General features: G+C 48.2%; 45 protein-coding genes and 1 other RNA gene. 14 read left to right on the top strand and 32 right to left on the bottom strand.

Annotation, left to right across the window (positions count from 1 at the left end):
* Nucleotides 1-255: 255 nt before the first annotated feature.
* The 3 genes from dnaK to ffs form a co-directional block, all read right to left on the bottom strand.
* Nucleotides 256-2,175: a molecular chaperone DnaK gene (gene dnaK / locus P1P89_08410; GenBank protein ID MDF1591519.1), complete on the bottom strand. Its 1,920-nt coding sequence runs from the start codon at nt 2,173-2,175 to the stop codon at nt 256-258.
* Nucleotides 2,176-2,246: 71 nt separating this feature from the next.
* Nucleotides 2,247-2,816 carry a nucleotide exchange factor GrpE gene (gene grpE / locus P1P89_08415; protein MDF1591520.1) on the bottom strand — a complete coding sequence of 190 codons (570 nt, stop codon included), beginning with the start codon at nt 2,814-2,816 and terminating at the stop codon, nt 2,247-2,249.
* Nucleotides 2,817-3,093: 277 nt separating this feature from the next.
* Nucleotides 3,094-3,342: signal recognition particle sRNA large type (gene ffs / locus P1P89_08420), an RNA gene on the bottom strand.
* A 222-nt stretch (nt 3,343-3,564) separates the two neighbouring features.
* Between ffs and P1P89_08425 the strand changes: the two genes are divergently transcribed.
* From P1P89_08425 to P1P89_08450, 6 genes are all read left to right on the top strand, one after another.
* Nucleotides 3,565-3,957, top strand: a complete 393-nt coding sequence (locus tag P1P89_08425) for a DUF3568 family protein (protein ID MDF1591521.1) — start codon at nt 3,565-3,567, stop codon at nt 3,955-3,957.
* Complete coding sequence (tilS, locus tag P1P89_08430; protein ID MDF1591522.1) at nt 3,929-5,398, top strand: tRNA lysidine(34) synthetase TilS; 1,470 nt, start codon at nt 3,929-3,931, stop codon at nt 5,396-5,398. The genes P1P89_08425 and tilS overlap by 29 nt, the downstream gene beginning before the upstream one ends.
* A gap of 248 nt (nt 5,399-5,646) precedes the next feature.
* A complete protein-coding gene (gene ftsH / locus P1P89_08435) occupies nt 5,647-7,497 on the top strand; it encodes an ATP-dependent zinc metalloprotease FtsH (GenBank protein ID MDF1591523.1) in 1,851 nt (616 codons plus the stop codon).
* Nucleotides 7,498-7,596: 99 nt separating this feature from the next.
* Complete coding sequence (gene folP, locus P1P89_08440; GenBank protein ID MDF1591524.1) at nt 7,597-8,472, top strand: dihydropteroate synthase; 876 nt, start codon at nt 7,597-7,599, stop codon at nt 8,470-8,472.
* Between the two features lie 20 nt (nt 8,473-8,492).
* The gene (locus P1P89_08445; GenBank protein MDF1591525.1) at nt 8,493-9,401 is read left to right on the top strand and encodes a CdaR family protein; all 909 of its coding nucleotides are present in this window, start codon (nt 8,493-8,495) and stop codon (nt 9,399-9,401) included.
* 55 nt (nt 9,402-9,456) lie between these two features.
* Entirely contained in the window at nt 9,457-10,221 is a 765-nt protein-coding gene (locus P1P89_08450; GenBank protein MDF1591526.1) for a type III pantothenate kinase, read from the top strand.
* Nucleotides 10,222-10,540: 319 nt separating this feature from the next.
* Here the strand turns inward: P1P89_08450 and P1P89_08455 are convergent, their stop codons facing one another.
* The 4 genes from P1P89_08455 to P1P89_08470 all read right to left on the bottom strand — a co-directional run bounded on the left by P1P89_08455 (nt 10,541) and on the right by P1P89_08470 (nt 13,885).
* Entirely contained in the window at nt 10,541-11,200 is a 660-nt protein-coding gene (locus P1P89_08455) for a zinc-ribbon domain-containing protein (GenBank protein MDF1591527.1), read from the bottom strand.
* 21 nt (nt 11,201-11,221) lie between these two features.
* Complete coding sequence (locus tag P1P89_08460) at nt 11,222-12,388, bottom strand: PilT/PilU family type 4a pilus ATPase (GenBank protein ID MDF1591528.1); 1,167 nt, start codon at nt 12,386-12,388, stop codon at nt 11,222-11,224.
* Nucleotides 12,389-12,404: 16 nt separating this feature from the next.
* Nucleotides 12,405-13,487 (bottom strand): type IV pilus twitching motility protein PilT, encoded by a 1,083-nt coding sequence (locus P1P89_08465; protein MDF1591529.1) that lies wholly within the window; start codon nt 13,485-13,487, stop codon nt 12,405-12,407.
* 98 nt (nt 13,488-13,585) lie between these two features.
* Nucleotides 13,586-13,885 carry a YggT family protein gene (locus P1P89_08470; protein ID MDF1591530.1) on the bottom strand — a complete coding sequence of 100 codons (300 nt, stop codon included), beginning with the start codon at nt 13,883-13,885 and terminating at the stop codon, nt 13,586-13,588.
* Nucleotides 13,886-14,110: 225 nt separating this feature from the next.
* Between P1P89_08470 and proC the strand changes: the two genes are divergently transcribed.
* From proC to P1P89_08490, 4 genes are read left to right on the top strand one after another with little or no spacing between them, the layout of a single operon-like run.
* Nucleotides 14,111-14,962, top strand: a complete 852-nt coding sequence (gene proC / locus P1P89_08475) for a pyrroline-5-carboxylate reductase (GenBank protein ID MDF1591531.1) — start codon at nt 14,111-14,113, stop codon at nt 14,960-14,962.
* 36 nt (nt 14,963-14,998) lie between these two features.
* On the top strand, nt 14,999-15,703 hold the full coding sequence (locus tag P1P89_08480; GenBank protein ID MDF1591532.1) for a cytochrome c biogenesis protein CcdA: 705 nt from the start codon (nt 14,999-15,001) through the stop codon (nt 15,701-15,703).
* Between the two features lie 11 nt (nt 15,704-15,714).
* Nucleotides 15,715-16,176, top strand: coding sequence for a thioredoxin fold domain-containing protein (locus P1P89_08485; GenBank protein MDF1591533.1), 462 nt, complete (start codon nt 15,715-15,717; stop codon nt 16,174-16,176).
* Nucleotides 16,177-16,191: 15 nt separating this feature from the next.
* Nucleotides 16,192-16,494, top strand: coding sequence for a hypothetical protein (locus P1P89_08490; GenBank protein ID MDF1591534.1), 303 nt, complete (start codon nt 16,192-16,194; stop codon nt 16,492-16,494).
* A gap of 29 nt (nt 16,495-16,523) precedes the next feature.
* Here P1P89_08490 and P1P89_08495 read toward each other — a convergent pair whose 3' ends face one another.
* Entirely contained in the window at nt 16,524-16,775 is a 252-nt protein-coding gene (locus P1P89_08495) for a hypothetical protein (GenBank protein ID MDF1591535.1), read from the bottom strand.
* 541 nt (nt 16,776-17,316) lie between these two features.
* Between P1P89_08495 and P1P89_08500 the strand changes: the two genes are divergently transcribed.
* The 3 genes from P1P89_08500 (at nt 17,317) to P1P89_08510 (ending at nt 21,427) form a co-directional block, all read left to right on the top strand.
* Nucleotides 17,317-18,126: a ChaN family lipoprotein gene (locus P1P89_08500; GenBank protein ID MDF1591536.1), complete on the top strand. Its 810-nt coding sequence runs from the start codon at nt 17,317-17,319 to the stop codon at nt 18,124-18,126.
* 474 nt (nt 18,127-18,600) lie between these two features.
* Nucleotides 18,601-20,691, top strand: a complete 2,091-nt coding sequence (locus tag P1P89_08505) for a ribonucleoside triphosphate reductase (protein MDF1591537.1) — start codon at nt 18,601-18,603, stop codon at nt 20,689-20,691.
* Nucleotides 20,692-20,728: 37 nt separating this feature from the next.
* Entirely contained in the window at nt 20,729-21,427 is a 699-nt protein-coding gene (locus P1P89_08510) for an anaerobic ribonucleoside-triphosphate reductase activating protein (protein ID MDF1591538.1), read from the top strand.
* A 45-nt stretch (nt 21,428-21,472) separates the two neighbouring features.
* Here P1P89_08510 and P1P89_08515 read toward each other — a convergent pair whose 3' ends face one another.
* From P1P89_08515 to P1P89_08540, 6 genes are all read right to left on the bottom strand, one after another.
* Nucleotides 21,473-21,823, bottom strand: coding sequence for a response regulator (locus tag P1P89_08515; GenBank protein ID MDF1591539.1), 351 nt, complete (start codon nt 21,821-21,823; stop codon nt 21,473-21,475).
* Nucleotides 21,824-21,853: 30 nt separating this feature from the next.
* Complete coding sequence (locus P1P89_08520; GenBank protein MDF1591540.1) at nt 21,854-22,240, bottom strand: cytochrome c3 family protein; 387 nt, start codon at nt 22,238-22,240, stop codon at nt 21,854-21,856.
* Between the two features lie 60 nt (nt 22,241-22,300).
* The gene (locus tag P1P89_08525; GenBank protein MDF1591541.1) at nt 22,301-23,644 is read right to left on the bottom strand and encodes a (Fe-S)-binding protein; all 1,344 of its coding nucleotides are present in this window, start codon (nt 23,642-23,644) and stop codon (nt 22,301-22,303) included.
* Nucleotides 23,645-23,678: 34 nt separating this feature from the next.
* Entirely contained in the window at nt 23,679-24,338 is a 660-nt protein-coding gene (locus P1P89_08530) for a respiratory nitrate reductase subunit gamma (GenBank protein MDF1591542.1), read from the bottom strand.
* Between the two features lie 15 nt (nt 24,339-24,353).
* Nucleotides 24,354-25,631: a WD40 repeat domain-containing protein gene (locus P1P89_08535; protein MDF1591543.1), complete on the bottom strand. Its 1,278-nt coding sequence runs from the start codon at nt 25,629-25,631 to the stop codon at nt 24,354-24,356.
* Nucleotides 25,632-25,702: 71 nt separating this feature from the next.
* A complete protein-coding gene (locus P1P89_08540) occupies nt 25,703-26,434 on the bottom strand; it encodes a helix-turn-helix domain-containing protein (protein MDF1591544.1) in 732 nt (243 codons plus the stop codon).
* Between the two features lie 336 nt (nt 26,435-26,770).
* On the opposite strand from P1P89_08540, the gene P1P89_08545 reads away from it, so the two are divergent.
* Nucleotides 26,771-27,265: a hypothetical protein gene (locus P1P89_08545; protein ID MDF1591545.1), complete on the top strand. Its 495-nt coding sequence runs from the start codon at nt 26,771-26,773 to the stop codon at nt 27,263-27,265.
* A gap of 117 nt (nt 27,266-27,382) precedes the next feature.
* Here the strand turns inward: P1P89_08545 and P1P89_08550 are convergent, their stop codons facing one another.
* The 18 genes from P1P89_08550 to P1P89_08635 form a co-directional block, all read right to left on the bottom strand.
* On the bottom strand, nt 27,383-28,876 hold the full coding sequence (locus P1P89_08550) for an ATP-binding protein (GenBank protein MDF1591546.1): 1,494 nt from the start codon (nt 28,874-28,876) through the stop codon (nt 27,383-27,385).
* A gap of 114 nt (nt 28,877-28,990) precedes the next feature.
* Complete coding sequence (locus tag P1P89_08555; protein MDF1591547.1) at nt 28,991-29,344, bottom strand: response regulator; 354 nt, start codon at nt 29,342-29,344, stop codon at nt 28,991-28,993.
* Nucleotides 29,345-29,393: 49 nt separating this feature from the next.
* On the bottom strand, nt 29,394-30,317 hold the full coding sequence (locus P1P89_08560; GenBank protein ID MDF1591548.1) for a universal stress protein: 924 nt from the start codon (nt 30,315-30,317) through the stop codon (nt 29,394-29,396).
* A 146-nt stretch (nt 30,318-30,463) separates the two neighbouring features.
* Nucleotides 30,464-31,852 (bottom strand): (Fe-S)-binding protein, encoded by a 1,389-nt coding sequence (locus P1P89_08565; GenBank protein MDF1591549.1) that lies wholly within the window; start codon nt 31,850-31,852, stop codon nt 30,464-30,466.
* 35 nt (nt 31,853-31,887) lie between these two features.
* Nucleotides 31,888-32,565 (bottom strand): hypothetical protein, encoded by a 678-nt coding sequence (locus tag P1P89_08570; GenBank protein ID MDF1591550.1) that lies wholly within the window; start codon nt 32,563-32,565, stop codon nt 31,888-31,890.
* Nucleotides 32,566-32,577: 12 nt separating this feature from the next.
* Nucleotides 32,578-32,712 carry a hypothetical protein gene (locus P1P89_08575; protein ID MDF1591551.1) on the bottom strand — a complete coding sequence of 45 codons (135 nt, stop codon included), beginning with the start codon at nt 32,710-32,712 and terminating at the stop codon, nt 32,578-32,580.
* Between the two features lie 29 nt (nt 32,713-32,741).
* Complete coding sequence (hybB, locus tag P1P89_08580; protein ID MDF1591552.1) at nt 32,742-33,914, bottom strand: Ni/Fe-hydrogenase cytochrome b subunit; 1,173 nt, start codon at nt 33,912-33,914, stop codon at nt 32,742-32,744.
* Nucleotides 33,914-34,969, bottom strand: coding sequence for a 4Fe-4S dicluster domain-containing protein (locus tag P1P89_08585; protein MDF1591553.1), 1,056 nt, complete (start codon nt 34,967-34,969; stop codon nt 33,914-33,916). The genes hybB and P1P89_08585 overlap by 1 nt, the downstream gene beginning before the upstream one ends.
* A 35-nt stretch (nt 34,970-35,004) precedes the next feature.
* On the bottom strand, nt 35,005-36,609 hold the full coding sequence (locus tag P1P89_08590) for a cytochrome c3 family protein (GenBank protein MDF1591554.1): 1,605 nt from the start codon (nt 36,607-36,609) through the stop codon (nt 35,005-35,007).
* A gap of 45 nt (nt 36,610-36,654) precedes the next feature.
* Nucleotides 36,655-37,086: an Rrf2 family transcriptional regulator gene (locus P1P89_08595; protein ID MDF1591555.1), complete on the bottom strand. Its 432-nt coding sequence runs from the start codon at nt 37,084-37,086 to the stop codon at nt 36,655-36,657.
* A 264-nt stretch (nt 37,087-37,350) separates the two neighbouring features.
* A complete protein-coding gene (locus P1P89_08600) occupies nt 37,351-37,875 on the bottom strand; it encodes a response regulator (protein ID MDF1591556.1) in 525 nt (174 codons plus the stop codon).
* 99 nt (nt 37,876-37,974) lie between these two features.
* Nucleotides 37,975-38,367: a response regulator gene (locus P1P89_08605; protein MDF1591557.1), complete on the bottom strand. Its 393-nt coding sequence runs from the start codon at nt 38,365-38,367 to the stop codon at nt 37,975-37,977.
* A 14-nt stretch (nt 38,368-38,381) separates the two neighbouring features.
* A complete protein-coding gene (locus P1P89_08610; protein MDF1591558.1) occupies nt 38,382-39,554 on the bottom strand; it encodes a response regulator in 1,173 nt (390 codons plus the stop codon).
* Nucleotides 39,555-39,741: 187 nt separating this feature from the next.
* Nucleotides 39,742-40,440: a DUF1641 domain-containing protein gene (locus P1P89_08615; protein MDF1591559.1), complete on the bottom strand. Its 699-nt coding sequence runs from the start codon at nt 40,438-40,440 to the stop codon at nt 39,742-39,744.
* A 10-nt stretch (nt 40,441-40,450) separates the two neighbouring features.
* Nucleotides 40,451-41,692: an FAD/NAD(P)-binding oxidoreductase gene (locus P1P89_08620; GenBank protein MDF1591560.1), complete on the bottom strand. Its 1,242-nt coding sequence runs from the start codon at nt 41,690-41,692 to the stop codon at nt 40,451-40,453.
* 172 nt (nt 41,693-41,864) lie between these two features.
* Nucleotides 41,865-42,326, bottom strand: coding sequence for an Rrf2 family transcriptional regulator (locus P1P89_08625; protein ID MDF1591561.1), 462 nt, complete (start codon nt 42,324-42,326; stop codon nt 41,865-41,867).
* Nucleotides 42,327-42,482: 156 nt separating this feature from the next.
* Nucleotides 42,483-44,342: a PAS domain S-box protein gene (locus tag P1P89_08630; protein ID MDF1591562.1), complete on the bottom strand. Its 1,860-nt coding sequence runs from the start codon at nt 44,340-44,342 to the stop codon at nt 42,483-42,485.
* A 223-nt stretch (nt 44,343-44,565) separates the two neighbouring features.
* Nucleotides 44,566-44,799 (bottom strand): hypothetical protein, encoded by a 234-nt coding sequence (locus P1P89_08635; protein ID MDF1591563.1) that lies wholly within the window; start codon nt 44,797-44,799, stop codon nt 44,566-44,568.
* Between the last annotated feature and the right edge of the window lie 523 nt (nt 44,800-45,322).

The raw sequence follows: 45,322 nt of genomic DNA on the forward strand, positions 1-45,322 counted from the left end.
CTTTACGAAAAATAGTTTGACAATTACTTCTCAAGGCCCACCAAACCCTACTTTACAAACTGACCGAGAATTGCTGGAAAATCATAAAAAAACCCACGGCCCTTTGGGACCGCGGGTTTTTTGTGATTTTTAGATGTGATGTATTCCCCTCGCCGAAGCTCAACTGAGCGTAGGCGGGTTAAAGCTACGGCGCAATTCCGCTTTGATACCCCGCTGCTGGTCGAAGATCCCGGTTTATCGGGGCTGCGGGGAGCTTCATTTCTTATCGTCTTTTACTTCCTCAAAATCGGCATCCACCACATCATCATCAGGCTTAGAGGCGCCGGGTTGATCGCCGCCCTGGGGCCCGGCCTGCTGGCCGCCGGCCTTGGAAGCCTGCTGGTACATGGCTTCCGCCAGCTTATGGGATGTCTGGGTGAGTTCTTCCGTCAGTCGTTTGATTTCATCCGGGTCTTCACCTTCCATGGCCTTTCTAAGGGATTCAATCGCCGCCTCGACCTTGGTTTTGGTCTCCGCGTCAACCTTGTCGCCCAGTTCTTTAATCGATTTTTCGGTGGAATAGATCATGGCATCGGCCGTGTTGCGGGCTTCCACCAGGACTTTTTTCTTTTTGTCATCATCTGCGTGGAGTTCGGCATCTTTGACCAGCTTGTCAATTTCTTCCTGGGACAGACCGCTGGAAGCCGTAATCTGAATCGATTGCTCCTTGCCGGTGGCCATGTCTTTGGCCGAGACATTTACGATTCCATTGGCATCGATATCAAAGGTGACTTCAATCTGCGGGACGCCTCTGGGCGCCGGCGGTATGCCCACCAGTTCAAAACGACCCAGGGTTTTATTGCCAGCAGCCATTTCCCGTTCACCCTGAAGCACATGAATCGATACAGCCGGCTGGCTGTCGGCGGCAGTCGAAAAAGTCTGGCTCTTCTTGGTGGGGATGGTCGTGTTTTTTTCGATCAGACGGGTCATGACACCCCCCAGGGTTTCGATGCCCAGGGAGAGAGGGGTAACATCCAGAAGCAGGACATCTTTAACGTCCCCTTTCAGAACACCTCCCTGAATAGCGGCGCCGATGGCAACGACTTCATCCGGGTTAACGCCCCTGTGGGGCTCTTTGCCGAAGAGTTTTTTAACCCGTTCCTGAACGGCCGGCATGCGGGTCATACCGCCCACAAGGATGACCTCATCCAGCTGACTGGCGGAAAGTCCGGCGTCTTTAAGGGCGGTAATGCAGGGCCGTTCAAGCTTGTCGAGCAGGTCGGACACGAGGGACTCCATCTTGGACCGCTTCAATTTGATATTCAGGTGCTTGGGTCCGCTGGCGTCGGCGGTGATGAAGGGGAGATTCACATCGGTCTCAACAGAAGCGGACAGCTCCATTTTTGCTTTTTCAGCCGCTTCTTTCAATCGCTGCAGCGCCATTTTATCATTGCGGATGTCGATGCCCTGATCTTTTTTAAATTCCGACGCCATATAGTCGATAATTCGCAGATCAAAGTCTTCGCCGCCCAGATGGGTATCGCCATTGGTGGCCTTTACTTCGAAAACACCGTCGCCGATTTCAAGAATGGAAACATCAAATGTGCCGCCGCCGAGGTCAAAGACCGCAATCTTTTCATCTTTTTTCTTGTCGAGGCCATAAGCCAGGGAAGCTGCCGTGGGCTCATTGATGATCCTGAGTACATTCAATCCGGCGATTTTGCCGGCATCTTTGGTGGCCTGGCGCTGGCTGTCATTGAAATATGCCGGCACGGTAACGACCGCATCGGTCACTTTTTCCCCCAGATAATCTTCGGCCGATTTTTTAATGTTTGCCAGAATATAGGACGAAATCTCAGCAGGGCTCAACTGCTTGCCGCGAACATTGATGTGGGCATCCCCGTTGGCGGCCTGTTCGATCTTATAAGGCAAAATTTTAATGTCGTTCTGTACTTCCGGTGAAGCGAATTTCCGGCCGATGAGTCTTTTGACTGCAAAAACCGTATTTTCGGGGTTTGTGATGGCCTGGCGCTTGGCTATCTGCCCCACCAACCGCTCACCACTGCTGGAAACGGCAACAATAGATGGGGTTGTGCGGCCGCCTTCGGCATTGGTGATAACTTTGGCTTCATTCCCCTCCATGATGGCCACGCAAGAGTTGGTGGTGCCCAAATCAATTCCGATTACCTTACCCATGTGTTTTCCTCCTTAAAATTGTATATATTCTGTCAGGTTTTTATACGTTAACCTAAATTTAATGATAGTATTTACTTTGAAACCACTACCATGGCCGGCCGCAGCAGCCGATCATGGAGCAGATACCCTTTTTGCAGTTCTTTAGTGACGGTCTGGGCCGGAGCATCGCTCGTTTCCTCCTGCATGACAGCCTGGTGAAACGCTGGGTCAAAGGCCTGTTCCAGCGCCGCAATCGGTTTTACTCCGAATTTATCAAGAATTTTCAGTATTTCATCCAGGGTCATCTGAACCCCTTCGATCACGCAGAGGTTCGAATTTTTATCGTCGCAAGATGAGTGGATGGCCCGCTCGAGGTTGTCAACCACGGCAAGTAATTCCATGATCAAAGAGTCATTTGCATATTTTCTGAAATCATCCATCTGACGGGCGGTGCGTTTCTTGTAATTTTCAAGTTCAGCCGCATTTCTCAGGAAACGGTCATAATTCTCTTTGGCTTCCTGCTCTTTTTCTTCCAGTTTGGTCTTCAGCTCTTCAATCAGAAACGCACTTTTTTTCTTTTCTTTTTTAGTCGTATCCGCTTTTGGTTCAGCTGCTGTGTCCCTATCTGCGGTTTCGGCTTGCTTTATGGCTTTTTCAGTCATCAGACGGTGCTTTCTCCAAAAATATAAGGGGTATACCCAAAATAAAAAGAATGCGGGGCAACACCCGAAAATAAATCACAAAATTCAAATAAATCCCTTTGACTTTTGACCAGAAAAATAAGACTGTTTGTAACGATGTCAAGGTGTTAATTGCGATGTTTGTTGCTTTCGGCAGTTTTTTTGAAAGGGGCGGTTTGTCTGCCGTTCAACCTCTCGGCGACCAACGGAAGTCTGGCGGATGTTCACCGGCCACAAAAGGCGGAACATGGTAGAATGGTTGTGCACCCCCTATCGTATTTCATCTGAAAAAAGGGAGTCAAAAATAGGCCGGGGTCAAACCACGACACAAACCGCATCATTTATCGCTGCTTCCTTCCGGACCTGACGAGGTTCATGACCGTCTGTTGCGCGGCGTCCGGCCGGTATGACTTGCCGAATTTCAGAAAATAAATCCTCTAGGGGGAATTCAGCCCCGCATAAAGCGGATTTCGGGACAAGGGCACCGCTAACTCCCCGCCTAGCACAACCGGTTAGGTTTATAGTCGTTAAAAGCGGTTTTATCAAGAGAAAACACGGTCGGCATCGATGGGGAGTGAAAAAAAGAAATATCACAAAATAACCATTCATTTATCCGGCGGCACACCATATCAAGTGTTTTTCATTGACTTGAAAGGGGCTTTGTCGTAGCCTGTCAATATTAAAATATTTCGGGTAAATAGACGAGGCCATTGCCAATGGAAGGAAAAATATGAAAACGATATCAATGATAGCAGCGTTATTGGCCTGTATTATTGTTTTTACGGGTTGTGTCGCGCTGGTCGCCGGTACGGCCGCCGGTGTCAGTGTATATACCTATATAAATGGCGAATTGAAACGTTCCTATCCGGAATCGTTTGATAAAATTTACGCCATATGCATCGACACCCTCGAAGGTCTTAAGATCAATATCGAGGAAAAAGAATCGGACGGGATTGGCGCCACCATCAATGCCAAGCGGGTCGACGGGACACCTGTCTGGGTAAAGGTCTTTATGATTACCCCAAAAATCACCGAGGTGTCCGTCCGTTCAGGTGTGGTGGGCGTATGGGACAAAAAAGTTTCCGAGTTGATTCATGCCAGTATCGCGCAAAGGTTGCCCTAACAAACTCATTCGTGAAACCGAACGGACGATCAAAGCATATGGAATGTTTCAGCCCGGCGATTCTGTTCTGGTTGGGGTTTCCGGCGGGCCGGATTCAGTTGCACTGCTCTATGTGCTGAACATGCTCGCGTCCCGGCTATCCCTGGGACTGGGAGTCGCACACCTGAACCATTGTTTGCGTAAAAAAGCGTCAGATCAAGATGCCGCCTTTGTCGAATCCCTCGCAAAAAAATTAGACCTTCCCTGTTATATCCAGAAAACGGATATACGGGCCTATCAGCACCGGCACAAGCTTTCCCTTGAAGAGGCGGCCCGCCAGGTTCGTTATACCTTTTATAAAAGCGTCGCAGGGGCGCACCGGTTTGGCAAGGTCGCCCTGGGGCATCATTCGGATGATAACGCCGAACTGGTATTAATGTATCTGTTTCGCGGGAGCGGGGCCCTGGGCCTTGGGGGGATTCCGCCCGTGCGCGATGCGGCGATTGTTCGGCCGTTTATCGAAGTGGGGCGGTCTGAAATAATGGAATTTTTAGATCAGAACGGTCTTGAATATGTTTGTGACCGATCCAATCAGGATGTGCGGTTTTTGCGCAACCGGGTGCGCCAGGAGCTGATCCCGCTCTTAAAAAAAGAGTATAATCCAAAGATTGTGGATTCCCTGAACAGGGTTTCGGCCATTTTAAGATCGGAAGACGAATGGCTGGAAGCACTGGTGGCACCCCTTTACGACCAGGTCATAGCTGCTGCGCAAGAACATAAAATAACCCTTTCGGCTCTAAAGTTGGGCCGCCTGCCGTCAGCTGCCGTCAGACGGATCGTCCGGCGGGCGATAGCTGCCATCAAGGGAGATTTGCGCCGAATCAGCTTCAGGCACATCCATGCAATTAGGCAGCTGACAGCGTCCGGCCCGGAGATGAAGCGGCTGGATCTTCCCGACCGGATCTGCGTCCGGCGCGAAGGTGAACACTTGGTTTTTTCAAAGGAAGCAATGCCGCTGCGTCAACTTGGTGGTTCATCCGGAGCGGCGCAATCGATTTCAAGAGCGCCGGATTATAGTTATGAAGTCAGGGAGCCGGGCATATTGCTGATCAGGGAGATCGATTGCTGTCTGACGTTTGAGGCGGTGGACAAAAAAAGGCTAAAGAATTTTCGTCAAGCTGGACATTCCACCGCTTTTCTTGATATGGATAGATTGCACTTTCCGTTGAAGGTCAGAAATTACAGATCCGGAGATTGTTTTACCCCGCTGGGGATGACGGGAACTCAAAAGATAAATAAATATTTTATCGACAACAAGGTCCCGCGAGCCGAAAGGCGCCGGTGTCCGCTGCTGCTGAGCGCCGGGAAAATTATCTGGGTCGCGGGGCATCGCATCGCTGAATCGGTCAAAATTTTGCCGACAACCCAAAGCGCCTTAAAAGTGGAACAGGTGCTTGCCTAACGGTTAATGATGATTAATATGGTGCCAGGGTTTTTAAAACAACCCGTTGTCGGGCGAAAATACATCCATAGAATCGTCGCATTTATACCGCTTTTCATCATAAAGTTCCGTAACAATGAATTGCGGTATAAGGGGTTGTAGAAAAAAACGTTGGGGATAACGAAACGTTTTTTTTGACAACCGATATAAGCGCTTAAGCTGATTCAGACAACCGTTTTATTATAAACATAGTGGGGAGGACCGTTCATTTGAATCCGTTTTACAAAAATTTGGCATTATGGCTTGTGATCACCCTGATGATGATCATGCTGTATAATCTGTTTAATCAACAGCACGTGACGGAAGCAAAAATCAGTTACACGGATTTTCTCGGCATGGTTGAAAAAGGGCAGGTTGCCGAGGTCGTGATTCAGGGTCAAGACCTTTTTGTAACTGATGAAAATCGAAACCGATATAAAATTTATGCGCCACCGGACGGCGACCTGATTAAAACCCTCCGACAAAAGGGTGTATCCATTCAGGCCAAACCCCCCAGCGAGTCTCCCTGGTACATGTCCATTCTGGTTTCCTGGTTCCCCATGATTGTGCTCATCGGCATCTGGATATTTTTCATGCGTCAGATGCAGTCCGGCGGGGGTAAGGCCCTTTCTTTCGGTAAAAGCCGGGCCCGGCTCTCATCCGATCAGTCCGCCAAAGTCACATTTGCGGATGTTGCCGGCATCGATGAAGCCAAGGAAGAGCTGGGTGAAATTGTCGAGTTCCTGCGGGAGCCCAAAAAGTTTACCCGTCTGGGGGGGCGCATCCCCAAAGGGGTCTTGTTGATGGGACCTCCGGGAACGGGTAAAACCCTTCTGGGACGCGCCATCGCCGGGGAAGCCGGCGTGCCTTTCTTCAGCATCAGCGGGTCGGACTTTGTGGAGATGTTTGTGGGCGTGGGTGCATCCCGGGTGAGGGATCTTTTTGTTCAGGGCAAAAAAAACGCCCCCTGCATCATCTTTATTGATGAGATCGATGCAGTCGGCCGGCACCGCGGCGCCGGCCTCGGCGGCGGCCATGATGAAAGAGAACAGACCCTGAACCAGCTCCTGGTTGAAATGGATGGATTTGAATCCAACGAGGGCGTCATTTTGATCGCCGCCACCAACCGTCCCGATGTACTGGATCCCGCCCTGCTGCGGCCGGGCCGTTTCGACCGGCAGGTGGTTGTTTCGCTGCCGGATATCAGGGGCCGGGAAAAAATCCTTGCGGTCCATATGCGCAAAACACCGATTGCCGCGGATGTCAATGCCTTAATCCTGGCAAAAGGAACACCGGGTTTTTCAGGTGCCGACCTGGAGAACCTCGTTAATGAGGCCGCTCTGCTGGCGGCCAAAAGAAACAAAGAAAAAATTGAAATGGTCGACTTTGAGGAATCCAAGGACAAAGTCTATATGGGTCTGGAGCGCAAGTCGAAAGTTATTTCGGATGAGGATAAAAAAACCACGGCATATCACGAAGGCGGACATGCCCTGGTGGCTCGGTTTCTCCCCTTTACCGATGCCGTCAACAAGATCACCATTATTCCCAGGGGGCGGGCTGCCGGCGTGACCTGGTTTCTGCCCGAAGAAAGAGATTTTAAATACAAAGACCAATTGGAGAGCGAGCTTGCCGTGGCCTTTGGCGGACGCGTTGCCGAAGAAATCGTTTTCAAACGCATCAGCACAGGGGCTTCCAACGATATTAAGCAAGCCACCGAGCTTGCCCAGAAGATGGTGCGGGCCTGGGGCATGAGCGAAAACCTGGGACCGCTCTCTTACTCCAAAGATGAAGAACATATCTTTCTGGGACGTGAAATCGCTCAGCACCGGGATTACTCTGAAGAAACCGCCCGCAAAATCGATGCAGAAGTGAACAACCTGATCATCAATGCGTATAGACGCGCCAAGGAAGTTTTGGAAGAAAATATCGATGTTCTTCATAAACTGGCGGAGAACCTGCTTGAAAAAGAGACGGTCATGGGGGCTGAACTGGATGCGCTTATAAAGACAATGAAACCGGAATTTCAGCGGCCGTCTAAGCCGGCGGAAGAAACGGATAAAAAAGAAAATTCCGAAAGCTAAAACGGTCTTATCTTGTTCATTATCCCCTCAGGCTGCCGGCAATCCGTTTGTCAACGGCCGTAGATCCTTTTTGAGGGCGCCGGGTAAAAACCAATAGTCATGGGGATACACACATTAGCCTGGGGGGCGCACTGCCTCTCGTTCGGCCGACGGACCAATATCATGGGGGTTTTAAATGTTACCCCCGATTCATTTTCCGACGGCGGCCGATTCTATCCGTGCGATCTGGCTGTCGCCCAGGGCCTGAAACTGGTTCAGTCCGGCGCCGACATCCTGGACATCGGCGGAGAATCGACGCGTCCGTTTTCCGAACCGCTCTCCGCCGAAGAGGAAATCCGGCGCGTTCTACCGGTGATTAAAAAGCTCTCCCCTCAAATTTCCATTCCGATTTCCATCGATACCACCAAAGCCCGGGTGGCCCGGCAAGCCCTTGAGGCCGGGGCCGCCATGATCAATGATATCGGCGCGCTGCGCCTTGATCCGGACATGGCAAGGGTGGCCGCGGAATATCAGGTGCCGATTATTCTGATGCATATGAAGGGGACCCCTAAAACCATGCAGGTCGCACCCCGTTATGACAACCTGATGGCGGAAATTAAATCGTTCCTGTCGGAAGCTGCCGCCCGGGCGCAGGCAGGCGGAGTCCCCGGAACGCACATTATCATTGATCCGGGGATCGGTTTTGGTAAAACATTTCATCACAATCTGGCCATCATCAACCGGCTATCTGAACTCAAGTCCCTGGGCTTTCCCATTCTGGTGGGGCCGTCCCGAAAAGCGTTTATTCGAAACATTCTCAAAGGCGAAGGCGACGCGGATATCGATCCGGATTCCGAACTTGTGGAAACAGGCACCCAGGCCGCGATTGCTGCAGCGGTCATAAGGGGGGCCGACATCGTCAGGGTGCATGATGTTGCCCGGACCCGGCCGACCGCAGCGATTTGTGACGCGATTAAAAAGGCATCGGGCGATTGACCAGCCGCAGGAAATTGCCAATGATTCGATCCGGCCAGTTGAAATGGATTTTTGTCCTTGGGCTGATGGGGCTCTGTTTTGTCTTGCTGTGGCCCGGCATGACAACGGATGAAGTCGACTGGTATGTCCCAATCGAAATTGAAAACCTGCCTAAGGGGTTGATCGCAATCCAGTCGCACCCAAAGGGGGTTGAAATCCGGGTACGCGGACCCCGGACGGTTGTTCAAACCCTTTCTGACCAAAAAATTGAATACCGCTTAAATCTGGGAGACGCAACACCCGGAATGCATGCTGTCGTTATCGACCCCAATTTAATCGGGCTGCCAAAGGGCCTGAAGATCCGGTCGGTAAATCCTTCCCGGTTTTCAGTTAAGATCGAAAACGAGATCAACAAAGAATTGCCTGTCAGAGTATCTTTTCAGGGAGAACCTGCCCCCGGTTTTTTTATTGCCGATGCGCTCGCCATACCGGATGCCGTTGTTTTGCGAGGTCCTGAAAGCGTCTTGGCGCCCCTGACGAAAATAGAAACAAAGCCGATTGACGTGGGCGGTTTAAATGAAACGTTCAGAAAAGAAGTACCACTTGATTTGGCCGAAGGGCTTGATGTAGTTTCAGCTTCCCGGCTGACGATGGTTGCGGTTACCGTCGCCGAGAAAGTTACAACCAAAAAGATGGAAAATGTGCCGATTCAGGGAAAAAACACACGTTATCGGTACCGGATTTCACCGGCCACGCTAAGAATCGTCGTAAAGGGACCGGCACAGGTCCTTGAAAAGCTGGACGCAGCCCGGGACATAAGCGTAACGGTGGATCTAAAGGGATTGGCTCCGGGTACGTATACGAAAAGGGCGGCCTTTACCCTGCCGGTCCAAGCGACCCTGGTTAGCGCTGAGCCGGAAGAGTTTAAAGTAACGCTGACGGTCCGTTAGCCCGGATATTTCATGAAAAGTTTTCAGCAAGAATTAAAAATTAAGGATTGCAGCGATGATTTTTGTCATTGATGTGGGCAACACCAATACCGTTATGGGTATTTTTAAGGGCGAAAAGCTGGTCAAGGATTGGCGTATCCGGACGGAAAGAAACGCAACCGAAGATGAGTTTAATGTCCTGGTAACCGGGCTGTTTAACGGCAGCAACATTCCCTTTCAGGCGGTGGAAAAAACCATCATTTCCAGTGTGGTGCCGCCCATGGTTAAGGTCCTGGAAGCGTTCTGCCGAAAATACCTGGGACGGGCGCCGCACTGGGTTGATGCCAAATCAGCCGCCGGCATGCCGATTCTCTATAACAACCCGGCTGAAGTGGGCGCGGACCGGATTGTCAATGCGGTGGCCGCCTTTAACAAGTATAAAACCAGTCTGATCGTGATTGATTTCGGCACGGCCACAACCTTTGACGTGATTTCTGCAAAGGGCGAGTATCTCGGCGGCGCCATCAGTCCCGGCATCATGATCGCAGCCGAGGCGTTATATAAAGAAACATCCAAGCTGCCCCGGGTTGAAATTATTGTGGCGCCGGAAAATGTCATCGGCAAGGATACAGAAAACAGCATCAAGTCCGGCGTTATTTATGGTTATGCCGGGCTGGTGGATGGAATGGTGCGGCGAATGAAAGCTGAAATGGGAACGACCCCTAAAGTTATTGCCACCGGCGGGCTGGCGACACTGATGCATGAAGTTGCCGAAACGATCGAAGCGATCGAGCCGGATCTAACCCTGAGGGGGCTGAGGATCATCAGCGAACATATTTGATTCTAATTTGAGAAGCTGGTCCTCAAGGCGAGGTCAGAGTTCAATGGCTCTTTCTTGAAGCGAAAAGACTCTAAATCCGAAGCACGAAACCCGAAATCCGAAACAAAACTCAATGACCAAAATTCAAATGATCAAAACGGATTTGTTTTTTTGTGCATTTGATATTTGGATTTACCCTTCGACTTTGCTCAGGGCGGTGAGCCAGCCGAACTGTTTCGAATTTCGAGATTCGAATTTCGGGCTTTGCCGACGCAACCACACAAATCATACCTTCTGGGCTTAGATCAAAGCCGGGTTTTCCGGATCCGGAATTTTTACTTCAGATTCGTCCGGTCTTACGCATCATTTCTTTATAGATCCGGTAAAAGTAATCGTTGTCGGTGAGGCCCCGCCGCAGGATCTTGTCAAAGTCCTTGATATTACTGAAATTTATAATGATATTAACGCTTTTGTTGAAAGCCATCATATTGTCCATGGTACGAAACCGGTTGCTGATCAGGACAACGAACATGTCCCGTCGGATAGACATATTCAAGCGCTCAATAAAGATCAGTACCCCATTCCTGTCCGGGTCGGCCGTGTCAAATTCCTCGTTGGCCAGAATCAGATCGTAATTATGATAGCGCATCTTTTTGAGTGCGTCTCTGGCGTTTTCTGCGTCGGTAATATGATAGTCCAGGGCCGTCAGGGCGTTGCTGATGGTTTTTTTGACGCCGGGGTCCGATTCGCAGACAAGAGCGGTCTTGCCTTCTTCCTCAACGAAATCAAATGGCTTATCAGACGCATCGTAAGTCTCAGAAGCCGCTGCTGAAGAAGACATCTCGGGCTGATGCGGCGTTTCTTCCGGTGAGGCCGGCGGCCCTCCCACCGTTATTTTCTCTTTACATTTGGGACAGCGGAGGATTGCCACCTTGTCTGTGGGAATCTTTTCGTCCGGGATCTTGAACTTGCTTTGACATTTATCACAGGTAATATCCATGATGCCAGAACCTACTCCTCTCTATTTTTTCTTGCCGTATTTTGCGTCCATCACAAGGTCATCGATGTCTGTTGTGGCTTCACCGCGTGAGCTTTTAACCTTATCAATACCGCGGCCGACGATCCCCTTGCGGGATGAATAGGCCAGGGCGGTTTCTTCGGTGATGAGCCCTTTTTCGTACAGACCGACAATGTAGTCGTCAAAGGTCGTCATTCCAAAGGCCTTGCCGGCCTGCATGATTTCATAAAAAGTTTTGCCTTCAGACTCACCGTGCAGAATGGCATCGATAATTCTGAGGTTCGATCCCAATATTTCAAATGCAGCCACCCGCCCGCCGCCGACCTTGGGGAGGAGCCGCTGACAGACGATCCATCGAACCGTGTCGGCCAGGCGAATTCGGATTTGGTTCTCCTCTTCGGTGGAAAACATGCCGAGAATGCGGTTGATGGTTTGACCGGCGTCAACGGTATGAAGGGTTGACAAGACCAGGTGGCCGGTTTCAGCAGCGCTCATTCCGATTTCAACAGTTTCGCGGTCGCGCATTTCTCCAACGAGGATAACTTTGGGCGCTTGGCGCAGGGCTGCACGGAGTCCACTGGAAAATGCGTCGAAATCCGTACCCAGTTCACGCTGGTTGAAAGTGGATTTTTTATGAGGGTGCTGATATTCAATGGGATCTTCCAGGGTAACGACATGAAGCGATTTGTTGTTGTTGATTTCATCCAGTGCCGCTGCCAGAGAGGTCGACTTACCGGAGCCGGTTGCGCCGGTTACAAAAACAATCCCGTTTTTTTCCTGGGCGATTTTGTAAAAAGCCGGCGGCAGGTTGAGCTCCCTGATGGTCGGTATTTTGGATTCCAATTTTCGTAATACAATGGAATAGTTGCTGGATTGTGAAAAGATGTTAACCCGGAAGCGGGCCTTGCCGGCAAGGGCATAGGAGAGGTCGCAGGATCCTTCATTGAGCAGTATTTCCGTCAGACGGCGATCCTGATTGATGAGATTCATGGCAAAAACTTCAGTCTGAAAAGGAGTGAGCTCTCTGAATTCAGGTTCCAATTCCACACCCACCAGTTCGCCGGCGCTTTCAACCTGAAGCGGTTTTCCGACGGTTAAGTTCAGGTCGGATACGTTATTATGGGAGTCCAGCATCTTTGTCAAGATATGATCTATTTCCTGTTTTTTCATAATAGCACCCCAACTGCTAAGCTTCGGTAAAGTCGGCCGGCGGTGTTTTTAAAAATGGCCGGAAACGACCCTTGTCGTTTGATTTGGCATATGCCTCGTCCGCACTTATCCGCCGTTTTTCAAGCAGTTCCATAATGGCGTCATCCAGAAGCTGCATGCCGTATTTCTTGCCGGTCTGTATCATGGAGTTGATCTGATGGGTTTTGGCTTCGCGGATCAAGTTGCGAACGGCCGGGTTGGCGATTAATATTTCAAGCGCCGGGACGCGGCCTTTCACGTCGATGCGCTTAAAAAGAACTTGGGCAATGATCGCCCGCAGACCATCCGACAACGTTGAGCGGATTTGGGGCTGCTGGCTGGCCGGAAAAACTTCTATGATACGATCGACGGTTTTGGCGGCACTGGAAGTATGCAGTGTTCCAAAAACAAGGTGGCCGGTGGAGGCGGCCTCGATGGCCAGCGAGATGGTTTCCAAATCTCTTAATTCCCCCACCAGTATAATATCCGGATCCTCGCGCAATGCCCCCCGCAAGGCCGCACTGAAAGTCTTGGTATGAAGACCGACTTCACGATGATTGACGATGCACGCCTGGCTTTCATGCACAAATTCGATGGGGTCTTCAACGGTGATGATGTGGTCTTTGCGTGTTCGGTTGGCCACGTCGATAATGGCTGCAAGGGTCGTCGATTTGCCGCTTCCGGTGGGGCCGGTCACCAGGACCAGCCCCCGGGGGAGTCCGGCAAGCTTTGACATGACCGGCGGCAGCCCCAGCTTTTCAGCCGTCATGATTTTACTGGGAATTTCTCTAAAAACCGCGGCGACACCATATTTCTGCATAAAGAAGTTGGCCCGGTATCTTGCCAGCCCCGGGATTTCATACCCGAAATCCGCGTCGCCGGTTTCCTCGAATAATTTGACCTTGTCTTCCGGGGCAATTTCATAAAGCATCGATTTTAACTCGTCATTGTCAAGGTTTTTATACTTCACCCGCTCCATATCGCCCCGGATTCTTAGAGCAGGCGGCTGTCCGGATACCAGATGAAGGTCAGAGGCCCCCTGGTCGTTCATCAGTTTGAAAAAAGCATCAATTTTAGCCATCTGTGACTCCTAATCTTAGGTAAAACATTTCGGTTCTAAATCCCGGATGAAAAACAACCCCTGTTCCCCATTCGATAATATGGATTTCCGTACTAAAATTACAGCAGCGAACTTGAAAATCTAAAAAGACTGCTGACGACAAATGTCCGCAGAAATATCACGCCCAAGAAGACGATAATCGGGGAAAAATCTATGCCGCCGAAACTGGCGGGTAAAAAGGTTCGGATACGATATAAAACCGGTTCCGTTATATTATGAATAAATCGAACAATTGGATTGAAGGGGTCGGGGTTTACCCATGATAAAACCGCACGGGCAACGACTATCCACATGAAACAAAGCAGGACAAGATCCAGTATCTTTGCAATTGCCATTAAGAAATAGCCGAAAACAAACATTCAGAAAAAAACCTTTGATAGCGGAAAAACACCAGCGATAAATCTTGATTTGTGAGCCCAAGGAATTATACTTGGTTAAATTAATTATATTTTTGTTAATAAGTCAAGATATTTTGAGGCAAAGGGATTGACATCCCGAACGGGTGAACGCTATGGTGGAAGACCTTAACCCGGTTGTTCCATGAAAACTTTTCAGCAAATTTTAAATCAAAGGGGAGTGAACGCTTGACAAAAATCGAAAAAAAAATAGGGGTGTTGGGTGCGGGAAACATGGGCGAAGCATTTGTGGGGGCCCTGGTACGATCCAAGGTTTCAGAACCTGCCATGATCGCTATCAGTGATGTTCGCAAAGAGCGCCTGGATTTTATGCATGCGACATATGGCGTTATGCCGTTTGCAGACAATTTTAAGCTTTTTAACGACTGCGCTGTTGTGATACTTGCCGTCAAACCGCAGCAAACAGATGAGGTGCTGCAACAGATTGCCGGTCACTCCGGATATGGGATAGCAGCGCGGAAACTGTTTATTTCAATAGCGGCGGGCATACCGATCCGTAAATTGGAAGCATTACTATATAGTCCCCTGGATGAAGGCATGCGCATAAAGCTGCCGATCATTCGGGTCATGCCGAACACGCCCGCGCTTGTTTTAGCCGGCATGTCCGGTATGAGCGCCAACGCGAATGCCACCCCGGAGGATCTTGAGACGACCCGGACGATTTTGGGGGCTTTAGGAAAGGTCATGGCGTTCAAGGAGGCCGACCTGGATGCCGTAACCGCCCTTTCCGGTTCAGGGCCTGCCTATGTTTTTTATTTTATCGAATCCATGATAGCAGGCGGCCTGGCAGCCGGACTCGAACCGCATGCTGCCGAGACGCTGACGCTGCAGACGCTGAAGGGGGCTTTAAAGCTGTTGCGGGAACGGAAAGAGCCGCCGGAAGAACTGCGCCGCAAGGTTACATCACCCGGCGGCACGACCGAGGCCGCCCTCAAGGTGATGGAGGCCCAACAGGTTAAACAAAACATCGTTGCGGCAATTGTTGCAGCCGCCCGGCGATCGCAAGAACTCAGCCGCTGATGTCGGACTGGGGCATTTCAAACAAACCGAGAAAATATGTTTGCTGATACCGTAACCTATCCTGCTGCTTTCATAGCGGGTGTCTTTTCTTTTTTTTCACCCTGTATCCTGCCCCTGATACCGGGATATTTTACGTTTATTACCGGTTACTCCCTGGACGACATGACCGGCGGGGCGATTGCCGGCATTCGCAAAAAGGTTTTTATCTCAACCCTTGCATTTGTCTTTGGGTTTTCAGTCGTTTTTATTTTGCTGGGGGCCTCAGCTTCATTTGTGGGAAGCGTTCTGTTCAGGTACCGTGACGGGATTCGCATCATCGGCGGTATGATCATCGTGATATTCGGCATACATTTAACCGGCTTGGTTCGAATCCCCCTGCTGGATTTTGAAAAGCGAATCCAGTTGGACAGGAAGCCGATCCATTTCCTGGGGACATTTATTGTGGGCATGGCGTTTGGGGCGGGCTGGAGCCCCTGCATCGGGCCGTTACTGGGATCGATTCTGGTCATCGCCGGCGGCAAGGAGACGGTTCAAGAGGGCATGGTGCTGCTGGGCATCTACTCAGCCGGGCTGGCGGTACCCTTTGTAACCATATCCGTTTTTATTCATTTCCTGCTGGTCTTTATCAAAAAAACAGCCTGGGCACTGAAATATTTAAACTGGGCGGCCGGTATTCTGTTAATCGTTTTGGGGCTTTTATTAATGACGAACCGGCTGAACCTGATAGCAGTTTCAATTTAGGAGTAAACACAATGAAACATAAACTTGCGGGATTGATGCTGGCGGTCCTGTTTTTTCTGGGATTATTTTTGACCGGCAGCCCTGCCGCGTCGGGCAATATCAAATGGTACCCCTATGAAACGGGAATGGAACTTGGAAAAAAAGAAAATAAAAAGATATTTCTGCACTTCTGGGCGGAATGGTGCGACTACTGCAAACAAATGGCCAGGGAAACATTTACCGATTCAGCCGTGATTGCCTATTTAAATAAGTACTTTATTTCCATCAAAGTGAATTCCGATAAAGAGCAGGCAATTGCTTCAGGCTATAACGTCCGCGGCCTGCCGGACAACTGGTTTATCGACGAAAAAAACGTGATCATCGGAAATCATCCGGGCTATATCCCGCCGGATAAACTGCTGCCCCAGTTAAGATATATTCACAGCAACAGCTATCAGAAAATGTCGTATAGCAAATTTCTGAATGTGAAATAACCCATATGGTGCTGGATGCTTTTTGTCTCCGATCCCTTTCAAAAAGACATACAGGCGTTTGTGGGGTTGTGGAACGGAGAGGGTCCCGTACGGTTCGATCCTGCCGAAATCGCGCGGGTTTTCGAAATACCTTTAACCCGGCTGGTCGACATTCACCGGCGGCGCAACTTCCACGGTCGTGTCCCGGATATCCGGGAGCTTCGCTACCCTTTTGAGAATGTTGAAATATGGGGTGCGACTGCCAGGATTCTGCACTTTTTTATTGAGCTGCTGTATCCATTGTATCGGCCCCCGCCGAACAGTGGCGTTTCAATTTAGTGGCAATCACTTTAGGAATTGAGTTTGGGCTATTTGGCATACCGGTGAAGGTATCTCTTTAGCAGGCGGATGAGGGTGGATAGGATTACCCCGCTGCCCAAGACGATCAGGAGCACCGGGACCCAGTTATGCGAATTTGTGGCGGGATTTTCACGGGCTACTGAGATTCCGCTGAAACCAAAAAATATGATGATTCCCATACAGACAATGACGATATAACAGGCCGTGTCGGAATCATACCAGGGGACGATAATTTTTCGAAAAAAAGGATTTTGATCCATTCGCATCGCTTGGCCTGTCTTGATGGGGAAATGATTTCCGAGAAAATCAAACTGTTCGGACCGTGTAAAGGTCTCTTGCTGATATATACCAGCAATTATTGCGAAAAATCAAGCCATGAAAAGGACAAAAAACCATTTATAACAGTTGTCAAAATTACGTTCCGATTCAGCCGCCGGACAATTCCGTTTCAATCGGCAAAAACTCGCAAATAAAAGCGCGTAACAATTGAACCCGGCCCAAATGTTAAGACCATTTAACACGAATCGATTTTTGTATAAATTTAGTCAATCAGATAATGTTCAATTGAACGCGCTCTAATTTGCTCAAACAGTTTGCCGACCGAAACAGAACCATCCGGCGTCTGGCGTAAAAGTTATATGAACGTTATTCAAGGGGGACATGTTTTTGACAATGACTCTAAGGTTCAATGTAAATAGATCTTTGCAAAAGGGTGCGTTTTACAAAGGGCTCTTAAACGGAACAGCCGTCCAGGCGCTGTTCCTGAGTTTCATTTTAGCGGGTATATTGTGGGGGTGTGCCGTGTCGACCAAAAAATTGGTCATACAGGATAGTTTAAAAGAATTTGAGACCGGGACAATTGTATCCGCAGAGACTGCTACGCCCATTACCTTTGAGGTCCTGATAGATGAATTAAAAGATGTTCGGGTCATTTATGTGGGAGAAAATCATATTGATCCGGCCCACCATCAAATCCAGTTAGACATCATTCGGGCTTTGGCCCAAGAACGGCCCGATGTGTCCGTGGGTATGGAAATGTTTGACCGTTCCTACCAGCCCATTCTCGACCAGTGGTCCGGCGGGCTATTGCAGCAGGACGAATTTGTTAAAAAGACGCACTGGTACGGCAATTGGCGCTACCCTTATGAACTGTATGCCGATATCCTTGATTTTGTAAAAGCAAAGAACCTGCGGCTTGTGGCGTTGAACCTGCCGTTTCATATTCCACCCAAGATACGCATGGGCGGAATCGACAGCCTGATGGAAGGTGATTCCGCCTATCTGCCCAAAGAGATCGACACGACCCACCCGGCCCACCGGGCCTATCTTGAGGAAGTTTTTAAACAACACCATGGACGGGTGGGGGATAATTTCGAAAGTTTTTATCAGGCGCAGTGCGCCTGGGAAGATGTTATGGCGGAATCGGTCGCCTTACACCTGAAAGGGGAGGTGATAGTTGTCTTGGCGGGAAACGGCCATATCATTCGCAAATTCGGCATTCCCAATCGAGCGTTTAAGCGTTCCGGCACCCCTTTTCGGACTATTTATCTGGCGCCCGCCGGAAGCACGGTGACCCGTGATGTCGCCGACTATATATGGGTAACGCCCTGAAAGGAATTCTAGTTGTATTCACAACGCGTTATCCGAAGCCGTTTTTTTGTAAAAATAATTATCGAATGGTGTTTGGGCCGGTTTACGGGTTTAGAGACAGGTAAAACCAAATCACAATATGTAGAATTTATTTCTTGACAAACAACTATATGTTGGGATAAAAACCATCTTGCCGTCTTAAAGAAGCGTTTCCGCAAGATGATATAATTCTTAAATCTTCAGATTAAAAAAGTTTAATCCAATGAGTCTTTTAAGGCTGCCCGGCAGTCTTAACCTGACGTTTCAGCAGAGGACAATTTTCTCGGCACTATCTGTTTAGACAGGCAGATATGTACAAACAGTTTTCAATGGTATGGATCCGATAATGTCAGCACAGTTGGTTGCGCCGTTTTTTCCATCTTCGGATAGTTGGAATTAGCCGCAGAATGATTCACAACAATTATGGACCAATATAGGCCGGTTGGGGGGATGCACGTGTTTGAAACGATAAAAAAGCGCGACGGGCGGGTTTTGGATTTTGATTCAGCAAAGATTACCAGTGCGATTGCAAAGGCAGGAAAAGCCACTGCCGAATTTGATCAGCGCGAAGCAAGGAAATTGACGCTGCGGGTCCTGACGCTGGCACATGAACTGCGCCTGGGGCAGGTGCCCGAGGTGGAAGAGATTCAGGACATTGTTGAACGGGTGTTGCTGGATTCGCCTTATTATAAATCCGCCAAGGCATACATCCTGTATCGCGAGCAGCACGCCCAGATCCGCAGCATCACCACCAAGGCAAACATCGATCTGGTGGATCACTACATCCAGAAGCTGGACTGGAAAATAAAGGAAAACAGCAACATGTGCTACTCCCTGCAGGGGCTTAACAACTATATTTCTTCGGATGTAACCTCTGAGTACTGGCTCAACAGCATCTATCCCCCCGAGATCAGGAGAGCCCATAAGAGCGGGGATCTTCATATTCATGATCTCAGCCTGCTTTCCGTCTACTGTGTGGGGTGGGATCTGCAGGATCTGCTGAGACAGGGATTCAAGGGGGTCGAAGGCAAGGTGGAAAGTGCGCCGCCGAAGCACCTGCGCTCCGCTCTCGGTCAAATTGTTAATTTTTTCTATACCTTGCAAGGAGAAGCGGCCGGCGCCCAAGCCATTTCCAATTTTGACACGCTTCTGGCGCCCTTTGTTCGTTATGACGGGCTCGATTTTAGCGAGGTAAAACAGGCCATTCAGGAATTTGTTTTTAACATCAATATTCCCACACGGGTGGGCTTTCAAACCCCATTTACCAATATCACCCTCGATCTTTATGTCCCCGACATCCTTGCCCAGCAGCCGGTGGTCATCGGGGGCAAAGAGCGAGCCGAGACCTATGCCGACTTCCAGCCGGAGATGGATCTGATCAACCGGGCGTTTGCCGAGGTCATGATGGAGGGCGATGCCAAGGGCCGGGTGTTTACCTTTCCGATTCCGACCTACAACATTACCAAAGACTTTGACTGGGACAACCCCAATATTGACACGATTTGGAAAATGACAGGCAAGTACGGCATTCCCTACTTTTCAAATTTTGTTAATTCAGACATGTCGCCTGAAGACGCCCGCTCCATGTGCTGCCGGCTGCGGCTGGACAACCGCGAGCTTTTAAAAAGAGGCGGCGGTCTTTTCGGCGCCAACCCGCTGACAGGATCCATCGGCGTGGTTACCATCAATCTGCCCCGCATCGGATTTCTGGCCGAAAATGAGGATGATTTTTTCAGTCGTTTAAAAGACAACGTGCAGCTGGCGATTAAGAGCCTGACGATCAAACGAAAGATTTTGGAAAAATTTACCGATAAAAATCTTTATCCCTATTCCATGTTTTATCTGCGGGAAATCAAGAACCGAAGCGGCCTGTACTGGAAAAACCATTTCTCTACCATCGGGATTATCGGTATGAATGAAGCCAGCTTAAACTTTCTGGGGGAAAATATCGCCAGCCAGGCCGGACAGCAGTTTGCCTTAAAGGTTATGGATTTCATCCGCGCCATCATCACCCAGGTTCAGGAAGAAACCGGCGATATTTTTAACCTGGAGGCAACACCGGCAGAGGGGACTTCTTATCGCCTGGCCATGCTGGACAAAAAAATGTACCCGGGAATGCAGTGCGCCAACGAAAGCGACGCCCAAAAAGGTGCGGCGCCCTACTATACCAATTCGACGCAACTGCCCGTGAACTATACCGACGACATTTTTGAGACCCTCATGCTCCAGGACAACCTCCAGGCAAAATATACCGGCGGCACCGTGTTGCATATTTTCCTGGGTGAAAATGTCAGTGATACCCGTGTCATCAAGAGTCTGATCCGAAAAATTTCGGCCAATTACCGGCTGCCCTATTTTACCCTGACCCCGACTTTCAGTATTTGCCCGTCCCACGGTTATCTGACCGGCGAGCAGGAGGCCTGCCCCAAATGCAGACACGAAACCGAAATTTATTCACGGGTTGTGGGATACCTCCGGCCGGTGAAACAGTGGAATCAAGGCAAACAGGCCGAATATGCCATGAGAAAAACCTTTAAGGTGGCCTAAATTATTTTTTGAAGGCGTCTATTAGGGACATATTTGTATGATTTTCGGCGGTCTGCAGAAAAGCTCGCTCATTGATTATCCCGGCAAAATCAGCTGCGTCTTGTTCACCACGGGATGCAACTTCAGCTGTCCGTACTGCCACAATCCCCAGCTAGCCAGGGGATGTATGGACGATGCGACGACACTTGATGAGCAGACGGTTTATGGTTTTCTTGAAAGACGAAAGGGGTTTTTGGAAGGAGTGGTCATTTCCGGTGGGGAACCGACGCTCCAGAGCGATCTTGCGGCCGTATGTGAAAAGATCAAGCAGATGGGGTATCCGGTCAAACTCGACACCAACGGCAGCCGTCCGCAGGTTATAAAGCGACTGCTGGATGATGCCCTGGTTGACTATATCGCCATGGATATCAAAACAGACCCTTTCAGTTACAACCCCTTGATACAGAAGGACTTCAACCCATCGTCCCTGCTGGAAAGCATCCGCCTGGTAATGTCCGCAACGGTTGAATATGAATTTAAAACCACCTGTATCAAACCGCTGGTCGATGCGACCGTGGTTGAAAATATTTCCCGTCTGATCAGCGGCGCCCCGCTTTACGCCCTGCAGCAGTGTCAACCGGCCGACGTGCTTAGCCCCGAATTTTTCCGGCAACATGACCGCTGCTATAACGAGCGCGAACTCATGTCATTACAATCCATCGCACAACCCTGGGTCGGCGAATGCCGGGTCCGGTAGGGAGAAACGCTTTGATGCCGGCCGAACGGGGCCGAATATCAACCGCTATCCGATCGTACTTTTAACGATGCCCAGCAGTTTGTCCGGATCAAAGGGCTTGGAAAGGTAAGCCACCGCGCTTTTGGCAGCGTGCTGGCCTGCCATACCGCTGATGATGATCACCGGGGTGTCCTTAAAGTCCTTTTCCTTGGTCAGCCTGCGGTAAAATCGACTTCCCCATTCTTCAGGCATTTGCAGGTCGAGGGTGATCAGGTCCGGCTTTTCTTTTTTCAGAACGTCAAGGGCCGCCACCCCGTCGGAAGCGGTGCAGGTTTCGTAGCCGTTGTCGGTAAAAAGCGTTACCAGGTATTTAACGATGATGGGGTCGTCATCAACGACCAAAATTTTCTTTGCCATTATAACCCTCTCTTTTGGATGCGGTATGGACTATTTTTGGTGACAATCACTGCAGAGGATCGGGCCCGCCTTTTTTTCGACATGACACCCTTTACACTGCAGGTGATACACCCTTACCAGCGGCATGGGGCTATTCCCCTTTTCCAGGGTATGACACTCCGAACAACTGGTGCCTTCGGATGTTTCGCCGTCGACCCGTTTGCCGTCCTGGTAGACATGATGGCAGACGCCGCAGTCTTCTATCTGAGCGGTTTCATTGTGTTTGTCGTGAGTAAAAGGAACAGGCGGCCGCATTCGTGATGTAAACGCACTGTCCTTAACAAATTTGACGTCTTCCTGGGAACTGGCTGAGAAAACAGCCATGATGGAAGCCATCACTGTTAAGATTATCGATAGCGTCAGAGTCCGTTTTTTCATTAGGTGCACTCCCTTGTTAAAATCCTTCTAAATAGTGGTCTCATGCTGCGTCAGGCAGGTCTATGCCGCCGGTTTTTCGATTGCTTCGTAAAGAATATCACCCAGAAACTTCAGCTCCATGTCCAGTCCATAATGGTGAATAATATCTTCCAATCCGCCATGGCAGTTATGGCAGGGCGCGATAATGGTTTTAGCGCCCCGGGCTTTGGCTGCAAAAAGCTGCTCGGCCTTTATTCGATTACCTTCCACCCGGGTCATCTTAAAGGGAGGGCCGCAGTTGATGACGCCGCCGCCGGCGCTGCAGCAGTAATTGTGCTCCCGGTTCGGATGCATTTCGATAAACTCGCTGCAGGCCGCCCGGGTAACATAACGGCCCATTTCATGAAGTCCGCGACCCCGGACCGTGTTGCAGGGATCATGAAAGGTAACCGGTTTGTCGTATTTTTTGGCGATCTTCAGTTTACCCTCTTTCAGCATTTCATAATAAAACTGGATGGCATGCACGACCGGAATGGGCGTCGTTTTCCAGCCCAGGGCCCGGTTGCCCACATCGTAAATGGAGCGAAAGGCGTGTCCGCATTCACCCATCACGATTTTTTTGACCTTCAGCCGGAAAGCGGATTCGTAGTGGACCTTTTTCAGCCGGGTCATCATTTCATTGTCGCCGGTGAACATGCACATATCGCTGTTATCCCAACCCGGACGGGACGGCATTGTCCAATCCACGCCGGCTGCATTCATGATAACGGCCGCCTGGTAAATCAGCTGGGCGCGAAACTTCGGTTCCGGGCCGATGACGGAATAGTAGATGTCCGCGCCTTCTTTATCCAGCGGGATCCGCAGGTTCGGTATTTCATCCTGGGCCTCTTCTTCCTGCCACTGGAGACTGTCAATCCACTCGTCATCCTTTACCCACATCTGATTCATGGTGGCGGCGTGGCTGTGGGCGGTATCCTGGATGTACTGCGGGGTTACCCCCAGTTTGTGACAGATCCGGCGCATGACCAGCATTAAGTAGGCCACGTCGATTCCAAAGGGGCAGTACATGGCGCAGCGACGGCACAGGTTGCATTCGGTGGAGGCGATTTCAGAGGCGCGTTTAATAAAGTCCGGTGAAACCTTCCCCCTTTTTTTCAACACTTCCCAAATGGTCTGTTTAACTTTGCCGGCCGGTGAAAACTTTGGATCATTGTCGTGGGAAAGATAAAAATGACAGGCTTCGGAACACAGGCCGCAATGGACGCAGGTGTCCACATAGGTCTTGAAGCGCGCACCGGTTTCACTGCTTAAGACCTTGTTAATGACCTGTTCAATTTTTTCAGGGGTCAGCTTGGCCGCACCCTGTTCGATGCCTTTGTCAAACACTTTGGTTTTGGCTTCAGTTTTAACTGCAGGTTCAACCATAATCGTTACTCCTTATATAGAGAAAAAATCTTTCTTACCAGTCCTTGACATGTCTGACGGCGCCGAATTCAGAACCCATGTAGCCGCGCGTAAACGGGAAGAACAGCATGTGGCTCAGGCGGGTAAAGGGAATGACCGCCAGCATGACTTCACCTGAAAGCATGTGGAGAACCGCCATCCATTGATGTCCGGCCCACTGATGATAAGTCCAGAAACCGGTTACAAACGGGGCCGCAATAATGGATAGGATCACAAAGTCGGAAGCGGACGTCAGAAACCGGACTTCCGGCTGCGTGATGCGCCGAACCGCGAAAAACACACACCCCGCAATCACAATCAGCGTCATAAAGTCGGCTGCGCCGTCAGAGAGAAACCACCAGCTGATGTTCCACGACTCTTTAAAAAGAATGATATGTGCAAACAAAAAAATCGGCACGAAGATGAAGCCGATATGAAACAAAAAGGTGACGATCGTTAAAATCGGGTTTTTCCTGGAGTTGACGCTGGCAAACGGTATGATCCAGTGAAAGATCGACCGCAGGGCAAACTTAGGATTCATGTAAGCATAAACCATCGGGTCTTTTTTCTTTGCCAGCAACGCCATTGAGACCAAGCGGTAAATACTGCCGCCGATAAAAATGATAAAGGCAACCCAGACCAGCGGGCCGCTGACAATATTGCAAATTGCATGCATGGATTCTTCTCCTTATTAGCCGATAATATCCGTAAGCGCTAAAACCTGCCGGTAATATTTTCCTTGATTATCATCGCTGCCGATACCCCGCACCAGCAGTTTGCTTCCATCCGGACTGAAACAGGGGTTCCAAGCCTGGCTGAATTGCGATTTCAGGGCCCGCCCGTCAACCAAAATCTGGTAGCGGCCGTTTTTTTCAACTTTGGCAGCCACATGCTTATTGTCGGGGCTGAAAACCGGCTGCCAGACCATATCAAATCTTTCATTCCAGGCCTTGCCGTCAACCACTACCGCCCAGCGCTCACCTTCTTTACCTATGCAGGCCACGCGGCTGCCGTCCGGGCTGAAAACCGCATCAATAACCAGATCGCCGAATGTCAGGTCCCAGGGGGTTTCATTGACGGCAACGGTCCAGCGCCCGAATTTGGGCGCCACAATGGCAGCGAGGTTCTTTCCGTCCGAACTGTACATGTGCTGCCACAATTGAACAAAGCCCCGATTCCACAGGGGCTTTCCGTCCCGGGCCAGGGTCCATCCCCCCGGTGTTTTTACCGGAGCGGTTACACTGCCGTCGGCCGGGCTGAACATGGGTTTCCAGACGGTGGCGTAGTTCTGATTCCAGCAGGCACCATCCACGGCAATGGTATAGTCATAAAGAGACGTGCGGACTTCTGCGGCAACATGCTTACCATCCTTGCTGAAGGCAAGATCCCAGACATTTACAAAGTTTTTGTCCCAGACTTTTCCGTCAACCGCTACCGAATAACACCCTTCCTGAAATTTATAAATTTCAGCTTCATTGAAAGGAACCGTCTGGACCACGGCTGCCAGCCCCTTGCCGTCCGGACTGACCGTAAGATTGGTCATGGAAAGGAAGCTTTCTTGCCAGGGGGTGTCGTTGGCAGCCGCAAAATATTTTCTCGCTTTCTGGCAAGACACAGCAATGCCGCTGCCGTCGGGTCCGAATTGGGTGTCCCACACATATTCAAACCGGTTTTCCCATGGTTCTCCATCCACAGCGACGGTCCACTCTCCCGTATCGGATACCAAAGCAGTGAGGCGATTGTCCGGTGTAAACTTTGCGTGCCAGATCTTGTCAAAGGTGTTTTCCCAGGGTGTGCCGTTTTCACAGAGGCTGAATTCAGCCGATTCATTCTTGATGATGGCAGCTACCTTTTCGCCATCCGGGCTGACCTGCAGCTCTTCCATGTATTCATAATTTTTTTTCCACTCGCTGATATCGGCAATCACCCGTTTGCCGACTTCCCAGTCCCAGCTGGCTGAATTTGTCATGCGCCCTCCTAAAAATTATCAGAATGCTTGATTTTAGCTTTTATTTTGTTTTTTAACACAGACAATAAACTTTATATTTTAACCGGTTCCGCCAGTAAAAGCCAAGCGCCGCTAGGTTCTTTCAGCGGAAAAACGTCAATATGGGCTTCAATTTTATTCAGTTTAGAATTTTTTAAAAAAATCTGATCGGTCCGTGGTGCCGAATGATCTCCCAAGGCCCTCTTTTTATTGTTGGAAATAACCTTTTCCAGCGAATCAGGATGACATATTTTTTCAATACCCATCCCCACCAGATCTTCCTCCATCACCTCGCATAGTTCTGCCCATTTGTTATTGCCCCCCCAAAAATATAAATCTTTACAGACTGCAGCGGGAAAATCTATTTGGTGGATAAATTGTATTTTGGCAAAATAAGTTTCTTGATAAAATTCGCAGGCATTGCATACTCCGCCGCACGCCAGGGCACTGCTGGCTTTACCGATGAAACAGACATCCAGCCGATTGTTAAAAACCGTACAATTTTCGCAGTTGCAGTTTGTTTTTTCCCCCTGAAAATATTGCCAGCAATATTGATGGGATCTAAAAAACGGTCCTTTTAGGTTCTTGCCCCCAAGCGCTTCAGGGATTTTCTGGCCGGTTGATTTCATAAAAAAGATCAATTCTTCAAAACGGATTGCATATTTTTTCCCAACGCGCAAAGCAGAGAGTTTGCCGGATCGTATCCATAAACCGACCGTGTTGCGGTTCACGCCGCATATATTGGCGACCTGGGCCACCGAGAATGTTTTACTTGAAAAATCCATTTGGTTTAACCTTGATCAGTTATTTGCATAAACATATTATGCTTAGCAAAATAAATCATAGACAGTTTTTGCAAAAATAATATTGGCATAATTAGCAAATAGAATTTATAAGTCAAGCAGAATTATTTATTTAATTTCGATTTCCGGCACTGACGGAAAAATCAAGTGTAGTTCACAACTTATTGAAAAAATATTGTCTAAAGATCATTTTCGTGGTACCTGAAAATGCGATCGATTGAATCGATCCGGTGCCAATTTTCCACCCCTCCAAAAGGGCTGGAGTTTAAACTTGCTGGCTGATGCTTTGATTGACCAGAAAAAAAGGAGGTATGGTAAGTGGTTAAATATAAATTATATGTACCGGTTGCGGTGGCTGTATTTTTGGGAATTATTTTGCAGGTAATATTGATCCTGGCTGATTGTACACCGACACCGGGCAGGGCAGCGGTTGAATTTGCCAAGGCATTTTACCGGATCGACCCCGCGATGTCGTCTCTCCTTTGTAGTAAAAATTTGGAAATGGATGAGGGCAGTGTGGTAGAAAAATATATCCAGAGTGTGACCCAAGAGGCCAGGGATCGCGGGTTCGGCTTAAATAACATGAAATATATGCTTTACCACATTGAAACCCATACCCGTCGAATTGACGATACCACTGCTGAGGTTAAACTAACTGCCACAAGAAAGGTTTCCATAAACCCGATTTACGCACTGGTTGCAAAATTTTTTCTGATCGGGGAAACTTATAAAGTTGACGAGCTCATCCTCGTGGTAAAGGAAGACGGCCTGTGGAAAGTCTGTGATGGTCTTTTTCCCTCTTCTGAAATATAAGGGGGTGATAGTTGTGAGAGAAGGAGGTCCGGCTGGTTGGGGATCAAATTTAGCTTTGAATCACTCGAATCTTTGCAACTTAAGCAGATGTTTATTCCTGCTTTTCAGTTGCGAACGTTATTCCTGGCTCTTCTTTTCTTTAACTGATTCGGGCAACTCCTTGAATAGTATTATCCTAAATTGTGACCCCTTTCCTGGTTCTGAAGCTACTTCAATTGAACCACCATGTTGCTCGATAATCTGGTTGGCGACGAAAAGCCCCAGCCCGGTGCCTCTGTTCCCTTTTGAAGAAAAGAAAAGGGTGAACAGATTCTCCCGTGTCTGCCTGTCCATGCCAATGCCATTGTCTAGTGTTTCAAAAATAACATGATCTTCGTTCTCATTTACCCTGAAGATCACCTGGTGCGTTTTTTTATCAGACCTGTCATCTACGCAGGCATCTATAGCATTTTCAAGGATATTTACAATCGCTGAACTAACCGTGCCGGGGTCAATTTCTATCGGTGACTCAGTGCAATTTAAGTCATAAACAAACTCGATGTTGTGTTTTTTAGCTTTCGGTTTGCTGATCGTAGCTATCTGATTTGAAAAGTCCTTGACATTGACCCGGGTCCAGTTCAAATCCCTGTCCTTAGTATAATAGAGGATATCAAGCACCATGGTCTTGATACGGTGGACCATGTTCTTGACAACTTCCAAGGCGTCATCAATTTTTTGTTTGTTTCCGTTTTTAAGGCCTTTTTCGAGACTATAAATGCCTCCGTCAAGGGCTGTTAATACGCCCCGTATTCCGTGAGACATGGATCCAACCAAAAGGCCAAGGGATGTTAAATGGCTTTGCAGCTTCCGGATTTGAGTGATGTTGGTCGACATTTCCATGACCTCGGTAATTTTGCCGGTTTCATCCCGCAAAGGGGCGGTCCAGGTCAACACATTATATTGCTCTCCATGTTGCGAGGTAACCACCTCTTCTGTTTGGTGGGGGACCCCATCTTCAAAGGTGGCTTCCACCGGGCAATCACGGCAGGGCTCATCCCTGTGCTTGTAAATTTTATAGCAGAAGAATCCGACATGATCACCAAAATCATTTTTAAACCGCTTGTTAGCGCCCGTCAGCCTGAAATTGACATCTTGTATAGAAATATAACACGGCACTTCATCGAAGAGTTGTTGAAATAATGCATTGTTTTTTCTGGCTATTTCGAGCTCCATTTTATATTTTACATTATTAAACCATATTTTTCGCTTCTCATATGCCCTTTGAAGGGCGATCTTGAGGGCTTCGCTGTTAATCGGTTTAGTTAGATAATCCGATGCCCCTAACCGCAGGCATTCTAAAGCCGAGTCTAAATCACCTTCCGCAACCATCATTATCATTTGAATTGCGGGAAAGCTTTGTTTTGTTTCTAACAGAAGTTCAGTGCCTGTAATATCTGCTAAATCGATTCCGGATAAGACAATGGCGGGTAAATGTTTTGAGATTGCAGACAGGGCCGTTTGACCGGTTTCCGGTTGAATGACATCATAACCGTATCTGGCCAAATGTTTTCCCAAAGCATGGCACAGTTCTTTATCCTTGTCCAAAATCAATACGGAATTGTCTGTTGCCATTTGTATTAAACTTTATAATGTAATTTATTGGTAACATTCACATAATAATCTTCAATACCGCTTAAACATTATTTAACCAATGAAGGAAGCCCAGATTAAAGATCATATACATCTTCAGCCGATGGCCTCTTTTACAATTTTCAGCAACTGGTCGCGGTCGAACGGTTTGTGGATGCTGGCTATCGCCTTTTGGATGGCATATTTGCTACCGGTCAAACCGCTGATCACTATTACGGGAATATTCTTAAATTCTTCCTCTTTGGTAAGCTTGCGGTAAAATCTGGGCCCCCACTCCTCCGGCATTTCCAGATCAAGCGTTATCAGATCCGGTTTTTCTTTTTTAACAACTGTCATTGCTTCAGAACCATCTGCGGCTACACACGTTTCATAGCCGTTGTCGGTAAAAATATCTTCGAGGTAGGTAACGATATTGGGATCATCATCGACAATTAAAATTTTTTTTGCCATCTTAACGCCCTCCTTACCATCAAGTAAAATACATTTCAGCGCGGATTGCCTATAAGTCTATAACTTTATCAGGACGGTTCACACTTGCTACCGGACAAGTCGCCCGCAAGACAACCTGCTCTAATGTGCTTCCGAGCAGGGCCTTTTCAGGGCTCGGCTCCCTGGTGTGGTGGGCCATGACAATAAGATCGGCAGATCTTTCACGGGTATACTTAACGATCTCCACGTAGGGTATTCCTTCCCATACATCGATCTCATAATCATCAAACCCTTTCATCCTGGGCACATACATTTTTCTTATTTTTTCTCGCGCTATCCGCAAATTGTCTTCAATTTCATACTGTTCTAATAACTTACCGGCATGCACGCCGCTAATGTCACAGGCGTGGAACAGATGCAACTTACATCCAAGCGTTTTAGCCACCTTATATGCAAACATAAAAGCCGAATCCGCAGCCCTTGAAAAATCGGTTCCAAATACAATATCGGAAAAACCGCCCCAGAATGACGCCGCCGGCCGGCCAATGACAAGAACGGGACAGCGGGCGGCCTTGGTTACAGTTTGCAGGGTGCTGCCCGCAATGTTTCGGTAGGTATAGGTGCCTTCATTTTCTTCCCTGGTGGTGGAGCCCATGACGATAAGATCCGCGTCTTCCTTGCGCGCGGCTCTTAAGATTTCGGTGTGTGGAATTCCGGTCAGCGCTTCTATTGTACAGTTTTCATGCATTTTAAGCTGTTTGGCATAGGTGTTTTTGATCTCCTCCTTTACCCATTCGAGATAATCATCATTATATGATACGGTTTCGCCGGTTCTCACATCTTTTACAAACTGGCTGAATCCCCTTGAGGGGATCCCCAGAACATGAAAAACTGTGAGTTCAGAACCGTATCGCTTGGCCATGTCAAAAGCCACTCGGGCGGCATGGTCACAGGAAGGGGAAGCAGTTGTTGCAAACAGAATTTTTTTAAACATACGTCACCTGTAAATGAATAGTGATATGTAGTCCATCGATATGTAAATTCGATCACGAATTTACTCACTCAGGACTAAGTGCTGAGTGAAAAATTACATTGAATTGATCATGCAAAATACGTTATAGTAATTTCGAATCGAAGCACTTAGCCTTCATCCCTTGGTTTAAGATGTTCGGGCACCTCCACCATTTTAATGAGAATGGGTTTTAAAAAGGACCACTTAATTCCCATATGATAGATCTCTTCCATATCCCGGATGGCATCCCAGCAGTTGTGACAAGGAGCAATAACCAACTTCGCCCCGGTTGCAAGAATCTGGTCCCTTTTAACTTTCATGCCGATGTTCCGCGCTTCACGGTATCGACCGATTCCATTAAGCCCGCCCCCGCCGCCGCAACAGAAGTTATGCTCCCGGTTGGGCGTCATTTCCCTAAAGTCTTCTGCAATATAGCTCATGATTTCCCTGGGAATATCGGCAAGTCCGGCATTGCGTATATAGTTACATGAATCCTGGTAGGTAACAGGCTCTTTTATTTTCTTAGAGGGATCGATTTTCAATTTGCCGGTTCGCAACGCTTCCGCGACCCATTCCACATAATGAAAGCTTTCAACCGGGGGTTGTCCTGATTTAAGCCCCGCCCAATAAGGGCCTTCAATGACAGTGGCCCGGTAGGCGTGGCCGCATTCCGTTACGACCATCCGTTTCGGTTTTAACCTGTCCATGGCTGCGTACACATTCTCGACCTGCATTTTACATGCCGCCCAGTCGCCCGCGAACATGGCGAGACTGGTCTCTTCCCAGCCCTCGCTGGGAACGGTCCAGTTTTCCCCGGCCAGATGGAACAGAACAGCCGCTTCAGCAATATCCTGGGGGTAATGCTTCGGCTCCCGGGCATTTACCGTATACAGGATATCCGCATTCTCTTTGTCGACGGGTATCTTCAGGCCGGGGTATTCTTCTTCCCATTCTTCCGCCATCCATTCGCAAGTATCAAGCCAGTCTTCTGTGGTAACATCCATCTGGGCTTTATAGATCCGGTGCATCCCCGTTCCGATCTTCATTTCCCATGGAGTAAATCCCTGGGAAAAGAGAAGGCCGCGAAGATAACCAAACATGACCCCCATGTCGATGCCGAATGGGCAATAGACTCCGCAGCGGGTGCAGCAGGAGCACTTCGAGAATGCCGTGTCCATGCACACCTGCATGAAAGTATTGTCCACTTTGCCTTTGCGCTTTACCAATTCGCCCAGGGTCGACTGAATCTTGTATGACGGCACCTGCCTGGGATCTCTGTTGTTGGCAGTATAATAAAAACAGCTTTCCGCACACATACCGCAGTGGGCGCATATCTCCAGCCACGTTTTTAATCGCGACTTAAGCGACTTTTGAATCGTTACCCACAATGCATCGCTATCGACATCAAGCTGTTTCATCTCTTTATAATACTGGGCGCCGCCGGCATCAGCCAAAAGCGCATCGAGCTGTTCCTTGGTGTCCACCATTTTCTTATTGCAGAGTATTCCTTCCGGCATAATGATTCATTCCCCAAGTTTTTATTGTTAAAAAATTACCAGGCAAACCCTTTGCCCTTCATCCCGCCCCGTTTGATGCCGTAGTCCATTCCCAGCTGACCTCTTGACATAAAGAATAAAACAAAATGAGACAATTTTGTGAAGGGGATGGCAATCAACATGATTTCACCGCAGATGATGTGCAAAATCGTCCAGAGCTTATAATCGGACGCCATATGATGCGCAATGAATCCGGTAACAAAGGGTGCAACCGCTATAATGATGACTGCAAAATCATAAACAGTCGTAAGAATCCTGACTTCGGGCAGCGCGATTCTTCTTAGGATAATAAAAATTGAGGCAACAATCAAGGCAATTGTCAGTAGATCAGCTGCCGATTCCGGGATTGTCCAGAAGCTGAACCCCCATCTTTCCTTGAGAATAATGTTATGCGCTGTTAGAAAGATTGGCGTAATCAGCAAACCGGTGTGGAAAACAAGGAAAAGAGCCGTGAAGAATGGATTTTTTCTCCAGCTGCGGGTGCCGAATGGAAGCAGCCAGAAGACAACGGATCTCACCGCCCCCTTCATCCCGTATGAAAAGTGAGCGGTGTAGGCAACTCTGTCGGCCTGCCAGTTGAGACCTTTAACATAACGTATGATGCGAACGATGCAGCCGATAATGAAAATTGCAAATGACAGCCATAGCAGGGGGCCGGTTACGAACTGATACATTTCAGTCTCCTTTTACTCGTCTTGATCCCTTTCAACCAGAAAGTTCCAGAACCCTAACATTCCCAAAAGGATAACCACAATCAATACATAGGTGACACCTTCCGTGTGTGTCATGAACTCCTGAAGTGTATAAAAAGATCCGTCCATTGCTGATAGCTCCTAGTAAAAAATATCAATCAATGCTCATCTTCATAATCAGGGTGCTTATAAAAGATTGGCATTTGGGTTACGATAAACTTAAAGGCAATCAGGCCCAGTGTGACGATAAAAATTGAAATGCCGATTTCCATCCAGTGCGGAAAATATCTCTCGTCGCTTGGCAGATGATAATTAAACGCCACCAGACATATATTGAACCGGTTGACGATAATACCCAGAACGGTCCAGGCTGAAGTCCACTTGATCAATGTCAGGTTCTTGTCCCGTACGCCGACGGCATAAAGGAAACAGGGGAGGGTGACAAAACCAAGAAGCTCCACAAGAAACCAGAGTCCATATGGGGTCGCAAGCAGCTGCCAGTGATTGCCCGTCGAGATTCCGATTACTTTGATCGCGAAATAGCCTGCTAAAATCCATGCGGCCGCCTTTCCGAATCCAAAAGGAATCAGGCTTTCTGCTTTAAGGTGATCTTCATCCATTTTAGCGGAGAAAAATTTATGCGAAAGCGTACTTTCAAAAATGACCATGGACAATCCGGCAATCATGCTTGTTACGAAAAAGTAAATGGGCAGATAAGACGAGTACCAGAGGGGGTGCAGTTTTGACGGCGCAATCAGAAAAAGGGCGCCAAGTGATGATTGGTGCAGGGTGGAAAGGATGACGCCAAATATGGTAAGCACCAGGGTAAGTTTGTGGATCAGGTTTCTCAGCTTGCTCAATCCCAGCCATTCAAGTGCGGCAGGCGAGAACTCCAGAAAAAGAACGGTAAGATAAAGCGCGACGCAGGCAGCCACTTCAAAAAGGAGGGATGTGGTGCCCTGCTGAATGATAAAGGGATAAGGCAGCCGCCAGGGTCTGCCCACATCATAATGGAGCGCAAGGACGACCAGCGCGTATCCTAAAAAGCCGGTAAGGATGGCGGGCCTTACTGCGGAATGGTATTTTTTCATTCCGAACAGATAGACTGCCGCCGACGTAACATAGCCGCCGGCTGCAAGGGCAACGCCAACGAGCAGATCAAAACCTATCCATATCCCCCAGGGATTATAATCCGACAAGTTGGTTACCGCAGCCAAACCTCCGGCAAACCGAATGCCCGTCAAAATTAAGCCAATGATGACGATAATGCCAGCAATCGCATTAAAGGGGGTAAAATACGATTTTGCGGCAGTTGTGGTTTCGTCTGACATCAGGACCCCTCCTCTTTTTGTACCTTTTGAACTTCAGCAAGCGCCTTTTTCACTTCTTTTTGTATGGCGACCTCTTTTTCTTTTTGGGCTTTTGTCAAGGCTTCGGAAAGTTTTAACTGCGCCGCCGCATCGGCCTTTTGCAGGGCATGGAAAACGGCCTGTTCTTTTTCTTTTTGGGCGATTTGCTCCTTGCGCTTGGTCATGGCATAAACTCCGGTCAGGAGTACCGGCCAAAGGCCGACGACAATTGGAACAGCGCCTAGAACGCCGGCGGTCAGTTCAGGAGCAGGAACGGTTCCGAGATCTTCGCGCATTCCTATTTCTTTGTACGGGGCGCCTGAAAGATAAAGCCAGTTCGTCCCGCCCATCTCGTGTTCCCCATAAATATGATCCACATAACGGTCCGGAAACTTTTTGATGCGTTCCCGGGCGATATTGATTAAATCTTTGCGTTTGCCGAATGTGAGGGACTCTGTTGGACAGGCTTCCACACAACCGGGAAGCTTGCCCTCAATGACCCGGGGATGGCACATGGTACACTTTCTGATCCGGGGGGTAAGGGGTTCATCGTATTCATAAGCTGGTATTTCAAAGGGACAGGCAATCATGCAATAGCGGCAGCCGACGCACACGGAAGCATCATAAACAACCGCTCCTTCTTTCGTTTTGGTAAACGCCCTTACAAAACATGCTGATGCACAGGCAGGCTCCAGGCAGTGATTGCACTGTATCTTGCGAAATATGGGGCTTTTTTTACTATGGGTATTTTCATAACGGTTAACTACCGTATAGGCCTTACTGCTTGTTCTCCTTTTTTTGGCAAGAACTGAAAGATCATCAAAGGGCTGGCTCGGCGGTGGCAATTCATTGACTTTGTTGCAGCCTGCTTCACAGTTTCGACACCCGATGCACAATACGTTGTCAAAGAGAACGCCAACGCTATCAGGATAGCCTTTAAATTGCTTGTTTGCAGCAGCATGGGCCGACTTTCCAAAAGTGGCGCCCAGCCCTGCCGCACTCATCCAGCCAATAAATTTTCTGCGTGATATGGACATACAAGACTCCTCACAGAGATTCTAACAGGCTATTTTCAGACCCTTTTTAGCTTATGACAATCGGTACACCCGGTCGACGTTGGTTTTACAAGTTTCAGCACCTGGTGGCATCCCATGCACTGCTGGTGAAAAGCTCCCATGAGTCCGGGTCTGAAAGCGTTGCTTTCATCAAACGGTTTGCCGTGGCAGCTTCCGCAGTTAGGCGGCTTCTTGGCAACCGGGCTGTTATGGTGACAGCCCTGGCAGATCGTTCCCTGATCGCTATGATAATAGCCTGCCAGCTTACTATCCTTGATGTTATTTAAGAGCGTATGGATAATCTTGCGATGGGGAAGTTCAACCGCCTCGTATTTTTCAGAAAGCGCTTTGATAACAACTTTTTCCGGAATATCTTCAGCATTATATGTTAAGACTTTGGTCTTTCTTGAATTGAGCAGCATCTCTGCAATCTGGCGTTCATCCTGCGCGATATTTTTTGAAACACCGCTTAACGGATTCATATGACACAACTGGCAGGTGGTTGACTCCGGCCGGCGGTCTTTTGCTAAAAACGCATGGCAGGCCGCACATTCCGGTTTGCGCTGATTTGTTTCATGGCAACCGAGACAGCTTTGTTCTTTAGCCTTCAGATGCATGGCACTTTCAAGCTTAATAAATTTCCCCTCTTTTGCGCCCTCCGAGGTATGGCATTGGACACAGGATTGCAAACTTTCGTGATGACACACAATACACGTGTTGTTATAAGTTTCATGGGCTTTGTGGTTGAAAGGTGCGGGATTCATTCTGAAAGACGGGCCTTCCTTGTTTGGGCCTGGAGTTTTTACCCGGATTAGGACAAAATCAGGCTGTTTTCGCTCCATTCTGGGGACGACTTCAATCTTTTCAATTTTCTTTTGCATTTCATGGTCGTGACAGCCCATGCATTTAACAGGACCTGATTCTATTTTTACGGCCACTTTTTTTCGGTGGCAATCGATGCAGGCATCATGGGATGCCAGTTTCATGGATGAACGATTCTCTTCGGTTGTTTTTTTGTGGCAATAGCGACAGGACCCCTCCTTTTCTTTGGCGTAAAACAGCTTCTTTGTCTTTTCATTATATTCGTGGTGACACAGTGCACAGTCGCCTTTATTGGTCCTTTGGTCTTTATTCGCTTCGGCATGACGGTAATGGAGCGAGTGATCAAAGGAGATGGGCTGCCTAGAAGATATTAACAGGTTTTTTTTAGGATGACATTCGCCGCAAGTTTCAATCGGCCCTGCTTTTTTGCCCGTCGCAGATGTTTCTTTATGGCACCCGATACAATTGGTATGATAAATATCCATTACTGCTTGTTTGTCAGTATCTTTCAGCCGCTTAAATTTAGGAACCAGTCGATTGTTTTCCATCTGGTGGCATGCCTGGCAGTCTTTATTCTGCTTTTCAATGGCGTCAGTATGTTTATCATGAAGAAATACAACTTCCGGCCTTTCAAGGCGTCCAAACACCCTCATGGAATCAATTGGAATGATATCGGCCCGTATTTCTTCAGAACCTTCAAGCAGTTTCTGAACTCCCTGGGCTCCGAGACCGGTAATAGAGAATAGAGCAACGGCGACCAAGATTCCAACCTGTCGTAGCAGCGGTCTTGCAGTTTTCATATTTTATCCCTATTAATCGTCAAATATTCTCATGAAGCAAATATGTTATGAGCTATTATTGGCATCATTGTCGAGCAGGTCTTGTATGGTGGTCGTATCATAGATATTAAAAATTGCAGCATTGACTTTGTGCCACATGGAAGCAAAGGCGCAGTTGCCGACCAAGGGGCACTTTGATATCGACACACAGGAAATACAATCGGAAGGCGTCAAATGGCGCGTCATAAATCTGAATATGTCTCCAACAGTAATTTCTTTCGGAGACCCGACCAAATAATACCCGCCATAAAACCCGCGCTTAGACCTTACAAGCCCACTCCCTTTCAACTGGCCAAGGATAACCTCTAAAAATCGTAACGGAATTGCCTGTGCCCGGCTAATTTCTAAAATTTTTTTTGGGCCTTTGCCAATGCATTTGGATAGCTCATAAATTGCCCGCAAGGCATATTGATTCCTTTTTTGCGTCCAGTAATACATGGCAAATCTTTCTTGACTTATATAGTCGAAAAACTTCCCGATCTTATTAGTCAAGAAAGTAGTCGAAAGTCAAACTTTTTTTTCAAAACAACAAAATATTTTATTAAAGATAAAAAATGTAATGTTTTCTTTCGGTTGCGATAAGATCAAAATTCACGGCATAAAAAAACCGGCCCATTACAAACGAATGTACCGGCTATAATAAAAATTTCGTTGCCGCGGCCTTACTTAAATCGCCGCCGATACTGAATAACAGTAACGATATTATGTGTTCAATATTGCGCGAATCCGTTTAAGGGTAGCGGAATCGGTTTCATTTAATAACTTCATGATTGATCTGCGTTCGGAATCCATGGCATCGTCGGTTGCCTGACCAGTATCCACTTCAACATCTAGGATCTTACAAATTGTTTTGATCAGATTGGCCGGTGAAATCGGTTTTTCCATTGTAATTCTGGGGCGCAATCCGGATGTCATGGCATTGAATCCTTTTATTTCTTCACTTCCGAGTTCGTCGTGAGCATGTGCGGTGATAACAATTACCGGCAATTTAGCCCATCTTTCGATTGTCCGCAGTTTACGGATGACCTTGACACCCGATAGCCTGGGCATAACCATATCAAGAGTCATTAAATCCGGCGTATATGCGTCTATCTTTTCAAGCGCGTCAACACCATCGACTGCTGTTTCAACGTTAAAGCCAGCGTCTTCTAAACAGGCAGCCAGAAAACTTCGAACATCCGGCTCATCTTCCACCACCAGAATTCTTTTTTCAGATGCGTGTGCCATTTTTCCTCTCCTTTACTGTAGAAATTACCTCATATAAAAAATGGAAACTTAATGTTGAAACCAACCTTGGAAATAGGGACTGCGGTCCATATTTACAGACTAATTGATCTTAACCGACAAAAGCGCAGCGACCTTCTGTAACAGCTTTTCAGGGTCAACGGGTTTATTCACAAACCCCTCCGGGCCGGTAATCCCATTGAGTTTCTCAAGGAAACTGCTCATGGAATCGTCAGCGGCGGTTATGATGATTACCGGGGTGTTTTTTAATGTAATATCTATTTTATATTGACAATATGTTCGAACTCCGGATTGAACCGGCATGGTTATGTCCAGCGTGATCAGGTCTGGTTTTTCCGATTTGGCTATCTCAAAGCCCTGTTCGCCGTTAAAAGCGGTTATCGTATCATAGCCGCCGTCCTGGAAAAGCGCTTCAAAATAGGTCACAATATCCAATTCGTCATCCACAATCAGGATTTTTTTATTTTTACTCATAAATTCTTATGTGGTTAGCGTCCAATGTCCTTGGCTTTATTATCGATCGTTTTGGGCAAGCGTTTTCTATGTAATGTGATACGGAAAGTTGAACCTTCCCCAGGCTCGGTTTTTAGGTCTATGGCGCCGCCGTGTTCTTGGATTATTTTCTTTGTCATTAACAACCCTATACCGGATCCTCCCAGCCCTTTGGTTGTGAAAAAAGTGGTAAACACCTTTTTCTTGACCTCGTAATCCATGCCACACCCATCGTCAACAACCTCATAGATAACAGTCTCATTTTCTTCAAAAGTTCGAACGGTTACATGCGTTCTGCGGCCCTTTTCGCTTAGGTGGCAGGCGTCAATGGCATTGCCTACCAGATTCGTCAGGCATTCATGCATGCTTTCATAATCTATTGGGGCAGGTTTAATATTGCCGGAGCATTCATTATTAAGCTCTATACCCAGCTTGCGTGCTTTAACTGAATATAACTCCACAACTTCTTTTGCGATTTCAGCGGGGTTGCTAAGTTTAACCTTAATTTCACGTCCCCTGGAAAAGCTTAAAAATGCTTTCACAAAAGTTGAAATCCGCTCGATATTGCGCGTCAGCATTTCCAGACCCTTCTGGATACGATCAGTGCTGCTTTGGCTTAAGCCGGAACTTAACATATACATGCCGCCCTCAAGGGCGGTAATAAGATTTTTGATGCCGTGTGCCAGGCCCGCAACCGTTTGCCCGACGGCCGCCTGTCTTTCGATCTCTACAATTTTAGCGGACTTTTCACGTACCAGCTGTTCAAGGTTTTCAGTATATTCTTTGATCTGACGGCGCATGGATATTTTTTCGTGCGCGCGGTTGAGTGCTATTTCCAGCACATCCTGGTTGATGGGTTTGCTGATGAAATCGGTTGCTTCATATTTCAAGCTTGTAATGGCCAGGTTCATATCACCATGGCCGGTTATCATGATGACTTCCGTTTCAGGATTTTCCGTCTTGATTTTGTGCAGCAGCTCAATGCCGTCCATTCCGGGCATTTTGATGTCGGTTAAGACCACCGGGGGCTGAAATTCTTTGAAGATGCGCAAGGCTTTTTCGCCGTTTTCAGCTGTGAGAACGTCGTATCCGATATCGGCCAGGGATATTCCCAAAACCTTGCGGATGCCTTCTTCATCATCTACCAGTAATATTTTTTCAGCTGCCATAAGATGTCCGGAATCGTGAATAAAAACCGGTTTAAACATTGCTGCAGGGGGCGGTTATTTCCGATCCCTGAATAACGAAACCCCTTAGAAAAAGCGCCGGAATCAATTTCTGTCCAGCAACGGGTTTGTTAAGGGTTGCAACAAAAAATTTCTTTCCCGGCGCTTTTTCCGTTATAACAGTTGCGCTTTATGCTTCGGTGCCGGCTGGCTGTATTTCAGGCACATCGGCTTCATCGGGCATTTTCAGTTTGCCCAGGGCGCGGGTCAGTTCCATCAATACCCCCAACCCCTGTTTGACGTCTTTGGTGGCGCTGACCGAAATCAGGCCAAAGGGTCCGACATCCTTGCAGTTCACCAGGTCCAGCTGGGAGGGTATCCCGGCCGCCTTCTCCAGGAAGGCCATTGCACGGGGATCGGAAAGTTTCTTGGCCAGACCCAGCAGGGCGACAAACACATCACCGATCTGGTCGATATCTTCGGGCGAGTAGGCGTCGGCAACTTTGGCACGAACATCCAGCATGGACTGGATAACGCGCAGAACGCCTTTTTGTTCGAGATCATCCAGGTAGTGAATCAGCTTTGGCACGGATGATTTCAACAGCGGTTCCAGGGTGGTGATAAAATCGATGACAAGCTGCAGTTGATTCAGCGCAAAGGTAATATCTTTTACGCTGCGAAGCATCCGTTTGAACAGCTCCAGCAGATCTTCCATCTGGAAGCTGGATTCGACATCCTGCAGCTCAGTGATCATCATTTTGACGAACTGATGACTCAGCGGCATCAGATCTTCCTTAAGTTCATTCACCCCCCGTGCCGTCTGCACCAGTGGTGCGAGCTGAGTTTCAATCCGACCCAGTCGTTCTAAAATCAATTCTTCGTTTGTCATGGCGGCCTCCTTATCCTGTCACGAGACTGGGCCGCATCTTGCCGGCCATCATCATCTGCTCTTCCAGCGGCAGGTCAATACCCTTGAGCATCATATTCCAGTACACCCACTTGAACATCATCTTGCCCCAGTAATTAAAATTACTGTCTCCCAGCAGGGAGAAGGGGCCGAGTCCCGGGAAGGGGAACTTGCCGGGAAGGGGCTCGACCTTGTAATTAAAATCGATCAGAATCGCCTTTTCATACCCCGAGCAGATAAAGCAGGTGGCATGTCCGTCAAAGGTCGGTTTGGGCTCCTGCCCCTCTATTTCGCGGACCAGGTTATCCACAACAGTTTCAGACTGGTAGTGGGCAACGGCGCCTGCTTTTGAAGCCGGCACATTGGTGGCATCGCCGACAACATAAATGTGATCATAATTTTTGGCTTTTAAGGTAAAGTGGTCGGTATTCACGAAACACAAGGGGTCGCCCATTCCGGAATCGGCGATATATTGTGCCCCAAAGTTGGGGGGTATGGATATCAGCAGATCATAAGGAACCTTTTCGCCCTTATGGGATTCCAACGTTTTTTCCTCTGCATTGACCTGGGCGATATCAAAATTGGGGGTCACTTTAATGTTTTTTTTGACAGCCGTTTCACCTAGAATCCGGGATGCGATCGGTTTGGAAAAAGCACCGGCAATGGGTGTCACCAATTCAATTTCAATTTTATCGCGGCAGCCGTTTTGCGCAAAGAACCAGTCCGCCATAAAAATAAATTCAAGGGGTGCGACGGGGCATTTATAGGGGAGTTCCGCAATGTTCAGGACAACTCGCCCGGAATTGAAATATTTCATTTTCTTGCGAAGCGCGAGTGCGCCTTCAAGGGTATAAAAGTCATGAATGTTGCCGTGCCAGTCATCCATCATGCCTTCGACTTCTTCGGGAACAATCCGGCATCCCGAGGCAATGACCAGCCAGTCATAATTATATGTCGCCTTTTTCCCCGACACCTGGCGTTTGTCCGGATTGACGCCCACGATTTCATCGTACACAAAATCGACCCTTCTGGGAATAAAATCTCTTTTGGGTTTTTGGCAGTCCTGGGCGGTGTAGATGCCGAAAGGTATGAACAGCCATCCGGGTTGATAGTGATGGATTTCATCGTTGTCGATGATCGTGATCTGCCACTCAGATTCACTTAATTCTTTCCGCAGTTTGCTGGCAACGATGGTGCCGCCGGCGCCGGAACCTAAAATAACTACTTTTTTCATGAATACCCTCCTGTGTTAATTTTTTACTCTTTGGTGAATATGGTTTATGGGAACTGTCCCAAAACTTTCGTTAGACGTTCTGCTATCCGTGGCGGTGTAAGGAAAACTTTCCGACCCGGCAAAAATATTTTTATCCATAGCGGCAGAATCCACTTTAATCTGAAAGCTGCGGTTAAGACGGTTTGGGTTTGCGGACCGGGCGGCAGGCCTCTTTGGCGCCGTTTGTGTGGGTATCGGCTTTTAAGAGATCTGCAATGGAGGTTGTGTCCAGCTTGTTGTAAAGTGCCTGGGTCGCATCCATCCAGGCCAAACGAACCCGGCAATCGTTGGACATGGGGCATTTTTCCGGGCAGCTGATACATTCTACCAGTTCGGCCTGGCCTTCGAACAGGCGTACGATTTGTCCCAGGGTGACATCTTTCGGTTTTTTTGCCATGACGTGTCCACCCTTGGGCCCCCTGACGCTGGTAACCAGTTCGGCCTCTTTAAGCGGCCGAATGAGCTGTTCCAGGTATTTTACGGAAATTCCCTGCCGTTTGGAAATCTCACCGATTTGCACGGGTCCCTGGTTCTGATGGTTTGCCAGATCCACCAGAATTCTGGTGCCGTAGCGGCTGCGGGTCGATAGTTTCATGGTCTCCTCATCTATAATGGATTTTTATCAGACCTTTTTAATCTATATCATATTGGTATGGATTATGCTGAAAGAAAAATAAACTGTCAAGAATTTTTTTCAGAGAGGAAAATTTAATCTAAAATGGACCGATTCTTTGATAGTGGGGAATTCAGGTCAGCTTTTCGGCGGATCGGGTATCGGAAATTTGATGATAAAGCGGGCGCCGCCTTCCTTGCCGGATAATGCCTGGATGCTGCCGCCGCAATCCTTAATGATGCCGTAGCTGATGGATAGTCCCAGCCCGGTGCCCTGGCCTACTTTTTTGGTTGTGAAAAAAGGTTCAAATATCTTGTCGGAAATGGATTCGGGAATTCCCGTGCCCGTATCACGAACCTCAATGATGACGGTCTTGCCTTCAGAAACCGTTTTCAGGGTAATGCATTTGTCGTCTTTGCCGGTTTTTTGATTATGCCAGCGGTCTTCAATGGCGTCCCGGGCATTGATGAGCAGGTTGATGAACACCTGTTCCAGGCGGCCGGGGTCCGCCATTATTTCCGGCAGGTCCTTTTCAATCGTCCAGACCACTTCGATTTCCCTTAGCTTCAACTGCTGGCTGAAAATCTGAAACGCATTTTTCAGCAGGTCATTGACCTGAACCGGCTCCATGGTCAAATCCGACTTGCGGCCGAACTGTCGCATGTGATTGATAATGTTCGTAGCGCGATCAACATAACTGTCGATCTCCTTTGACATGGTAAAAAGGGTTTCATCATCAATCTTTTCATTTTTGCTGATTTTTCGCATAAAATAATTGCTGGCGGTTTTAATGACGGACAGCGGCTGATTTAGTTCATGGGCCACGCCGGTGGACATTTCGCCGAGGGTTGCCATCTTGCTGGCATGAATCAATTGGCGTTCGGCTTCAAAAATTTTGGTAATGTCGCTGGTGGTAACCAGGAGCACCTTTTGACCCGGATATTCCGAAGGTGACACCCGGATATGCACATACAACGCGCGGCCCTTGTCGTCCAGATGCTTGACCCGGTTGATGAAAGCCGATGTCTTGATTTTAGCGGCATACATCTCTTTTTCATCTTCTTGAAAAAGTTCCAGAAAGGACTTTCGGATGATTGCAGATTTTGGAAACCCGTAAACGAATTTGACGCTTTCGTTGCAGTCCAGAATTTCCAGACTGTCAACATCCAGGACAAAGACCGGATTGGGGATATTGTTGAAAATTGCGTAGTATTTTTTTTCGGATTTTTCCAGTTTTTCTTCCAGCAGCTTGCGGTGGGTGATATCAAGGTTCATTTCGATAACGGCGACAATTACACCTTTTTCGTTCTTGATGGGCGAGGTGTTGACGATCCAGTGCGCCACGCTCCCGTCCTTGTTAAAGCCGGTTTCTTCGCTGTAATGAGACCGGCCGTCTTCAAAGGTCTGTTCCACCGGGCAGACCGGGCATTTTTCGCTGCGCCCTTTGTAGGCGTAGTAGCAGAAATCACCGGGTTTGGGGTCGAACTTTTCGGCAAATTCACGGTTATACTTTATAAGCTTGTAGTTCCGGTCCTGCACGGTGATAATGCAGGGAACCAGTTCAAACATGGTTTGATATTCTGCGCGCTGTTTGTTGAGTTCCGTCTGCTTTTCACCGATTTCCTTACCCATCTGATTGATTGCCGTGGCCAGCTGGCCCATTTCATCCTTTTGGTCGATATGAATCCGGGTTGCGTATTTTCCCCTGGCAATGAACTGGGTCCCTTTAATCAACAGCTTGATGGGGCGATGAACAAATCGGTAGACCAGAAAGAGAATAACGGCTGCTGTTAAAACAAATACAAGGATTGCCAGCACCAAAAGCCATTTTTGAAACAGAAGAACTTCGCGATAGAGACCGACCTGGTTGACAATCTTTTCCATGTAGGCATAGTTCAGGTAGGTCCACGCGGAAATACTGACGATCAGGGTGAGGCCCATTGAAAGGATAAACTTGGAAAGGAGGCTTTGCCGAATGGTATGAAGTGTGGTTGACATCTGTTCACCATTTATTTGTATTTTACGAGAATAAGTTGCCGCCGGTCTTTTGGCCGGTCCTTGGCTGATGGCGTATTAAAATACCTTAAATAAGGCTTCAGGTCAACCGGGTGTCACACGTTGTGGTAAGTTCAGACAAGTGTGTAAATATTTTCTGTGCGGCGACAAAAAGATCGGATCTGTTCACAAAGATCCATAATTAATGTCCGCCTCTTTTATGGGTTCAACTTTTTTTGTCCTTCAAACACAAGTCGGCTTGCGCTATATGACGGTTTGCCTTTTTTGAAAGATCGAGCGCCTGGCGCAATTCATCAGCAACTTTGATAAGTCCGGCGGCTTCGGCCTTTTTGATCCATTGCTCCTGGTCACGAATATGATCATTGTTATGGTGGAGCCAGTGCGGCAATAAAATAGATAATTTATCAATATCCGTTTTAGCTTTGTTTGGGTTTTCCATGGAGTACCTCCCTTTATATATAAATCATGGGGTGGCGATTTAATCCCCCCCCGAAAGTTATGTTACAATAAAAAGAATGGAAATTGAAGCCCCTATATCATTCCGATATGGAGGGTGGCTGGATTTAACCGGAATACCGTCGACAGTTTCAAACCCTTTACGAGGATAATCAGCAATTTTGACTGAAAGTGATAAGTGCTAATTTCAGTGCATATTATGCATTAATCTGAAAAAAATTTCGCGATGTGATTCTTGTAAAAACAACGTAACAGCTTGTTTTTATTTCAAATAAAAATATCTAGACATAACCCCTTTATATTGCTATATAAAATAACAGGCTATCCAATATATAGGGGTACGTGGTGCACACCAAAAAGCATCTGAGTTTCAGCGCGCTTCGAAAGGCTCTTTCAGAGCTCTTCGAGAATATCGCTGACAGTCGGCAGGCGGGTAAAATCGACTATACGCTGCACGACTGTTTAATGAGCGCTCTGGCGATGATGTTTTTTCAAGATCCTTCCGT

Source organism: Desulfobacterales bacterium, from assembly GCA_029211065.1.
In the GTDB taxonomy this organism is placed as follows: domain Bacteria; phylum Desulfobacterota; class Desulfobacteria; order Desulfobacterales; family JARGFK01; genus JARGFK01.

Excerpts from the sequence above, each read along its gene's own strand:
- dnaK (MDF1591519.1), bottom strand. The coding sequence starts at position 2,175 with ATGGGTAAGGTAATCGGAATTGATTTGGGCACCACCAACTCTTGCGTG.
- grpE (MDF1591520.1), bottom strand. The coding sequence starts at position 2,816 with ATGACTGAAAAAGCCATAAAGCAAGCCGAAACCGCAGATAGGGACACA.
- P1P89_08425 (MDF1591521.1), top strand. The coding sequence starts at position 3,565 with ATGAAAACGATATCAATGATAGCAGCGTTATTGGCCTGTATTATTGTT.
- tilS (MDF1591522.1), top strand. The coding sequence starts at position 3,929 with ATGCCAGTATCGCGCAAAGGTTGCCCTAACAAACTCATTCGTGAAACC.
- folP (MDF1591524.1), top strand. The coding sequence starts at position 7,597 with ATGGGGATACACACATTAGCCTGGGGGGCGCACTGCCTCTCGTTCGGC.
- P1P89_08445 (MDF1591525.1), top strand. The coding sequence starts at position 8,493 with ATGATTCGATCCGGCCAGTTGAAATGGATTTTTGTCCTTGGGCTGATG.
- P1P89_08450 (MDF1591526.1), top strand. The coding sequence starts at position 9,457 with ATGATTTTTGTCATTGATGTGGGCAACACCAATACCGTTATGGGTATT.
- P1P89_08455 (MDF1591527.1), bottom strand. The coding sequence starts at position 11,200 with ATGGATATTACCTGTGATAAATGTCAAAGCAAGTTCAAGATCCCGGAC.
- P1P89_08460 (MDF1591528.1), bottom strand. The coding sequence starts at position 12,388 with ATGAAAAAACAGGAAATAGATCATATCTTGACAAAGATGCTGGACTCC.
- P1P89_08465 (MDF1591529.1), bottom strand. The coding sequence starts at position 13,487 with ATGGCTAAAATTGATGCTTTTTTCAAACTGATGAACGACCAGGGGGCC.
- P1P89_08470 (MDF1591530.1), bottom strand. The coding sequence starts at position 13,885 with ATGTTTGTTTTCGGCTATTTCTTAATGGCAATTGCAAAGATACTGGAT.
- P1P89_08480 (MDF1591532.1), top strand. The coding sequence starts at position 14,999 with ATGTTTGCTGATACCGTAACCTATCCTGCTGCTTTCATAGCGGGTGTC.
- P1P89_08485 (MDF1591533.1), top strand. The coding sequence starts at position 15,715 with ATGAAACATAAACTTGCGGGATTGATGCTGGCGGTCCTGTTTTTTCTG.
- P1P89_08490 (MDF1591534.1), top strand. The coding sequence starts at position 16,192 with ATGCTTTTTGTCTCCGATCCCTTTCAAAAAGACATACAGGCGTTTGTG.
- P1P89_08495 (MDF1591535.1), bottom strand. The coding sequence starts at position 16,775 with ATGGATCAAAATCCTTTTTTTCGAAAAATTATCGTCCCCTGGTATGAT.
- P1P89_08510 (MDF1591538.1), top strand. The coding sequence starts at position 20,729 with ATGATTTTCGGCGGTCTGCAGAAAAGCTCGCTCATTGATTATCCCGGC.
- P1P89_08515 (MDF1591539.1), bottom strand. The coding sequence starts at position 21,823 with ATGGCAAAGAAAATTTTGGTCGTTGATGACGACCCCATCATCGTTAAA.
- P1P89_08520 (MDF1591540.1), bottom strand. The coding sequence starts at position 22,240 with ATGAAAAAACGGACTCTGACGCTATCGATAATCTTAACAGTGATGGCT.
- P1P89_08525 (MDF1591541.1), bottom strand. The coding sequence starts at position 23,644 with ATGGTTGAACCTGCAGTTAAAACTGAAGCCAAAACCAAAGTGTTTGAC.
- P1P89_08530 (MDF1591542.1), bottom strand. The coding sequence starts at position 24,338 with ATGCATGCAATTTGCAATATTGTCAGCGGCCCGCTGGTCTGGGTTGCC.
- P1P89_08535 (MDF1591543.1), bottom strand. The coding sequence starts at position 25,631 with ATGACAAATTCAGCCAGCTGGGACTGGGAAGTCGGCAAACGGGTGATT.
- P1P89_08540 (MDF1591544.1), bottom strand. The coding sequence starts at position 26,434 with ATGGATTTTTCAAGTAAAACATTCTCGGTGGCCCAGGTCGCCAATATA.
- P1P89_08550 (MDF1591546.1), bottom strand. The coding sequence starts at position 28,876 with ATGGCAACAGACAATTCCGTATTGATTTTGGACAAGGATAAAGAACTG.
- P1P89_08555 (MDF1591547.1), bottom strand. The coding sequence starts at position 29,344 with ATGGCAAAAAAAATTTTAATTGTCGATGATGATCCCAATATCGTTACC.
- P1P89_08560 (MDF1591548.1), bottom strand. The coding sequence starts at position 30,317 with ATGTTTAAAAAAATTCTGTTTGCAACAACTGCTTCCCCTTCCTGTGAC.
- P1P89_08565 (MDF1591549.1), bottom strand. The coding sequence starts at position 31,852 with ATGCCGGAAGGAATACTCTGCAATAAGAAAATGGTGGACACCAAGGAA.
- P1P89_08570 (MDF1591550.1), bottom strand. The coding sequence starts at position 32,565 with ATGTATCAGTTCGTAACCGGCCCCCTGCTATGGCTGTCATTTGCAATT.
- P1P89_08575 (MDF1591551.1), bottom strand. The coding sequence starts at position 32,712 with ATGGACGGATCTTTTTATACACTTCAGGAGTTCATGACACACACGGAA.
- hybB (MDF1591552.1), bottom strand. The coding sequence starts at position 33,914 with ATGTCAGACGAAACCACAACTGCCGCAAAATCGTATTTTACCCCCTTT.
- P1P89_08585 (MDF1591553.1), bottom strand. The coding sequence starts at position 34,969 with ATGTCCATATCACGCAGAAAATTTATTGGCTGGATGAGTGCGGCAGGG.
- P1P89_08590 (MDF1591554.1), bottom strand. The coding sequence starts at position 36,609 with ATGAAAACTGCAAGACCGCTGCTACGACAGGTTGGAATCTTGGTCGCC.
- P1P89_08595 (MDF1591555.1), bottom strand. The coding sequence starts at position 37,086 with ATGTATTACTGGACGCAAAAAAGGAATCAATATGCCTTGCGGGCAATT.
- P1P89_08600 (MDF1591556.1), bottom strand. The coding sequence starts at position 37,875 with ATGGCACACGCATCTGAAAAAAGAATTCTGGTGGTGGAAGATGAGCCG.
- P1P89_08605 (MDF1591557.1), bottom strand. The coding sequence starts at position 38,367 with ATGAGTAAAAATAAAAAAATCCTGATTGTGGATGACGAATTGGATATT.
- P1P89_08610 (MDF1591558.1), bottom strand. The coding sequence starts at position 39,554 with ATGGCAGCTGAAAAAATATTACTGGTAGATGATGAAGAAGGCATCCGC.
- P1P89_08615 (MDF1591559.1), bottom strand. The coding sequence starts at position 40,440 with ATGACAAACGAAGAATTGATTTTAGAACGACTGGGTCGGATTGAAACT.
- P1P89_08620 (MDF1591560.1), bottom strand. The coding sequence starts at position 41,692 with ATGAAAAAAGTAGTTATTTTAGGTTCCGGCGCCGGCGGCACCATCGTT.
- P1P89_08625 (MDF1591561.1), bottom strand. The coding sequence starts at position 42,326 with ATGAAACTATCGACCCGCAGCCGCTACGGCACCAGAATTCTGGTGGAT.
- P1P89_08630 (MDF1591562.1), bottom strand. The coding sequence starts at position 44,342 with ATGTCAACCACACTTCATACCATTCGGCAAAGCCTCCTTTCCAAGTTT.
- P1P89_08635 (MDF1591563.1), bottom strand. The coding sequence starts at position 44,799 with ATGGAAAACCCAAACAAAGCTAAAACGGATATTGATAAATTATCTATT.